General features: G+C 41.9%; 47 protein-coding genes and 1 rRNA gene (1 of these 48 running past the window's edge). 18 read left to right on the forward strand and 30 right to left on the reverse strand.

Translation table 11 applies throughout. The features are described from left to right. Both IEY40_RS17495 and ccoG read right to left on the reverse strand, forming a co-directional pair. A 16S ribosomal RNA gene (locus IEY40_RS17495) occupies nt 1–118 on the reverse strand; the annotation flags it as partial. Between the two features lie 568 nt (nt 119–686). Continuing rightward, complete coding sequence (gene ccoG / locus IEY40_RS17500; protein ID WP_188958475.1) at nt 687–2,114, reverse strand: cytochrome c oxidase accessory protein CcoG; 1,428 nt, start codon at nt 2,112–2,114, stop codon at nt 687–689. Nucleotides 2,115–2,190: 76 nt separating this feature from the next. On the opposite strand from ccoG, the gene IEY40_RS17505 reads away from it, so the two are divergent. From IEY40_RS17505 to IEY40_RS17515, 3 genes are all read left to right on the forward strand, one after another. Further along, nucleotides 2,191–2,538 (forward strand): hypothetical protein, encoded by a 348-nt coding sequence (locus IEY40_RS17505; RefSeq protein ID WP_188958477.1) that lies wholly within the window; start codon nt 2,191–2,193, stop codon nt 2,536–2,538. A 91-nt stretch (nt 2,539–2,629) separates the two neighbouring features. Further along, nucleotides 2,630–3,544 carry a 1,4-dihydroxy-2-naphthoyl-CoA synthase gene (locus IEY40_RS17510; RefSeq protein ID WP_188958479.1) on the forward strand — a complete coding sequence of 305 codons (915 nt, stop codon included), beginning with the start codon at nt 2,630–2,632 and terminating at the stop codon, nt 3,542–3,544. Between the two features lie 198 nt (nt 3,545–3,742). Further along, nucleotides 3,743–3,964: a DUF2061 domain-containing protein gene (locus IEY40_RS17515; RefSeq protein WP_188958481.1), complete on the forward strand. Its 222-nt coding sequence runs from the start codon at nt 3,743–3,745 to the stop codon at nt 3,962–3,964. Between the two features lie 50 nt (nt 3,965–4,014). On the opposite strand, the gene IEY40_RS17520 is transcribed toward IEY40_RS17515, so the two are convergent. After that, the gene (locus IEY40_RS17520) at nt 4,015–5,979 is read right to left on the reverse strand and encodes a beta-galactosidase (RefSeq protein WP_188958483.1); all 1,965 of its coding nucleotides are present in this window, start codon (nt 5,977–5,979) and stop codon (nt 4,015–4,017) included. Nucleotides 5,980–6,245: 266 nt separating this feature from the next. Here IEY40_RS17520 and IEY40_RS17525 point away from each other — a divergent pair, with 266 nt between their 5' ends. Beyond that, nucleotides 6,246–8,381 (forward strand): alpha-galactosidase, encoded by a 2,136-nt coding sequence (locus IEY40_RS17525; protein WP_188958485.1) that lies wholly within the window; start codon nt 6,246–6,248, stop codon nt 8,379–8,381. 87 nt (nt 8,382–8,468) lie between these two features. Here IEY40_RS17525 and IEY40_RS17530 read toward each other — a convergent pair whose 3' ends face one another. After that, nucleotides 8,469–9,167, reverse strand: a complete 699-nt coding sequence (locus IEY40_RS17530) for a FadR/GntR family transcriptional regulator (protein ID WP_188958487.1) — start codon at nt 9,165–9,167, stop codon at nt 8,469–8,471. 192 nt (nt 9,168–9,359) lie between these two features. Between IEY40_RS17530 and IEY40_RS17535 the strand changes: the two genes are divergently transcribed. The 3 genes from IEY40_RS17535 to IEY40_RS17545 are packed head-to-tail and all read left to right on the forward strand — an operon-like array spanning nt 9,360 to nt 12,001. Continuing rightward, on the forward strand, nt 9,360–10,127 hold the full coding sequence (locus IEY40_RS17535; protein ID WP_188958489.1) for an SDR family NAD(P)-dependent oxidoreductase: 768 nt from the start codon (nt 9,360–9,362) through the stop codon (nt 10,125–10,127). A gap of 1 nt (nt 10,128) precedes the next feature. Then, on the forward strand, nt 10,129–11,091 hold the full coding sequence (locus IEY40_RS17540) for a 2-dehydro-3-deoxygalactonokinase (RefSeq protein WP_229777152.1): 963 nt from the start codon (nt 10,129–10,131) through the stop codon (nt 11,089–11,091). Next, nucleotides 11,084–12,001, forward strand: a complete 918-nt coding sequence (locus tag IEY40_RS17545; protein WP_188958493.1) for an SMP-30/gluconolactonase/LRE family protein — start codon at nt 11,084–11,086, stop codon at nt 11,999–12,001. The genes IEY40_RS17540 and IEY40_RS17545 overlap by 8 nt, the downstream gene beginning before the upstream one ends. Nucleotides 12,002–12,048: 47 nt before the next feature. Here the strand turns inward: IEY40_RS17545 and glpD are convergent, their stop codons facing one another. Continuing rightward, the gene (gene glpD / locus IEY40_RS17550; RefSeq protein ID WP_188958495.1) at nt 12,049–13,572 is read right to left on the reverse strand and encodes a glycerol-3-phosphate dehydrogenase; all 1,524 of its coding nucleotides are present in this window, start codon (nt 13,570–13,572) and stop codon (nt 12,049–12,051) included. A gap of 240 nt (nt 13,573–13,812) precedes the next feature. Between glpD and IEY40_RS17555 the strand changes: the two genes are divergently transcribed. From IEY40_RS17555 to IEY40_RS17595, 9 genes are all read left to right on the forward strand, one after another. Continuing rightward, nucleotides 13,813–14,862 carry a UDP-glucose--hexose-1-phosphate uridylyltransferase gene (locus IEY40_RS17555; protein ID WP_188958497.1) on the forward strand — a complete coding sequence of 350 codons (1,050 nt, stop codon included), beginning with the start codon at nt 13,813–13,815 and terminating at the stop codon, nt 14,860–14,862. Further along, entirely contained in the window at nt 14,855–16,003 is a 1,149-nt protein-coding gene (galK, locus tag IEY40_RS17560) for a galactokinase (protein WP_188958499.1), read from the forward strand. The genes IEY40_RS17555 and galK overlap by 8 nt, the downstream gene beginning before the upstream one ends. Before the next feature lie 112 nt (nt 16,004–16,115). Next, on the forward strand, nt 16,116–17,456 hold the full coding sequence (locus IEY40_RS17565) for an alpha/beta hydrolase family protein (protein ID WP_188958501.1): 1,341 nt from the start codon (nt 16,116–16,118) through the stop codon (nt 17,454–17,456). Nucleotides 17,457–17,816: 360 nt separating this feature from the next. Further along, nucleotides 17,817–20,579 (forward strand): TonB-dependent receptor, encoded by a 2,763-nt coding sequence (locus IEY40_RS17570; protein ID WP_188958503.1) that lies wholly within the window; start codon nt 17,817–17,819, stop codon nt 20,577–20,579. A 118-nt stretch (nt 20,580–20,697) separates the two neighbouring features. Further along, the gene (locus IEY40_RS17575) at nt 20,698–22,221 is read left to right on the forward strand and encodes a tryptophan halogenase family protein (protein ID WP_188958506.1); all 1,524 of its coding nucleotides are present in this window, start codon (nt 20,698–20,700) and stop codon (nt 22,219–22,221) included. A 9-nt stretch (nt 22,222–22,230) separates the two neighbouring features. Then, a complete protein-coding gene (locus tag IEY40_RS17580) occupies nt 22,231–22,992 on the forward strand; it encodes a SapC family protein (RefSeq protein ID WP_188958508.1) in 762 nt (253 codons plus the stop codon). 34 nt (nt 22,993–23,026) lie between these two features. Further along, nucleotides 23,027–24,478, forward strand: coding sequence for an SLC5 family protein (locus IEY40_RS17585; protein WP_188958510.1), 1,452 nt, complete (start codon nt 23,027–23,029; stop codon nt 24,476–24,478). 180 nt (nt 24,479–24,658) lie between these two features. Further along, nucleotides 24,659–26,260, forward strand: a complete 1,602-nt coding sequence (locus tag IEY40_RS17590; RefSeq protein ID WP_188958511.1) for a methyl-accepting chemotaxis protein — start codon at nt 24,659–24,661, stop codon at nt 26,258–26,260. Nucleotides 26,261–26,942: 682 nt separating this feature from the next. Further along, a complete protein-coding gene (locus IEY40_RS17595) occupies nt 26,943–27,464 on the forward strand; it encodes a winged helix DNA-binding protein (RefSeq protein ID WP_188958513.1) in 522 nt (173 codons plus the stop codon). A 45-nt stretch (nt 27,465–27,509) separates the two neighbouring features. Here the strand turns inward: IEY40_RS17595 and IEY40_RS17600 are convergent, their stop codons facing one another. Then, nucleotides 27,510–28,739, reverse strand: coding sequence for an Nramp family divalent metal transporter (locus IEY40_RS17600; protein WP_188958515.1), 1,230 nt, complete (start codon nt 28,737–28,739; stop codon nt 27,510–27,512). A 45-nt stretch (nt 28,740–28,784) separates the two neighbouring features. Next, nucleotides 28,785–32,405, reverse strand: a complete 3,621-nt coding sequence (locus IEY40_RS17605; protein WP_188958517.1) for a hydantoinase B/oxoprolinase family protein — start codon at nt 32,403–32,405, stop codon at nt 28,785–28,787. A gap of 162 nt (nt 32,406–32,567) precedes the next feature. Between IEY40_RS17605 and IEY40_RS17610 the strand changes: the two genes are divergently transcribed. Then, nucleotides 32,568–33,719 carry a PA0049 C-terminal domain-containing protein gene (locus IEY40_RS17610; protein ID WP_188958519.1) on the forward strand — a complete coding sequence of 384 codons (1,152 nt, stop codon included), beginning with the start codon at nt 32,568–32,570 and terminating at the stop codon, nt 33,717–33,719. Nucleotides 33,720–33,835: 116 nt separating this feature from the next. Here the strand turns inward: IEY40_RS17610 and IEY40_RS17615 are convergent, their stop codons facing one another. From IEY40_RS17615 to IEY40_RS17625, 3 genes are all read right to left on the reverse strand, one after another. Then, nucleotides 33,836–34,594, reverse strand: a complete 759-nt coding sequence (locus IEY40_RS17615; protein ID WP_188958521.1) for a PepSY-associated TM helix domain-containing protein — start codon at nt 34,592–34,594, stop codon at nt 33,836–33,838. A 21-nt stretch (nt 34,595–34,615) separates the two neighbouring features. Further along, nucleotides 34,616–35,113: an FMN-binding protein gene (locus tag IEY40_RS17620; protein WP_229777154.1), complete on the reverse strand. Its 498-nt coding sequence runs from the start codon at nt 35,111–35,113 to the stop codon at nt 34,616–34,618. Between the two features lie 138 nt (nt 35,114–35,251). Then, nucleotides 35,252–36,427, reverse strand: a complete 1,176-nt coding sequence (locus IEY40_RS17625) for a porin (protein ID WP_188958525.1) — start codon at nt 36,425–36,427, stop codon at nt 35,252–35,254. Between the two features lie 438 nt (nt 36,428–36,865). Between IEY40_RS17625 and IEY40_RS17630 the strand changes: the two genes are divergently transcribed. After that, nucleotides 36,866–38,059 (forward strand): class I SAM-dependent rRNA methyltransferase, encoded by a 1,194-nt coding sequence (locus IEY40_RS17630; protein WP_188958527.1) that lies wholly within the window; start codon nt 36,866–36,868, stop codon nt 38,057–38,059. Between the two features lie 310 nt (nt 38,060–38,369). On the opposite strand, the gene IEY40_RS17635 is transcribed toward IEY40_RS17630, so the two are convergent. The 20 genes from IEY40_RS17635 to IEY40_RS17730 form a co-directional block, all read right to left on the reverse strand. Beyond that, entirely contained in the window at nt 38,370–39,431 is a 1,062-nt protein-coding gene (locus tag IEY40_RS17635; RefSeq protein WP_188958529.1) for a type I restriction endonuclease, read from the reverse strand. A gap of 142 nt (nt 39,432–39,573) precedes the next feature. Next, nucleotides 39,574–41,403, reverse strand: a complete 1,830-nt coding sequence (gene glmS / locus IEY40_RS17640) for a glutamine--fructose-6-phosphate transaminase (isomerizing) (protein ID WP_188958531.1) — start codon at nt 41,401–41,403, stop codon at nt 39,574–39,576. Nucleotide 41,404: 1 nt separating this feature from the next. Next, a complete protein-coding gene (locus IEY40_RS17645) occupies nt 41,405–42,211 on the reverse strand; it encodes a DeoR/GlpR family DNA-binding transcription regulator (RefSeq protein WP_188958533.1) in 807 nt (268 codons plus the stop codon). A 161-nt stretch (nt 42,212–42,372) separates the two neighbouring features. Further along, nucleotides 42,373–43,737, reverse strand: coding sequence for a bifunctional UDP-N-acetylglucosamine diphosphorylase/glucosamine-1-phosphate N-acetyltransferase GlmU (gene glmU, locus IEY40_RS17650; RefSeq protein WP_188958535.1), 1,365 nt, complete (start codon nt 43,735–43,737; stop codon nt 42,373–42,375). Nucleotides 43,738–43,892: 155 nt separating this feature from the next. Beyond that, nucleotides 43,893–44,321, reverse strand: a complete 429-nt coding sequence (locus IEY40_RS17655) for a F0F1 ATP synthase subunit epsilon (protein WP_160055768.1) — start codon at nt 44,319–44,321, stop codon at nt 43,893–43,895. A gap of 36 nt (nt 44,322–44,357) precedes the next feature. After that, nucleotides 44,358–45,749 carry a F0F1 ATP synthase subunit beta gene (gene atpD, locus IEY40_RS17660; RefSeq protein ID WP_160055766.1) on the reverse strand — a complete coding sequence of 464 codons (1,392 nt, stop codon included), beginning with the start codon at nt 45,747–45,749 and terminating at the stop codon, nt 44,358–44,360. Nucleotides 45,750–45,783: 34 nt separating this feature from the next. After that, nucleotides 45,784–46,644, reverse strand: coding sequence for a F0F1 ATP synthase subunit gamma (atpG, locus tag IEY40_RS17665; RefSeq protein ID WP_188958537.1), 861 nt, complete (start codon nt 46,642–46,644; stop codon nt 45,784–45,786). Nucleotides 46,645–46,697: 53 nt separating this feature from the next. Continuing rightward, nucleotides 46,698–48,239, reverse strand: a complete 1,542-nt coding sequence (gene atpA, locus IEY40_RS17670) for a F0F1 ATP synthase subunit alpha (protein WP_188958539.1) — start codon at nt 48,237–48,239, stop codon at nt 46,698–46,700. Between the two features lie 14 nt (nt 48,240–48,253). Beyond that, a complete protein-coding gene (gene atpH, locus IEY40_RS17675; protein WP_160055760.1) occupies nt 48,254–48,787 on the reverse strand; it encodes a F0F1 ATP synthase subunit delta in 534 nt (177 codons plus the stop codon). Nucleotides 48,788–48,803: 16 nt separating this feature from the next. Beyond that, on the reverse strand, nt 48,804–49,274 hold the full coding sequence (gene atpF, locus IEY40_RS17680; protein WP_188958540.1) for a F0F1 ATP synthase subunit B: 471 nt from the start codon (nt 49,272–49,274) through the stop codon (nt 48,804–48,806). A 37-nt stretch (nt 49,275–49,311) separates the two neighbouring features. After that, nucleotides 49,312–49,563, reverse strand: a complete 252-nt coding sequence (atpE, locus tag IEY40_RS17685) for a F0F1 ATP synthase subunit C (protein ID WP_011639455.1) — start codon at nt 49,561–49,563, stop codon at nt 49,312–49,314. 65 nt (nt 49,564–49,628) lie between these two features. Beyond that, complete coding sequence (gene atpB / locus IEY40_RS17690) at nt 49,629–50,423, reverse strand: F0F1 ATP synthase subunit A (protein ID WP_188958542.1); 795 nt, start codon at nt 50,421–50,423, stop codon at nt 49,629–49,631. Nucleotides 50,424–50,435: 12 nt separating this feature from the next. Continuing rightward, nucleotides 50,436–50,819 carry an ATP synthase subunit I gene (locus IEY40_RS17695; RefSeq protein ID WP_160055778.1) on the reverse strand — a complete coding sequence of 128 codons (384 nt, stop codon included), beginning with the start codon at nt 50,817–50,819 and terminating at the stop codon, nt 50,436–50,438. A gap of 224 nt (nt 50,820–51,043) precedes the next feature. Then, nucleotides 51,044–51,928 (reverse strand): ParB/RepB/Spo0J family partition protein, encoded by an 885-nt coding sequence (locus IEY40_RS17700; RefSeq protein ID WP_188958543.1) that lies wholly within the window; start codon nt 51,926–51,928, stop codon nt 51,044–51,046. Nucleotides 51,929–51,937: 9 nt separating this feature from the next. Next, nucleotides 51,938–52,726, reverse strand: a complete 789-nt coding sequence (locus tag IEY40_RS17705; RefSeq protein ID WP_188958544.1) for a ParA family protein — start codon at nt 52,724–52,726, stop codon at nt 51,938–51,940. Nucleotides 52,727–52,788: 62 nt separating this feature from the next. Continuing rightward, complete coding sequence (rsmG, locus tag IEY40_RS17710) at nt 52,789–53,409, reverse strand: 16S rRNA (guanine(527)-N(7))-methyltransferase RsmG (RefSeq protein WP_188958545.1); 621 nt, start codon at nt 53,407–53,409, stop codon at nt 52,789–52,791. Nucleotides 53,410–53,520: 111 nt separating this feature from the next. Beyond that, the gene (mnmG, locus tag IEY40_RS17715) at nt 53,521–55,410 is read right to left on the reverse strand and encodes a tRNA uridine-5-carboxymethylaminomethyl(34) synthesis enzyme MnmG (RefSeq protein ID WP_188958546.1); all 1,890 of its coding nucleotides are present in this window, start codon (nt 55,408–55,410) and stop codon (nt 53,521–53,523) included. 463 nt (nt 55,411–55,873) lie between these two features. Next, a complete protein-coding gene (gene mioC, locus IEY40_RS17720; RefSeq protein WP_188958547.1) occupies nt 55,874–56,320 on the reverse strand; it encodes an FMN-binding protein MioC in 447 nt (148 codons plus the stop codon). Between the two features lie 284 nt (nt 56,321–56,604). Continuing rightward, entirely contained in the window at nt 56,605–57,450 is an 846-nt protein-coding gene (gene fghA, locus IEY40_RS17725) for an S-formylglutathione hydrolase (RefSeq protein WP_188958558.1), read from the reverse strand. A 73-nt stretch (nt 57,451–57,523) separates the two neighbouring features. Then, nucleotides 57,524–57,671, reverse strand: the final stretch of a protein-coding gene (locus IEY40_RS17730) for an S-(hydroxymethyl)glutathione dehydrogenase/class III alcohol dehydrogenase (RefSeq protein WP_188958560.1). It continues 983 nt past the right edge of the window; 148 of the gene's 1,131 nt are visible here — the last part of the coding sequence; its start codon lies off the right edge, out of view; the stop codon is at nt 57,524–57,526.

Consider the following 57,671-nt stretch of genomic DNA (forward strand, 5'->3'; position numbering starts at 1 on the left):
TCACCCGTCCGCCGCTCGTCAGCAAAGTAAGCAAGCTTACTTTCTGTTACCGCTCGACTTGCATGTGTTAGGCCTGCCGCCAGCGTTCAATCTGAGCCATGATCAAACTCTTCAATTAAAGTTTTTTTGTTCGACTACGTCGAACGGCTCAATGAATTCTACTGTCATAATTCGCTTCGCTCAAAGAGCTTACAAATTACTCACTACATTGCTGTAGTGTCATATTACTATGAACATTCTCATCATTGAGTTAAATTTTTGATTGCCTACATTCCGAAGAACAAGAAGACAATTTCGAATAACTCAATACCTGTGAATGTCCACACAGATTTCTTGTTTAGATTGTTAAAGAGCGTACTAATACCAAAAGAATCAATCTTTCGCTTAGTGGCCGTTGACGCTAGGTCGTTGGCTTGGGCTGCGTATTCTACGCTTTCCCGGGTTGGCGTCAAGTGTTTTTTCAAACTTTCTTTTCGCCTTGAAGGTTTCAATTTGAATCCTTCAAACTGACTCGTCATTGGCGTGAGCCGCTTGCCGTGTCAGTGGTTGCGCATTATAGGGAGCTAAAAATATTGTGCAAGCGTAAAAAGCAGAAATATTGCAAAAACATGACCGAGAGGTGTTTTTTCAATCGAAAAGAACAAAAAAGGGACTATTCGTCCCTTTTTGGTCTATTTTGCTAGGTTCTAGCCGCCAAAGAAACGGGTTTCCTGTTTGATTTCTATTGGGCTACCATCTATTTGTGCACTGATCTTAATGTCTATCTTGGTAATGGTTCTTTTTAGTTCAATAGGGTCAACTGCGATACTAATAGGTAGAGTTAATACTTCACCCGCGTCAATCGCAACATGTTGTGGGCCTATCCACTGAGCATTTGCTAAGCCTTCTACGCTTAAGTCATATTCTTGCGGTTGTTCCGTCTTATTAAGGATTTTAATAGTGAAGGTGTTTTCAGTTAAACCTTGGTTGTTCTCACGGAATAATGAATTACGATCACGGATAACATCCATACGTACTGGCGCAATGGTCGCACTGGCATATACAAAAACAAGTACCATTACGGTGAGAACTACGCCATAACCTACTAGTTTAGGCCTTAATACTTTCTCTTCTATATTGTCGAGTTTGTTTTCGGTGGTATAACTAATCAAGCCTTTCTCGTAACCCATGCGCTCCATTGTGTTGTCGCACGCATCGATACACGCACCACAGTTAATACATTCGTATTGCAAGCCATTACGAATATCTATCCCCGTTGGGCATACCTGCACACACAAGTCACAGTCTATACAATCACCTAAGCCCATCTCTTTAGGATCTTGCTTACGCGTTCTTGGGCCTCGTGTTTCACCGCGCTTGGTGTCATAACCTACTATATAGGTATTTTTATCAAACATAGCAGCTTGGAAGCGAGCATACGGACACATATGAATACACATGATTTCACGCATCCAACCGGCATTGCCATACGTCGCGAGGGTAAAGAAGATTACCCAAAAATAGATCCCACCACTGGCATTAAGTGTTATGAAGTCGATATAGAGTTCACGACTTGGTACAAAGTAAGAAACGAATGTGGTAGCTGTGAGTAATGAAATCAGTATCCATGAGGTGTGTTTAGCCACTTTGCGCCATAACTTATCAACACTCCACGGCATTTGATCTAGTTTGATACGTTTATTACGTGCACCTTCGAATTTCTCTTCAAACCAAATAAAGATAAAGGTCCATACTGTTTGTGGACAGGTATAACCACACCAAACCCGACCAAGGTAGGTTGTAACAAAAAAGAGGCCAAATGCGGCAATCATAAATAGTGCAGCTAGTAAGGTCAGATCTTGTGGCCAAATAGTTAAACCAAACACGTGAAACTTTTGCTCTGCTAAATTAAACCATACAGCTTGACGCTCTCCCCAAGGTAGCCAGGGTAGTAATAGAAAGAATAACATTGCTATCCATCCCATCTGACGACGTAATTTAGTCCACATACCATCAATGGCGCGGACATAAATACGGTTGCGCGGATTGAAACGGTCTGCTTTACTGGCATCAGGTTGATGGATTTTGATACGTTGTTGTTTGGAGAAATCCTTGGGGTTAGATTCTTTCGTCATTTTACAGCCTTACTGCTTTAATATTGAACGATAACTAGCTTATTATATAGGTAATAACACATTATTGGATAAAAAGATGAGAGGTTGGATAGGTTTAGCAATTATCGCTGGCGTTGTTTATTATTTCGCGACAGAAACTGACAAACTTGATAAGCCAATTAATGACATCACAAGCATGTTTACTAAGGCTGACAAAAAATTGGATTCGATGACGGGAACAAAAATCATCCGTGTCGACAAGCATATTCCACAAGTTAAAGCTGAAATTTATGAGCGATTATCGACGATAGAAATTCGCGAGTTAGATGGCATATTTGTGAGTAATGAGAGTATTGCTGAGTTTAAAGGTCAATATTGTCATAGCAGTGCCCGCCACCCTGTTTTTAGCAAAGAGAATCTACAATTTATTTGCGATAAAATCTGAGTGAGTTAACGCTTTTACGGTAACAAATTGACCTAAGTATCAAATAAGCCTAGCCTTTGTGTAATATCTACAATAGGGGCTAGGTTTTTTTATGACACAATCACAACCTGAATCAGTATCAGACATCTTTGACCCAGCCTTGTGGGATGCTGTCGAAGGATTCAACTTTGAAGACATCACTTATCATCGCGCAAAATCTCAGGGTACCGTTCGTATCGCAATCAACCGCCCAGATTGCCTTAATTCATTTCGCCCTAAAACAGTAGACGAGCTATTTGTGGCTCTAGATCATGCTAGACAATGGTCTGATGTGGGTTGCGTGCTATTAACTGGAAATGGTCCTTCGGCAAAAGGGCAGTACTCATTTTGTGCGGGCGGGGATCAACGCATTCGTGGCAAAGATGGTTATAAATACGAAGGCGCTGAAGAAGGCCGGCCTGATCTCGCTCGTATGGGGCGCCTGCATATACTAGAAGTGCAACGGATGATACGCTTTATGCCAAAAGTGGTCATTGCTGTTGTACCCGGTTGGGCTGTTGGCGGCGGCCACAGCTTACATGTAGTGTGTGATTTAACGTTAGCGTCTAAAGAGCATGCGGTATTTAAACAAACGGACCCTGATGTAGGAAGTTTTGATTCCGGATACGGCAGCGCTTATTTAGCGAAGATGATTGGCCAAAAGCGCGCTCGAGAGATCTTCTTCCTAGGCTTTAATTATACCGCAGAAGAAGCCTTTAATATGGGCATGGTTAACCGTGCGATTCCTCATGCTGAACTTGAAACAGAAGCATTAGCTTGGGCCAAAGAGATTAACTCAAAATCGCCTACGGCGATGCGCATGCTTAAATATGGCTTTAACATGACTGATGACGGTTTAGTTGGCCAGCAACTGTTTGCGGGAGAAGCAACACGTTTAGCCTATGCGAGCGAAGAGGCTCAAGAAGGTCGTGATGCGTTTCTAGAGAAACGAGACCAGGATTTTTCCCGTTTTCCTTGGCACTACTAAGGCTGAGTTTACCTGCTAAGCGGGAAACTAGAGCACTGCAACCTCATCAATAATAACAGCCCTTCCCAAGGGCTTTTATTACTTTACATATTAAAGAATAAACCTAATCGAAATTTCCATTTGAAACAATCGAATCAACCCCCTTTACATGATAATGATAACTGTTATCATTTAATTAAATCAAACGGGGGATTCACCATGAAAAAGACCATTAGCTTTGCAATATTACACTTCAGCGTTGCATTTACGATTACTTACTTATTAACAGGAAGTATTATTATTGGCGGTACGATTGCCTTACTAGAACCCGCGGTAAACACAGTAGTGTTCTATTTCCATGACAAAGTATGGAAGAACATTGAGTCAAAACAGGCCCATGCAGTAGAGATATCAGCAGAGTCGGCTCAGCTTGCGAGCTAGTAACATCATGATTAACTAATAACCATGATGTTACTAAAGTAAAAGCAAAATTAAATGAGTTTAATGATTGCTACGTCATAAGCTGCGAGATCTGCACAGCCTAATACATATTGGCCTTGTAACGCACTAGGTGCGGTTTGTGAATAGCCAGCATAGTTAAATAAATAAGCATAATTACCACGCTGCACAAGACGCATATCTTTTGGTAACGTAATAGTGACTAACCCTAATTCCGCAGCCAAAACAGTAAAATACTCTAGTAAAAACGAATCACAAGTGAGTGTCGCCACATAGCTAGTATTTTGATAACGCGCAACAGCAGGACTACCGTCATGATAAGTTGCGACAACATTAACACCATCAGCAAGTTCTAGCTCTTCTCGCCAACACTGACTTTCAAACTCAACCCCGTTAAAATGCAATACTTCACTACAATCAGGACGAATGGTTTCAGTCGATAACACTTTTACAGGTACTAATGCCTGAAATACTCCTGGCGCTAGCGTAGGCACTAATGACAATTCATCGGTTTTACTACCAGAGCGCGGGCCAATCAGCAGATGTACATTAGCTTGCTGACATTTATCAACAAATGCTTGTGGCACGATGGGTAAACACGGTGCAACCACGAGACTATACTGAGTTAAATCATGGTCTACTGACACAAAATCAACTGCTAACCCTAATTGACGTAACGCTGAATAGTAAGCAAACTCAACCCGTTGATGATTATAACTGTCACCTTGGCGTTCTATTTCAGTCACCCACTGGCTATTAGCACCCGTTACAATCGCCACTTTAGCTTGTACAGGATCACTAGAACTAAAGTTTACCTTGGCTAATTCATCACGCATTTGCTCCACTTCAGACCAGGCAGCAGCTTTTGAATTGTCGTTACGTTTAATACCTGCGTGCATTTGCTCTTGAGCAAATGGCACTTGGCGCCAGCGGAAATAACATACGCAGTCGGCGCCGTGAGCAAATGCTTGCCACGACCATAGCCTGACCATGCCTTTTTCAGGACGCGGATTATGATGCGCCCAGTTTACAGGGCCTGGTTGTTGCTCCATGACCCAAAAGTTCTTATTGCTTACGCCACGACTTTGATCAAACGAGTAGCTTGAGAAATCAGGATGACCTGTACGCATGTAAGGTTTAAATTGTTCCGCTGGCATATGTTTAAAGAACATATCTGAACGACCCAACGGATAATTATCATAACTAACAAAGTCGAGGTTTTTCGCTAACGCAAAGTTATCGGCCTGCGTGTCTACCAGCGGGATAAAGTTGTGGGTGACAAAACGATTAGGGGCATGGGCACGAATAATGTCAATCATCGCATCATGAAACTTAACCACTTGGTCTGAGCTAAAACGACGATACGCCAATTGATGTGCAGGGTTAGTTTCGGTCACAGCTAAAATAGGCAGCTCAATTTGTTCAAAGTCTTGATATTCCATCGACCAAAACACATTGCCCCATGCAGTGTTAAGTTTTTCAACATCATGTTGATAATAATCCTTACACCACTTCTGAAACGCCAGCTTGGCCACTAACGAACCGCTATGTGTTGTGTCATGACACGCAATCTCGTTGTCGGTTTGCCAACCACATACACTGGGGTGCTTACCGTAACGCTCCGCAATCACCGCTGAAATACGCATGGCTTCACGGAAATAATTTTCGCTAGAAAAATCATAATGACGACGCGAACCAAAGCCACGAGTGGTGCCGGTGTTAATGTCTACAGGTAAAATATCTGGGTATTTATCGATTAACCATTTAGGGGGCGTTGCTGTTGGGGTGCACATGATCACCTGCAGTCCTTCATTGGCAAGCGCTTCAATAGCACGGTCTAACCATTCAAAAGAATACTCTCCGTCGCGAGCTTCAATTCTAGACCACGCAAACTCACCAATTCGCACGTACTGCAATCCAAGCTGACGCATTTCTTTCGCGTCTTGTTGCCACATAGATTCAGGCCAATGCTCTGGGTAATAGCAAACTCCTAACATGTTAATCTCCAATAAATTGTGCGTAAAACCTCAGACTAAAACTAGAATCAAAGTCATTTATTCTAGTTTTATCAGCATTAATAGGGGTTGTTTAACGAATTTTTAATGACAGATAATATACTAACTTAGTATTTATATGATATATAGTATTTTAAGTAGCTAGTTCAGTGTTGTTGCGGATATTAGTGGCTCAATCCATTGTATTACGTTTTAATTATGCAGCACAGAACGGTTAAACGAGACTCTCAATCAAGGAATGTTTACTCATGTCGCATCATCCACAATTCGTTTTGCTAAATGGCCAGCACACCAGCTTGGTTATTGATTGCAACAATAAAACCCCAGCAATCTTATATTTTGGCAAAAAGCTATCGTCAAAAACCACCTACGACATGATGAAACAACTCAGCACAAGGCAAGAGGCTAAGTGTTCTGTAGTGATTGAGGCACCGATTTCGCTGTCGCCTTTAATGGGCGAAGGCTTTACTGGTGCTCCAGGTATTGAAGTGTTTGATAACAATATGGCTTGGTCTATTGGCGGTACATTAACTTCAATTACCCAACCGTCTGCTAACGAAGTGATTTTTGAATCTATCGATAGTTTGCGCAGTTTGAGTGTCAAACATCACCTAACTTTACATCCACACTCTGACGTTCTTAGTGCAACCACCGAGCTAACTAACTTAGGCAATGACGCTGTTAATGTGAACTGGTGCGCAGCGCCAACAATCCCGATGCCGCTACACATCGACCAAATAATGTCTTTTGAAGGCCGTTGGTCAAATGAGTTTCAACGCAAATCATTCGACATGTTCTTGGGCAGCTTTGTACGTGAAAACCGCAAAGGTAAAACTTCGCACGACAACTTCCCAGGTATGGTTATGCATAACAAGTTGACCCACGAGCAAGGTGGAGAATGTTATGGCTTCCACTTAGGTTGGAGTGGAAACCATAAAATGCGCGCTGAATTACTGGCAGAAGGTCGCAGTTATGCGCAATTAGGCGAGTTGTTAATGCCAGGTGAGCTAGCCCTAGCGCCCAATGAGTCTTATACAAGCCCAACACTTTATACCGCATACTCAAACCAAGGCTTTAGTGGTTTGTCGCATAATTTTCATCAGTTTGTACGTCAATCATTAATCACCGATAAAGTGCGCCAAAAACCGCGACCAGTGCATTACAACACCTGGGAAGGGATTTATTTCGACCATGATGTCGCTGTATTACAGTCGTTAGCGACTCAAGCTGCCGATATTGGTGCAGAGCGCTTTGTACTCGATGACGGTTGGTTTAAAGGCCGTCGTGGTGACTTTGCCGGTTTGGGTGACTGGACTGTTGACCGTGAAATTTATCCAGACGGTTTGCAGCCATTAATAGATCATGTCAACAAAGTGGGCATGGAGTTTGGTTTATGGTTTGAACCAGAAATGGTTAACCCAGACAGTGATTTGTATCGTAAGCATCCAGAGTGGGCACTGCAAACTGCAGGTAACGAGCAACTCAAATTTAGAAAACAGTTGGTACTAGATATGACCAACCCAGCGGTAACAGACTATTTATTTAATGCTATTAACGATATTTTGGTCGAATATCCGCAAATAGTCTACATAAAATGGGACATGAACCGAGACTTAAACCATGCGGGTAACCTCGCGGGCAAACCTGCGGTACACCAACAAACACTGGCCGCTTATGCATTAATTGAACGCCTAAAACAAGCAAACTCACATGTTGAAATAGAAAGCTGCTCGTCTGGTGGCGCTCGTGTTGATTACGGCGTACTGCGTTATACCGACCGAGTTTGGACATCTGATTCAAACGATGCATTAGACCGACTTACTATTCAACGTGGTTGCTCATTCTTCTTTCCTGCTGAAGTAATGGGCGCGCACGTGGGTCCACGTGATTGCCATATTACAGGCCGCAACATTAGTATTGCCATGCGCGCAGCTGTAGCGTTTTTTGGTCATATGGGTATCGAAATGGACCCGCGAGAATTAACCGATGACGAACGTCAGCAGCTGAAACAGATTATTAAACTGCACAAACAACATCGTCAATTAATCCATAGTGGCAAGCTAGTACGCTTGAATACTGATGGCGACTCAATCAATTTTGGTATCGTTAACGCTAACCAATCACAGGGGTTATTTGCTTATAACAGCGTAAAAGAAACCCAACGCACTAACCCACCTAAATATCATTTTTCCGGATTAGATGCTGACAAAAATTACACCCTGTCACTGGTGTGGCCTGCTGGATTTTCATTCTACTCGCAATCAATATTAAGCGTAATAGAAAACCAAACCTTTAGCGGTGAAGCGCTAATGACCTTTGGCATGCAATTACCTATTACCTTCCCACAGACATCACTAATTTTTAAATTAAACGAAGTGAAGTAACAAGTTATACCTATTCAACTTATCCCCATAAGCAAAAGAGCATCTATTTAGATGCTCTTTTTTTATTATAGCGTTGTCCGTTAATGATTATAACTTCGACTCAATCAACTCAAGCGCTTCTTCTAAAATCATCGACACTGCTGCGCGTGTTTGTTGTGGATTACGTGCTTTTATCGCTTCAAAAATCTCGGCATGTTTTTGTACATCAGCACCTGGTACACCTTTAATTTTATTGGTGTAGCGAATGCTGACTCTAAGCGCTGTGCTGATAAACTCGGTCAACTGCACAAAAAAACGATTGCCACTGGCAATCAAAATACTGGTATGAAAAGCAATGTCGGCCTCTAACGGATCATCTAACCCTTGCTCCGCTTCTACCATGCGATCTAGGGCTTTTTCGATAGAAGCAATTTGTTCGTCCGACGCATTCATGGCAGCGAGTGCTGCGGCTTGAGGCTCTAACGCAACACGTACTTGGGTAAATTCTTTTAATAACGCTAATGACGGTTTGCTGCTTAAAATCCACTTTAATACATCGGTATCAAACATGTTCCAATTACTTTCAGGCAACACTCGGATACCTTGCTTAGGACGCGATGATATCAAGCCCTTAGCAGACAGCATTTTGACCGCTTCACGAGTAGAACTGCGGCTTACATCATATTCGATGCATAAATCAGCTTCAGACGGCAAACCTTCACCAACAGGATAGACCCCTTTTACAATGGCAATACCTAGATCGTGGGTGAGCTGATGAGTTAAATTTTGACGCGGTGAAGTGTTCATGCCTTTTACTGTCCAATATTCAGTACATAAATCTGTTATATCATATTTAAATGCAATAACGATATAACTTTGTTTTACTCGTTGTTAATGTTAAAAATAACTAAAAATAAATATTATTTATCGGATTAAGTTGTTAATCCAAAGTACCGCTAGTTAACCATAATCAAAAATAATAGGTTTGGAGCGTTATCTGTGAGTCAGTCCACTCAGTACCAAGACTTAACAAACAAAGTCATTTTTATTACCGGCGGAGCCAGTGGTATTGGGGCCGCAATGGTTGAAGCCTTTGCCCGCCAACACGCCAAAGTGGCCTTTATTGACATAGACCAACAAGCAGCAGATAGGCTTAAGCAAAAGCTGACACAATATGACCTCACCTCTATCTGGTTTCGGGCTGTTGATGCCACCGATTCAGAGTCACTCCAGTTAGCAATTAGAGACGTTGCTAAGCACTTTGGCCGCTTCGATGTGCTAATTAACAATGTCGCCAATGACGCACGCCAGGATGTCGAAACTATTTCTGCACATGACTGGCACAAATGCATGCAAATTAACCTAGACCCAGCCTTTTTTGCCTCTCAAGCAGCGTACACCCAAATGAAACTCCAGCATTCGGGCAGCATTATTAACTTCAGCTCCATTACTGCATTATTAGGCTCGCAACAAATGACAGGCTACGTTACCGCAAAAGCAGGATTAATCGGCATGACACGTTCATTGTCTCGTGAATTTGGTGAAGCAGGGATTCGCGTCAATGCTATTTTACCGGGATGGGTGGCGACAGAAAAACAGCTCGCAAGTTGGCTTACTGAGCAAGAAGAACAAAAATGGACTGATGCCATGGCATTAAAACGCCGTATTACCCCTGAAGATGTCGCTAAGTTAGCACTTTTTTTAGCATCCGATAACAGTGAACTCATCACCGGGCAGTGTATAAATATTGACGGTGGGAGAGCCTAGTTTGTTTACTGAACATCAACACTTTATTGCGGTAGATTGGGGTACAAGTCATCTACGCGCTTACCTGTGTTTGGCTGAAGCCAATAAACCGCTTACTGTACTTGAACAAGGCAACAATGTTGGCGTAAAGAAAATCACTACTGATTTTCAAACAACGTTAATGGATAGTGTAGCGCCTTGGGCAACACATTTTGGTAAATTGCCCATTTTGATGATAGGTCAAATAGGTTCCAGTATCGGCTGGAAAGAAACCCAATACTTAGCCTGTCCAATTTCGCCGACGGAAGTGATTAGCGCAGGTACTCGATTTAATTGCCTAGGTCATCAAGTGACTATTTATCCGGGGTTACGCTGCCAATTACACAACCATCTACATGATTCTATGCGCGGCGAAGAGTTCCATTTGCTTGGTTGGTTAGCCATGGCACCACAACATTTACACGGACGGCATTTAGTATGTTTACCAGGTACTCATACTAAATGGGTATTAATTGAAGATGGCAAAGTAGTGTTATTTAAAACGGCACTAACGGGTGAGTTGTATGACTTACTGTCTTCTAATAGTGTGCTTATTCAAGAAAAAGTGTCTGATTTAGAGTTTGATTTTGATGCCTTTATTCAAGGAGCAGATTTTAGCCTATCTTCTGCAACAGACAACTTCGCTCATGGATTATTCAGTGTCCGCAGCAAACAATTATTTGAGGGATACACAACAAAACAAGCCCACGCGTATTTGTCAGGTTTGCTTATTGGTGGCGACGTGCGCGCCGCAAAATATGCTACTGAGTGGCAATTAACCCAATTAAGCTCGGTGGCCATTATTGGCCCGCCCCACCTAAATAAATGCTTTGCTAAAGCACTTAATTTTTGCAATATCAACACGACATTATGGGATGTCACCGAAGCAACGCTCGCGGGCTTTAATGTGGTATATCAACAAGCAATAAAAGCTAATAATGATTAGTATTTCATCTTGTATTGGTGAGTTGATTCAGGTTATTCCCTCACAAAATCAATTAGGGGAAAATGCCTTATGGCACCCGCAACATCGCGCAATTTATTGGATAGATATTATGGCGGGCAACATCCATAAATACAGTATCGATAACCAAACTCACCAACAATATCACTTACCTTACCGCATCGGCAGTTTTGCATTTTTAACAGACCAGAATGAATATCAAGTAATTGTGGCATTTGAGCAAGGGTTCGCGCTATATCATCTTGAAAACCACGCAATGACCTGGCTTAGCCAACCAGAAATCACACAGCTTGGTAATCGTTTTAATGATGGTCGAACCGATCGTTACGGCAATTTTTGGGCTGGCACCATGGTAGAAACACGCCATACACCAGACCAACAAGGTAGCCTTTATCGAGTCGACCACCTAGGGCAACACCATAAAATCTTTAGCGACATTATGATATCGAACGGCCTATGCTGGAGCCCAGATGGCAGTATCATGTATCACGCAGACTCTGAGCGCCATTGTATTTATCGGTATAATTACTGCCAGCAAAGCCATGAGTTAAGCCAAAAGCAGATTTTTGCTACAACAGAAAATCATGTATTTCCAGATGGCTCAACCGTGGATTCAGAAGGCTTTATGTGGAATGCTCAATGGGGGGATCATAGCGTTGTACGCTATAACCCAGAGGGAGAGATCGTTGAAAAGCTAATTATTCCTGCGGTACAACCATCGAGCGTGGCAATCGGTGGGCCTAACTTAGATTGGCTAATAGTCACCACATCTCGCATCGAATTATCGCCACAAGAATTACTAGACTATCCGTTATCTGGCAATGTATTTATTTACCAATTACATAACGTCACAGGCATTGTCGACACACCTTGTAGCGTGTTAAAAACCTAAACCAAAGCACCAATATCAATAAAAAAATATTGGTGCTTAAAGCTCACTTAACCCGCTTGTTGATGAGACTCAACAACTTTTACCTGAGCAGCCTGCATATAGTCGCTCAGACATTGTTGTTGCTCAGGCGAAAAATGTAATCCAAGCTTAGTTCGACGCCACAGTACATCATGGCTAGAGCAAGCCCATTCGTTTGCCATCACATAATCAACTTCTGCTTGATAAAGTCCATGACCAAAATCGATACCTAATGCCTCAGCCGAACTTGCATCATTTAAAATATATTGCGTTCTCGCACCGTATGTTCGTAATAAGCGACTGATGCACTTAGGCGCCAACCACTGATATTGTTGCTGATAAATACGAGTTAATTCGGCTAGGTGACTAAAATCACCACCGGGTAATACTTGCTGTGCAGTCCAAGCTTTGCCCATGTTAGGGTGAAACGGCTTTAGGCGATTCACCGCCGCTTCCGCCAATTTACGATAAGTGGTAATTTTACCGCCAAATACCGACAACAATGCCGCTTTTCCTTTAGGGGCATCAACAATAAAGGTGTAATCACGCGTAACTGATTGAGCCGATTCAGACTCATCATCCATTAAAGGTCTCACGCCAGAAAAAGTATGAACAATATCCTGTTCATTGATCGTGGTTTTAAAATAATGATTCGTGATGTTAACCAGATAATCAATTTCTTGTTGATCAATCTTCACATCTTTTGGGTCACCATCAAAATCAACATCCGTGGTACCAATTAATGAAAAATCATCTTCAAACGGGATTACGAATACAATTCGCTGATCTTCATTTTGTAAAATATAAGCATGTGGTTGCTGGTGGATTTTAGGCACTACAATATGACTGCCTTTTACTAAACGGATTTTTTGCGGTGAAGGCTGCTTGATAACATGACTAAATAAGCTCGATACCCAGGGACCAGAAGCATTAACCACGGTTTTAGCCAGTACATCTCGCACCGATTGATCTACTTGGCTTTGTAAAGTTAAGCGCCATAATTCACCTTGACGCTCAGCATTAGTGCATCGAGTTTGAGTACAAATTTGCGCACCTAACTCTTTTGCTGCCAACGCATTTAACACCACCAAACGAGAATCATCTACCCAAGCATCGGAATATTCAAAACCTTGAATGAAACTTGGCTTTAACGGGCTATCGACACCAAAAGTGATTTTTTTTGAACCGCTTAAAGTTACGCGAGACGCTAAATTATCATATAAAAATAATCCAAGACGGATCATCCATGCAGGACGTAAATGCGCCTGATGTGGGAGTCTAAAAGTTAATGGGGTAATTAGATGTGGCGCTTTTTTTAAGAGCACTTCACGCTCAGCTAAGGCTTCTTTGACTAAGCGAAATTCATAATGCTCTAAATAACGTAATCCGCCATGAATCAACTTACTACTATTAGATGAGGTCGCCGAGGCTAAATCGTTTTGTTCACATAGCAACACATTCAATCCACGCCCTACAGCATCGGCCGCTATTCCAACACCGTTTATGCCGCCACCTATAACGACAACATCGACTATTTCTATATCGGCTTTCATTTACTTACCCACCCACAAATAAATATGATAAATAATATATATTAACTACATCATAGAGTGACTCACCTCTCATTGACAAGCACAATTAGAAAGATCTTGCCGAAACTGATTACATCTTGTTAAATAAAAAACTTAATAGTAGTATTTATCATATAAATTAAATTTATGTAATTTATCATCGCATGAGTGTTGCCTACAAAACGGTATGGCAACAGCATAAACATAGATAAAAGGATTGCTATGAGCCAGTTTGAATTTACCCACAGACGAAAAAACCCGTTAACGGGTAATTGGGTATTAGTGTCGCCACACAGAAATAACCGTCCATGGTTAGGTGCGACTGAAAAAAATGCCCCTTCAAACCTGCCAGAACACGATGAAACATGCCCATTGTGCCCGGGTAATCAACGCGCAAACGATGTCCATAATCCTGACTATGACAAAACGTTTGTGTTCACTAACGACTTTGGCGCTCTTACCCCTCAAGTCGCTGAGCAAGCAACACAACTTGAAACAAATCCATTATTTGAAATAGAAGCTGCCACGGGTGAATGTCGAGTAATTTGCTTTTCACCTAAACACAATAAAACCTTACCAGAGCTGCCTGCTAATGAGATTAAAGACGTTGTCGACACCTGGAAGCAGCACTATGTAGAACTGTCTGCCCAGTATTCTTGTGTGCATATTTTTGAAAACAAAGGCGCCGTAATGGGGTGTTCACAGCCGCATCCACATGGACAGGTTTGGGCTCATAACCATTTATCGACAGAAATCCAATTAGAACAAGCCAACCAACATCAATATCAACAAACTCACGGCAGCAATTTACTGGCAGATTATGTTAAGCGTGAAATTGCCGACGGTGAACGCGTGGTTTACCAAAATGACCATTGGTTAGTTGTAGTGCCATTTTGGGCTGCATGGCCATTTGAAACCTTATTAGTGAGTAAGGATGACGTTCGTCATTTTGGTCAATTAACGGAGGCTCAAGCAACTGCACTCGCTGACGCCATAAAAGTACTCACCACTCGTTATGACAACGTGTTTAATTGTAGCTTCCCCTACTCTATGGGGTGGCACTGCGCTCCGAGTGACTTAAACGATGACAGCCACTGGCGTATGCATGCACATTTTTATCCACCGTTATTGCGCTCAGCTACGGTAAAAAAACACATGGTCGGCTATGAAATGTTAGCCGAAAGCCAACGCGATTTAAGCCCAGAAACCGCTGCAAAAATATTAAAAAATGCCAGCGACGTACACTACACCGAAGGAAATCAACATGACTAACAACGCGCTACAGGCATTGTTTACCCAGCAATATGGATCTGATGCGCAAGGTGTAGTTAGCGCACCCGGCCGTGTTAATTTGATAGGTGAATTTACCGATTATAATCAAGGGTATGTTTTACCTTGTGCCTTAACATTTCGTACCCAGGTGCTTTATCGTTTGCGCCACGACAATAGCGTTAATGTTATATCGACCATGTATCCAAAAGAGCAAGAAGGCTTTGAGGTTAATCAAACCATCACCCAAGGTAGCTCACAATGGGGAAATTACATTCGGGCAGTCGCTTTTGTCCTGAACCGTGCAGGCCACCAGCTAAAAGGGGTTGATTTACTGATAGAAAGTAATGTACCTCAAGGCAGTGGTTTATCATCGTCCGCCGCGCTTGAAGTTGCTATTGCAGGTATGTTCAATCACGTTTGTGGTTTGAACCTTAGCGAAGAGCAAATTGCACTATTTGGACAAGAAGCTGAAAACGACTTTATGGATTGCAAATGCGGCATTATGGATCAGCTCATTTCAGCTAAAGGTCAACAAGACCAAGCCTTATTGATTGACTGTCAAAACCTACAAACTCAAGCGGTAACGATTCCTACCGACTTATCAATTGTGATTGTTAATTCAAACTATCCACGCAAGTTAGTCGACAGTGAATACAACCAACGCCGCATAGACTGTGAACAAGCCGCAAGCAAAATGGGCTTAACCACATTACGCCACGCTAATTTAGAGTTATTAACACAAACAAAACCGCAAATGAGCGCAGACGAATTTGCCCGCGCCCATCATGTTATTACCGAAAACGACCGCGTGATAGCCGCCACCAAAGCGCTAGCCAATAACGACATTGAACAACTGCGAATATTGATGACCGCATCGCACCAGTCACTCAAGCATGACTTTGAAGTCACTGTGCCAGCAACCGATGGCTTAGTACAAATTTGCCAACAAGCATTAGGCGATCGCGGCGCTGTTCGTATGACTGGTGGCGGGTTTGGCGGTGCGATCGTTTGCTTATGCCGTCACGAAGATGTAGCGGTTATTAAACAAGCTGTCGAGCAGCATTATTTTACCCAATTTAATCTGCAAGCAGACATTTATGTGTGCACTGCTGGCAATGGACTAACAGTAAAACAATACTAGAAGCACACTCTATTGGTACATCAATATGCTATGCCGGCGTGAATTAGCGCCTGCATAGTCATAGCCTAATTGATACTTATAGAAGTGAACAACCGAAAAGGACAGCATCGATATGTATAAAAAAACGCTCAGCTGCGCAGCATTAATATGGTTAAGTAGCACCACCGTCGTAACGGCAAACACACAAAAACCAGACACCAATGCAGCACCTCAACCTGAGCAACTTTATCCGACATTGCTGCCTAAAGAAGCCTTGCCCGAATTAGCTCAAACTGGCCAATATCCAGTTGGAGTAAAAACCGTGCAGCTTGTGAACAAACAACAATATAACCCTAGCAGCCAAACTCTTGAAGACCGTAAGTTAACCGTAGAGGTCTGGTACCCAACCAATAAAACCCCCACAACCACACCTAAAGCGATTTACAGTGACGAAACGCGCTTAGGGCTACCGTTTGCACTACAAGGTAATGCGACCCGCGATGCTGAAGTGGTTAATTTAACCGGCCAGCCCTTTCCATTAGTGGTGTTATCGCACGGCTATACCGGTTATCGCACCATTATGTTTTACCTTGCCGAGCATTTAGCATCACACGGCTATGTAGTTGCAGCAATCGATCACACTGACTCAACTAATGCTGACGTCGACATGGTCAATGCACCCTTTAGCGGTTTTTTTAGCACATTACTTAATCGCTCACGTGATCAGCAATTTACTCTTGATTACTTTAGTGGCACAGACAACTTTGTTAACAATATAATCGATACTCAACGTGCTGGATTAATTGGTTACTCAATGGGTGGCTATGGAGCAGTGAACACTATCGGCGGTTGTTATCAATTTAATCAACAAACCGCAGCCACTTTTACCGGCAGTAAAGATGTCAATGTCATTAATGGCGCTATCGCATTACTCAATACTTGCGCTGGTGGTCAACAGACACCGGCAAAAGTCGACTCTAAATGGAAAGCCATGATAGCCATGGCACCTTGGGGAGGAAACTATCAACTGTTTAATCCTGAGTCACTTGCCAAGATCACCACGCCAACTTTATATGTATCAGGCGATCTTGATGATATTTCAGGGTACAAAGGTATCCAATCGCTATACCAACAAACCGGTAGCGACAATACTTATATGCTTACCTATCACAATGCACGCCATAACATAGCGCCTCATCCTGCACCACAAGTTGCTTACCAAAATGAAATAGACCTTGGCCATTACTTTGAGCCAGCATGGAGCAACGCTCAACTCAACACCATCAATAAACACTTCGCATTAGCCATGATGGATTGTCACGTTAAAAATCAAAAAGATAAATGCGAATTTTTACAGCTCAATGGCCAATCAAACGAACAAGATACTCAAGGAAATCCAACCCCCGCCTGGAAAGGATTTGCCCATCGCTACGCGACAGGCATGTCATGGGATATGAAACAGCCTAAGTCTTAGGCATTTAGCTATTACCATTCTGAAAATAAACTGTCTGTTTTTGACAGTTTATTTTTAAGGAATCATCGTTCTTAATTAACAAACCATCAACAAAAATTAGGCTTAGCCACGTTGAGTACAACCAGGCAAAACAGACGCAAGTTAATGATAAACAAGTAAAAATAATAAATAAAAATACAGGCGCTTATAATCGTTATGCAATTATGGCTCAAAATAGAGTCAAAAAATAATAAGAGACTGTCATCACATTGTTAAGAAAAGGTTGATATCTAACCTTAATTACTATATTTATAAGATAAATAAGCTTTAATTAAAAACAAGATTTATAAAAAAGCAACAACATCAACTGGGGGAAGAAAAATGTCTACAAAAGGAATCGCTACTTTTGGCAAGAGGACAACGTTAGCACTTGCTATTGCTGGGGCAATAGGCAGTGTTCACGGAGTGACAGCAGCTGAAGCTGAAACTCAAGCCAATGAGCAAATTGAAGTCATTGCTGTAAAAGGGATCCGCAGCAGTCTAAAAAATTCTATGGCCGACAAGAAATCCGCTTCTGTGGTTTCAGATGGTATTTCGGCAGAAGATCTGGGTAAATTTCCAGACTTAAACGTTGCTGAGTCATTACAGCGTATTACAGGTGTCTCTATTGACCGTAGCGGTGGTGAAGGTCAAGCCGTTACTGTTCGTGGTTTTGGTCCACAATTTAACACGGTACTAGTTAACGGCCGCCAAATGGCAACCGACAGCGCAGGCCGTGAGTTTAACTTCGACATTTTAGCTGCAGAGCAAATCACCGGCGCGAATGTATACAAAACAACCAATGCGAGCATGCAAGAAGGTGGTATTGGCGGTACTATCGACCTAACAACTGCACGTCCATTTGATTACAGCGGATTGCAAATCGTAGGTTCTGTAAAAGGCATGTATGAAAGCCTTTCAGAAGACGTATCTCCTGCAGTTTCAGGCTTAATCAGTAACACCTTTAATGATGAAACCATGGGTGTGTTATTGGCAGTAAGCCACCAAGAACGTAGCGTCCAAATAAACCAAATCAACACAGCAGGCTGGCGCGGCGGTCAAACGATTTCTAACGCTCGTGATGGCGTATTGTTTACTAATGCCTATATCCCACGTAACTGGGACCAAATCGTTGACGAACAAGACCGTACCCGTACCAACGCCAGTTTAGTCTTTCAATATGCGCCATCAGACGATGTCAGTATTACATTAGACGGTTTTATATCTAAGTTTGAAGTAGACTCACAAGTTACCGATTTAGCATCATGGTTTGAACCAGACCGCGTCGGTAGTGCCACGATAGATCCATCTACCGGTACACTATTAACCTTTAGTCAAGATGTGGGCTTACATCAAGGCAGTGGCGATCCAGCAACTGACTTTGTGTCGCACACGCGTAACTCTCGAGATGTCACTAACAGCGGTGTTGGCTTAAATGTTAAATGGGATATCAATGAGCAATTAGTGGCTAAATTTGACGTGTCAAACTCAAATGCTGAAAACGATCGCGCTGGCCGTGACCGTTTTAACGTTGTGGGTATGACCAACAGTTATTCGTTTGATGGTACCGGCGGCGTGCCAACGGTAATACACGATGGATTTACAGGTGGCAGCTTGCCAGACGCGAATCTAGCGCGTTTACATTACAATGAAAAAGGCAATCAATTCACTGATGAAGATGAGATAACTGAATTCAAAGCTGATTTTGAATACACTCCAGATTCGTTAGTTTTCACCAAAGCTAAATTTGGTGTTTATCGTCAAGAACGTGAAAAGTCGAGCTATCAAATTTTTGGAAGTCAGTGTCAGTTCTGTGGTTACGGCACAGAAGCCCCAATCGACGCGATTGATTTTAGGCCATATACAGCAAGTAACTATTTCTCAGGCTTAATCGACACCTTCTACACCTATGACGGTGATGCGATGGTGGATTATTTAGCTGCAGAAGGTTATCCAATTACACCAACATTACAAAACAACCGTTATACCATTAATGAAGATGTGACCAGTCTTTACATGAACTTCACGTTTATGTATGACGTTGGCGATATGCCATTAACCGTTGATTTTGGTGCGCGCTACTCAAACACCGATGTTGATGTAAGTGCTGTACAAAGTTATATCTCAGACGTAGTCCCTACAAGTGATGCAACCTTATTTGCTAACGTGTATGGCCCAGCTAATGACATCACTCAAGGTACTTCTTACTCTAACTTATTACCAAGTTTGAACATTAAGTTAGATCTGCAAGATGATATGGTTTTACGCTTTGCTGTATATGACTCATTAACTCGCCCCACCATGTCACAGCTTTCTCCAGCGACAAACTTTAATGAGCCACGCCGTCAAAACTTAACAGCAAGTGGTGGCAACCCTGCACTCGAACCGTTCCGTTCTGAAAACTGGGATGTGTCTTACGAATGGTACTACGACGATGCGAGCTTATTTAGCTTTGCATTCTTCAGCAAAGAAGTTGACGATTTCATCGTGAGCTTAACCGGTGAAGAAACTTACCAAATGACCGATCGTAGTGGTCCTGACTTCAACTGTAGCACGACTAACTCAGACCTGTGTACAAGTGACGTTGTGGCGACCACAGAAGAGCTAAATGGTCAGTCTGAAGTGTATACAGTGACACGCCCACGTAACGGTGAGTCAGCACGTATTACCGGTTACGAAATTGCGTTAACTCACGTGTTCGACAACGGTTTTGGTGTAACCGCTAACGCTACCGTTGTAGATAGCAACGTTAAAGTGGATGCAAACTCTACCCAAAGCTTCGCGCTTGAAGGTTTAGGCGACTCACAAAACTTAATCTTGTTCTACGAGCAAGACAACTGGCAAGCACGTGTTGCATTTAACAACCGTGAAGGCTTTTTACGTCAGCTAGATAACGGCTTTAACGGTGAGCCAATTAAAACAGAAACTTTTGGTCAGTGGGATATTAGCGCGAGCTACGATATCAACGAAAACGTATCTGTTTTTGTTGAAGGTATTAACATCACTGAAGAAGAGTTAGTGCAAACGGGCCGCTTCGCCAACCAGATTTATTCGGTTGAAGACAACGGTTCTCGCTATGCGGTAGGGTTAAGAGGCAAGTTCTAAGTTATAAGCCTTAAAAAGACAGGTGCAAGCGCACCTGTCTTTTTGTTTATAACAAGACCGACAAACTTCACCTTGTGATAGTGTTTCAGCACTCAATTGCAAACAGGATGTTAACCCAATGGCAAAAGCAGTAAAAAAAATAATCATTGTGGGCGGCGGAACAGCGGGCTGGTTAACGGCTGCAATCATTGCATCGCATCATAAAAGCCAAACCGGTCAGGCGATAGACATAAGTTTAATCGAGTCGTCAGATATTCCTACAGTTGGTGTGGGTGAAGGCACCTGGCCAACCATGAAAAACACCCTACAACAGATAGGGTTGAATGAAAGTGAAGTCTTTAGAAAGTGTCATGCCACGTTTAAACAAGGCGGTAAATTTGTCAGCTGGGTACATGGCAATAACGACTTTTATTATCATCCTTTTACCGTACCTTTGGGATACGGTCGTCTCGATCTAGCGCCTTATATTGATAATATTAAAGATTACGCCGAACAAACTAATTTTCAACATGCTATTTGCGAGTCTGGTCTGGCGCCCCGCAGCATGGCAGAAGGTGACTATCAAGGCACATGTAACTATGCCTACCATCTTGACGCGGGCGCCTTTGCTGACTTGCTCAAACAACACTGTAAAACACAGCTCAATGTTAATCACATAATTGGTACTGTCGACCATGCGAGTGTCGATGAGCAAGGTAATATATGTAATGTAGCGCTTATCGATCAAGATCCTATCGAAGGTGACTTATTTATTGACTGCACTGGGTTTGCATCCTTATTGCTTGGAAAAACCTTAAACGTTCCCTTCACCAAACTCGACCATGTACTGTTTAATGACCGCGCAATCGCCATGCAAGTGCCATATGACAATGCAGACAGTCCTATTGCTTCACACACCATTGCCACAGCACAAGATTCAGGTTGGATTTGGGATATAGGCTTAACTCACCGTCGTGGCGTAGGTCATGTTTACTCAAGCCGTTTTATGAGTGACGAACAAGCAGAAGCCAATTTACGCCGTTACATTGGTCCTAAAGCAGACGGATTAACCGTCAAACATATTCGTTACCAAAGTGGCCACCGTGAACGTTTTTGGCAAAATAACTGTGTTGCTGTCGGTATGGCCGCTGGATTTGTTGAACCACTTGAAGCAACCGCGATAATGTTGATTGAAATATCAGCCCGCTACATTGCAGAAAACTTACCCGTTAACGATAAAATAATGGCATTAACAGCCAAGCGCTTTAATCAACAAATGGATTATCGTTGGGGTCGTATCGTCGACTTTTTAAAACTGCATTACATGTTAACTAAACGTCCAGAACCCTATTGGCAAGCACACTGTAATCCAGATTCTATCCCGCAAAGTTTACAAGACGACCTAAGCATGTGGGCATTTAGAGGTCCTACAAGCAAAGACTTTAATGGCCCAAATGAGCTATTCCCTGCGGCCAGTTATCAATATGTTCTTTATGGTATGGAGTTTACTCCAGACTACTCGCAACACGCCCACTTGTACCAACAACATGCGCAGGCGTCACAAATATTAAACCGTAATGTTCAGCTCACGCAGCAGATGCTCAATACCCTGCCGCCTCATCGTGACTTTATTGAACAATGGTTAACTCACTCTCAAAAGTAGAATAATAATATGAAAACACTGACAGAATTAACTCCGCAACAACATCAAGGTTTACGCATAACAGATGACTGTGCAATTCAATTTGCTCAGCAACAAAACATTATGAATCTGCGTGTCACTGAAGTTGGCCAAGCAGCTTGTTGTATGCCAATTTTTTATGTCCGCAATAGTCAAACAGGCCAATGGGTATTAACCGGTTTTACCAGTTTTGAGCAAGGAAGTAACTTGTTTATTGAGCAAGGTAAATGGACCGCATTACACACGCCAGCAAACATGCAAACCTTTCCTTTTTTCTTAATGAAGTCACCCGAAAACTCACAGCAATACACCATTGGTATTGATCAAACGCACTCAGTATTTTCAACCACCAGCGGCCACAATATTTTTGAAGCCAACGGCAAAGCATCACTGCATTTATCTAGAGTTAAAACGTTACTCGAAGCCGATATCAAAAACGATATTCGCACCCAAGAATTCAACCAACACATCAGCGAGCTCGGTTTATTACGTCCGATTAATATTTTGGTTCAACACCAAGACGGCAGCACACCAAGTTTATCTGGGTTGTACACCATCGATGAAGACAAACTGCAATCACTCGATAAAGAGACATTATTTGAACTGCACCACAAGGGGTATTTGGCGCCATTACAAGCAATGTTAATGTCATTATTTCAGCTTAACAGCCTGATTAAACGCCACAATAATGTTTCTACCTTACCGCCAATTAAAAATATAAAACTAGAAGTAAGTAAAAAAACGGCAGCATAACAATACCCAACACACGATTGGGAAAGGAAAAACAATGTCTGAAAACATGATCCAATTATCGGTATTTGCCTTTGTTACGGCAATTATTGGTTTATTAACTTACATGAAATGTCGCGGGGCAAACCGCCAACAGAGCACACAAAACAAAGAATACTTTTTAGCTGGGGGAGGCTTAAGTTGGGTGTTTGTTGCAGGCTCTATTACGTTAACAAATTTGAGCACCGATCAGCTTGTGGGGATGAACGGTAACCAAATGGCATTACTCGCTTGGTGGGAGTTTTCTGCTGTTATCGGGCTAATCATTTTGGCTAAATTGTTTTTGCCTGTTTATTACAAGTACAACTGTACTACAACCACCGAACTGTTAGAAAAACGATATAACAACAAACATATACGTGCAGTTATCGGCGCTATTTTCTTTTTAGGTAATGCATTTATCTACATGCCTGCGGTGATTTACTCAGGGGCGTTGTTTATGCAAACCATGTTTAATGTCGACATCCCATTAATGTATATTGCTGTCGCTTTTGCCACGCTGGGTGCGGTATATGCCTTCTTTGGTGGTTTGCGTGCGGTCGCAGTCTCAGACACTTATTCTGGTGTATTACTTTTAGGCATGGCCATATTTGTCGTGTTTTTAGCCTTAAATGCTATCAACTATGATTTCTCTGATATTCCAGCAGAACGATTAACCTTTATTGGTGACAATGACTCACCTCTGCCTTGGCATACCCTGCTCACAGGTATGATCTTCATTCAGATGTTTTACTGGGGCACAAACCAAACGATCACCCAACGCGCAATGGCAGCACCAACACTTAAAGAGGCTCAAAAAGGGGTGTTTGCAGCTGCCGGTATCCGTATTTTAATTGTCCCTGCGATTGTGGTTATCCCTGGTATAGTGTCATACAAGCTGTATGGCGATATCGGCGATGCAGCCTACGGGCGCATTGTTGGCGACTTAATGCCTACATGGTTAACTGGTGTGTTTGCTGCCGCTATGGCCGCTGCCGTTTTGTCGACCTACAACAGCTTGCTTAACTCAGCAACGGCGCTGTATGTTTGTGATATTCATGAGGCCTATATCAAGAAAGACCCTAACGTAGTGCGCTTGAGTGGTTGGGTAACCTTGTTATTGAGTATCCTGACATTAACTCTGGTCCCTATTTATCAACAAGCTGAAAGTATTATTAACTTATTACAACAGTTAAACGGCTTACTCAGCATGCCTATTCTGTCGATATTCATTGTCGGCTTAGTATTCAAGAATATTGATGCTCGTGCTGGTATTGGCGCGGTTATCTTTGGTGTGCTGCTATATGCCTCATTAACGTTTGAGTTTTCACCTTTCTACTCAAGCTGGCATTACATTCATTTAATGCCTGTGACGTTAGCAGCTTGCGTATCTTTTGCATTACTCACTAATCGGTTCGTCTTTGGTAAAAAAATCCAATTTGCCTCACGTGATGACCTCGAAGTGGCTTAAATTTCGGAGATATCACCCATAAAACGAGCACCTATATGGTGCTCATTTTTTTAACTTAAAGAAGTTATTAATCATGCCGATAGAACATATTAAGCCCCAGTGAGCTAATATAATTAAATCTGAACAAAAAGTGACGTTTATCCGGTCATAATCGTAAGACAAAAACTAAGGTACCTACCCATGCTTAATGCTTTTAACACTATCAAAGCGCGTATTCTATTAGGCTACGCTGCCACAGTGCTTATGACCTTAGTCGCCGCAGGACTACTGAGTAGTAGTAATCAAACAGTAAAACAAGAGGTTGCAGGGTTTGTAGATGGCACTTTACCTGCATTAAAAAGCATTACTAAAGTACAGAGCCATGCCAAAGAGTTAGTATTAATTGGGTACTCTCTTTATGGCACCACAATTAATGTCAGTGAGTTCAGTGAGCAAAAAAATGTACTGACACAAAATCTAAATCAACAATATCAGCAGCTCAATACCGTGACATCTGCGCAACTCATGCCGCAAATAGACGCCTTATATGCTGCCCTGTCGTCATTAGAAACCATCATGAGTAAACAATCTGTTGACTGGGATAATGCTCGCGAACAATTAAGTAAGCTCAATAATAGTGCCAATGAATTAAAAGACCGCCTTGATATTCTTGCACAAGACATTTCAGGCCAGGCTAGTCAAAATGCGATGAATATCCAAAATGAACTGGGCGATAATACATTACTAATATATGTGCTTGTGGGCTTAATGGTATTAGTTGCTGTGGGTGCATATTTAGCGGCACAAAAGCAAATTGCCAGTCCAATCCAACAGTTATCAAACGACCTGACTCGTATTGCGCAAAACCGTAATTTGAAAGCCAAACTTTCTGATGAATGTATAGTTGAGATCAGCAATGTAGCCACTAGCGTAAATGGGTTAATTAATGTATTCCGTTTGGGGATGAATGAAGTACACGATGCCATTGCAAGTATTAGTCAGACCGTAAACCAACTCAGTACCACCAGCGGTAAATCATCGGCCTCTGTCGATGAACTGCAATACACTATTGTGAGTTTAGTGGATGTGATGTCGCAACTTGAGCAACAAATGGAACAAAGCGTTGAACATTCACAAAGTGCATCAGACTCTGCTCAACAAGGTGCTCAAAGCATGGTTGAAGGGCAAAAAGAAGTAAAGCAAACGGCAGACAGCATTAGTGTGCTCGCTCAAGATATAGAAACAACAGCAAGCATGTTACTGACATTACAAAACTCAGGTAAACAAGTGGCAACGGTAGTAAAAACAATTGCCGACATTGCCTCACAAACTAACTTATTGTCATTGAATGCAGCGATAGAAGCCGCGAGGGCGGGCGAAACAGGAAGAGGTTTTGCGGTTGTAGCAGATGAGGTACGTACATTAGCCGTTCGCACACATAATTCGACAGTAGAAATCAACTCAATGCTTGCCAACATAGTCGAGTCGATTCAATCTGCAGTTGACAATATGGCGTCAAATCAACAAAAAGCACAGCAATCCGTATCATTAGCAAATCAATTAGTGTTAACACTTGAACAAAGCCGCCAGCTTATTCTATCACTGGCTACAGTTAGCCAAGAGTCAGCCATGCTAGCGCAAGCATCCCAACAACAAGCGCACACAGTTAAGCTTAAAGTACAAGATTTCACATTACTCGGGGAGTCTGTATCAGAGGGTAATCAACAGATTAGCGAAGCGGGTAATAAATTAAACAACCTTGCCAGTAAATTAACCAAAACCGTTGACCAATTTGAACGCTAAACACAGTAACGACATTAATTATCTCAGCGGTTTTTGTTTTCACCAAATCCAAAAACCGCTCAACGAGACTATCAATAGCGCTAAAACAAATAAGTCACAAAGCCATATTGTTAAATAGCTAAACACGCACCCACGGTATAAATCAAGCATCACTCATTGGCAGCTTAAGCTGCCGCTGTAAGCAAGATTAATTACCGCCAAATCTATCTCACGACCGACACTCACTCAAAAATGTAATCCAATAGGTTGTGTCTAAACCATTATTCAATTTACGCTTTTACAATGCTTATACCATTCCGCATTAATAAGTGACCATTCAGAATGCATCCAGCGGTTTTTGATTAAGGCGTCGCGATGTAGTAATGGTTGTTCCCTTTCAAATAGCGAGAACGCAGTGCAAAAGCGGCTGGGGCATTCCTTTGTGGTGAGTTTTAAAAGGGCTTACACTGCGTTGCACGACTTCGAAAGAGAACAACTATTCATTCAGTCATTCGCCTTGTTTAAGCCCTTTTAAATTCTCGCAGAGAGATCACTTACTAACGCGCAATGGTATTATAACGAAATAAGTTAAGGTTAAACGTTCACATAATTATCAGAGTTGGTATTATTGATTAAACAAAGTGAAGTGACTTTTTAAAAGTAACCGACTACCAGTACGCCTTACTTCAAAGTGGATATCTATATGACCTCAGAACTAAATGAAAAACGCAAAATTGTGTCATCTAAACATTTAGCCAATAGCGAGGCTTGGCCCCTATCGGAAGTCGAATTAGGATTAACGGTCTTTTATAACGCATTTACCAAATGGATAGTTCGCTGTGCAGCTGCTGCGGGTTGTCATGACCTAAGTCCTGTCGATGTGCTGACCTTGCATAATATTCACTATAGAGACAATATTCAGCGCCGTATCGATATTTGTTTTATGTTAAATATTGAAGACACTCATACCGTTAATTACTCATTAAAAAAATTGGTTAAATTATCTCTAATAACAGGTACCAAGCGCGGTAAAGAAATGTACTACGCAACGACTGAACAAGGTAATGCGTTATGTGAAGAATACAGATTAATCAGAGAAGAATGCTTGATTTCATCTATGTCTGGATTAAAACAAAATGCCGAGGAGCTATCGCAAATGGCCTCTGTATTACGTTCGTTGTCCGGTATTTACGACCAAGCCGCACGCGCCGCTGCAACCCTTTAATATTTAGGCTATTGGAATGAAAGTCTTCTCTCACATCTCCCTAAATTAAGGAGTAAAAAGTGAAAGGCCTATTGAATCAGCCACCATCCTAACCCCTAAAAAGGTGGTAAAAATCACCACGCATCCTCCTAGAGAATTAGACAACCAACCATTAGCATACTGGCCTAAAAGCTTTTTATGATTAATCGCAAACAATAAAAAACTGGCTACGATTGGCAATAACAATCCATTAGCAAACTGAGCCAATACAATAATCTCGATAGGATTTATGCCCGTCAAGGCTAAGCACGCGCCAATCAACAAAATGCTTAAACTGATCCCTCTAAATACTGTTGATTCTGTACCTTTCTCAACTCGCAAAATTTCAGAAATCGCATAGCTGGTTGCCAACGGCGCCGTTATAACACTGCTTAATCCTGCAGCAAACATCCCCATACCCAGTAAATATTTAGAATGCACCCCAAATAGCGGCTCAAACTGTTTGGCCATATCAGCGGCACCATTTACAGCCAAACCATGAGCAAACATACTGGCCGCAGCAGTAGATACAATAAGCAACGCGATAATACCACCAAGACCAATAGAGATAGCGGTATCGACTCTTGCCTCCCCAAGTTGTTGTGCACCTTGCCAATGACTTTTGGCAGCAGATGCATGTAAAAATAAATTATAGGGCACCACAGTTGTACCGATTAAAGCGATAACCGTTAGCAGATTGGCAGTAGTGATATTTGGGCTCATTAAGCCATTAACTATGCTCAGTAACTCAGGCTTTACCACAAAGAATGTGACCACAAATGATACACCCATCAACAGCACTAGAAATATTAATATTCGTTCGATTTGCTTATAACTGCCACGCCATAAAATAAGCGCACCGATTAAACTGAGTGTCAGGATAGACAATTGATAGATGCTTTCACTTTCGCCAACAATCGCTTGAATACCCAGTGCCGCACCCGCTAAATTGCCTCCTTCATACGCTGCGTTACCTATATAAAGCGCCACCATAATAAGTAAAAACAGCGGCCACTTAAAAATAGAATGTTGCAAAGCATCCCACAGTACTTCGCCCAACCCTTTTTGAGTAATCACACCCAGTCGTGCCGACATCTCTTGTAAAATAATGGTCGCTATTGTCGCAAAACCTAACGCCCATAACAGTGAATAACCAAACTTTGCCCCTGCTAATGTGCAGGCGGTAATCGTACCTGGACCAATAAACGCGGCAGTAACTACTACCCCAGGGCCGATTTTTTTTAACTTCGCAAACATGGCACATCCTTTTTATTGAGCGTTAATTGCAAATATCAACAAGCTTTACTGCTTACCGAAGCCGCCACCCGTTGGAGAAATTACATTCACAGCATCGCCGCAATGCACCTCTGCCTGTCCGCAACCTCCAAGCTCAACAATCGAACCATCTTTGCGAGTCACCCAATTTCGGCCTAATTGACCATCTTCACCGCCCATAACACCTATTGGCGGAGTTACTCGATGATCAGATAAAATTGAACACACCATGGTGTCGTTAAATCTAATTTTGCGATAAATACCATCACCAGCGGACCATTTACCCTTTCCACCAGAACCACGGCGAATTGAAAACTCATCTAACACCACTGGGTAACGTTGCTCCATAATTTCCGGGTCGGTCATACGTGTATTGGTCATATGAGTGTGCACAGCAGCGGTACCATTAAAACCTTTGCCAGCAGGGCTGCCAGAACAAATTGTCTCGTAATATTGATATTTAGCGTTGCCAAATGTGAGGTTATTCATGGTGCCCTGACTAGTACCAAGCGCCCCTAGGGCTGCAAACAACGCATTGGTTACCGCTTGGCTGGTTTCTACGTTGCCTGCCACTACTGCTGCTGGAAACTCTGGATTTAACATAGAACCATTAGGCACAATTATATTTAGTGGCTTCATGCAGCCCGCATTTAACGGAATATCATCATTGACTAAGCAACGGAATACATACAATACCGCCGCATGAGTAATCGCTTGCGGGGCATTAAAGTTAGACGGTTGCTGACTGCTTGTACCGCTAAAATCAATCGTGGCACTGCGCTTATTTTTGTCTACCGTTATTGCAACCTGGATCACGGCACCTGAATCAATCTTATAGGTAAATTGACCGTCTTTAAGTGAAGTAATTGCTTGTCTTACAGCCTCTTCAGCGCTGTCCTGTATATACCCCATGTAGGCATGTACAGAGTCGATTCCATTGGTGTCCACCAACTTCAATAACTCATTAACCCCAGTGTTATTGGCCGCTATTTGCGCCATTAAGTCGGCAATATTTTGTTCTATATTACGCGCAGGATACGGGCCTTCACTGAGTTTTTGCTGAATAACTTCATGTAAAAACACGCCTTGATCAACCAGTTTTATAGAATCAAGCACAATGCCTTCTTCATAAATGGTTTTTGCCAGTGACGACATCGACCCCGGCGCTATTCCGCCAATGTCTTCATGATGTGCGCGACTGGCCACATAAAAAATTACATGTTTATTATCTGCATCAAATACTGGCGTAATCACGGTGATATCGGGTAAGTGCGATCCGCCATTGTAAGGATTATTTTGTACAAACACATCACCAGGGTTAATGGCTTGACCGCTATTGATAATCACCTTAACGCTTGAGTCCATTGAGCCTAAATGTACTGGCACATGCGGTGCGTTTGCTACTAGGCTGCCGGTTTTATCAAAAATAGCGCATGAAAAATCAAGCCGCTCTTTTATGTTGACCGATTGAGCCGTATTTTGCAGTACAAAACCCATTTGTTGGGCAATCGACATAAACAGATTGTTGTAAATCTCTAATGTGACAGGATCAGACTTAACCGTTAATGCAGCGCCTGCATGGGCCTGATTAATTCGGCTTAAAATAATATGTCCATATTGGGTAACATCAGCCTGCCAATCTTGCTCCACAATAATAGTGCCTGTAGGCTCAATAATAATTGCAGGCCCAGTAATAAGATGACCGTAATTGAGTTGAGTACTGTCATATACCGGAGTTTGATGCCATACCCCTTTTGAATACATGGGTTTTAACACAATGTGGTCCGCACTAGCAGTGGTTTTATGATCGGCTTTTGCCTCGGCGATGCCCTCACCGCCACCAGAAGATAACACCCCAGCCATTTCGACAATAATGGGTTTATCTAACATAATAAAACCGTATTGGCGTTTATGGTTACGTTCAAATTCGACACGCATTTGTTCATGGTCGGTATACGGCACTTTTATACTGGTGTCTGTACCTTTGTACCTTAGTTGTGCCCAAGCGGTATGGGTCGTTTCATCAGCCGCTAAGCCCTGCTCAATTAATTCGGTAACATTCGCAGCTGTAAGCTCGTCAATACTGCGTTGTATTTCAACTATCATTGTCGCGCTTAATACTTGCTCCAACACGACTTGACGCTCAACACTGATATCGGCTAACCCCATGCCATACGCCGACAACACCCCTGAAAATGGATGTAAGAACACTTTATCCATGCCGAGTCGCTCGGCCACCAAACAAGCATGTTGTCCACCAGCACCACCAAAGCAATTTAAAACGTATTGCGCTAAGTTATAACCACGGGCAACCGAAATTTTCTTAATCGCCTGCGCCATATGCTCAATAGTAATGTCTAAAAAGCCTTGGGCAACTTGTTCAGCGTTGCGTCCATCAGCGACTTCATTCGCTATTTCAACAAAAGCATCAAATGCTGCTTGTTGATCTAAAGCTTGATCTTGATTGGGTCCAAAAATATGCGGAAAAAAATCAGGCTGAACCTTACCTAAGCACACGTTAATGTCTGTTACCGCAAGCAAACCACCACGGCGATAACACTTAGGGCCGGGATTGGCGCCTGCCGAATCTGGCCCAACCCGAAAACGGCTGCCATCAAAAGACAACACAGAGCCACCACCCGCAGCAACCGTATGTATAAACATCATAGGCACCCGCATTCTAACGCCAGCAACTTCGGTTTCGTACACCTTTTCGTACTCGCCGGCATAGTGAGACACATCGGTTGATGTGCCGCCCATGTCAAAGCCAATCATTTTAGTAAACCCAGCAAGCTTTGCCGTATGTACTGCGCCCACTATGCCACCAGCAGGGCCTGACAATATCGCATCACGGCCTCTAAATTTACTAGCATCGGTAAGCCCGCCAGACGATTGCATAAACAACAATTTACCCTGTTCGTTGTCATTGCTAATTGCCGACTCTATTTGGTCAACGTACTTTCTTAAAATAGGGGTTAAATAGGCATCGACGACTGTGGTTTCGCCACGGGGGACAATTTTAGTGAGAGGACTGACATCGTGGCTAATTGAGATTTGACTAAAGCCTATTTCTTTGGCTATTAGCGCAAGGCTTTGTTCATGTTCAGGAAAACGATAAGCGTGCATCAACACAATCGCAATTGAGCGATACCCTTTATCATAAGCCTGCTTAAATGCCTGGCGAGCTTGAGTGTCATCAAGGGGAATATCAACGTCACCATTGGCAAGAACGCGCTCTGTAATTTGAATGACATCACTGTATAACAGCGGTGACTTAGTAATATTTAACGCAAATATGTTGGGGCGAGCTTGATGTCCAATCTCAAGAATATCACCCAACCCTGCGGTAATGGCTAAAACAGTGGCTTCGCCTTTTTTCTCAAGCAACGCATTCGTGGCAACGGTAGTCCCCATTTTTACCACTTTCACTTGCTCAGCAGGAATAGCGCCATGTTTATCAATGCCTAAAAACTCGCGTATACCTTGCAATGCTGCATCTGCGTATGCTTCAGGGTTTTCAGATAACAGCTTTTTAGTATGAAGTTTGCCTGCGGGATCTTTAGCAACAATATCGGTAAAAGTACCACCTCTGTCTATCCAAAACTGCCACCGTCCTTGTGATGGTGATATCAAATTATTGTTACTCATTTACACTCCAAAATGGCATGACATCCATAACGACTTACAAACAGAACCGACTAAAAAGTAACACTACAATGACAAATCATCAACGTTATATCATTGTTATATTGACATGTAATACCAGTTGTGTGAAATTCAAGCACCTGCCCCAAACTTGAAATAACTAAAATGTTAAAAAGATTATTTTTTTTAAGCCTTATCAGTTTAAGTACTAGCACCCTAGCATTAGATCTTACCGTTGAAGAGTTACGCATCGAAAAAATGCAAGCTGCGTATCCAGCAGTGACCAGTATATTTAGCAATGAGACCAAGGCTTTTCAGTTGACCTTACAAAAAGCCACTTCTTTTGATGCCGCATCAGCGTTAGTGACAGAGTATTCAGATCAACTTTGGCAGTTGGCAAAAAAGCAACTACACAATGCACCAAAAATGGATGACAGACCACTTTATTGGGCAAGGCTTACATCTAGTAAAGTGATTAGAAGCGTACAACCTTTATTTGAACTAACCCTCGGCCAACGCCAAGCGTTACTGGATATATTGGAGCAAGGCTCAAGAGGTCAACACGATCTGCTCTACACTCAAGATACCCATAAAAAAGTTCTCCTCACAGGTTTTGACCCATTTTTACTCGATAAAAATATCAATCAAAGTAACCCATCAGGCATTGCTGCAATCGCACTTGACGGACAAATCATTGAACTCAATGGCATCACAGCAGAAATTAATACCGTAATAGTGCCAGTGCGATATGCAGACTTTGATCAAGGATTAATCGAATCAATCCTTGCACCATACTACACCTTGAATAATGTCGATATGATTGTGACGGTGAGTATGGGTCGAGAGAATTTCGATCTAGAACGCTTTCCAGGAAAAAGACGTAGCGTTACCGCACCAGATAATCTCAACATTGTTGCTGGTGGCACTGAAACAAAGCCTATTATTTCAAAACTTAATGATAGGCCGTTACCCGGTGATGAGTTTGTTGAATTTAGCCTGCCAGTTAAGCAAATGAAACAAGCAAAAGGCCCCTATAAAGTCATCGACAATCATCAAGTGACCAGCCTTAATAAGCAGACCCACAAACCAAACTCACTCGCTGAACTCGACAATGAAATTGCCGTTAATGGCTCTGGTGGAGGTTACTTATCGAATGAAATTTCTTACCGCAGTATTCGTTTACGAAATCAACTAAACTCAACCATTCCTACTGGGCATATTCATACACCACGCATACAGCAGTATGATCCCGAAATCGAAAAACAAATTGTTGAGCAAATACGCTCTATGTTGGCACACTCATTAAGTGCGCTATAAAGGAAGGATGTGTTTTGATGTAAGCGTTATTACCTAAACTAAAAACGCTTACAAACTAACCTTCTTAACAAGCAGGGTGAGAGCTGATGTTAACCCAAACCTGTTAACAGTGTTAATTATCTTGGCGGTTTTTGTTTTAACCAAATCCAAAAACCGCTCAACGATACCATCAATAGTGCTAGGGCAAACAAGTCCCAAAGCCATATCGTTAAGTGGCCAAACAAGCGCCCACTGTGTAAATCAAGCATCACTCGTTGCCAGCTTAAGTTGGCGCTGCGTGCCAGATTAATGATGGCTTGGTCTATGTCGTTATTAGCACTCACCCAGGCACTAAACCCAGTAGGTAAAGTGGCTTGTTGCCAGTCAATGAGTTGCTCATCAGCTTGGTAAGTGCCATTTTCCGTATTTAACCATACGCGATTATCAATAATCGCTAGTCCAAGTAAATCTGACGGAAGCCCGGTACTGCGACTTTGAGTTTCTTGTAACTGCCCCTGCTTATCGAACAAAGATAACTGCTGTGCATCTATCGCTACTAGCATATTGTTGGCATAAGTGGCACTTATTAGGGTGTCTGCAGCTTCTAAAATCATCTGCTGATTTTGCCACAGTAAGTTGTCGGTAATGTATAAAGCTGAAGAGGTTTGGCCGAATTGAGCAATATGCCTAGGCGCGGCAATACCATAATAATCTAATAACCATGCCTGAGTAACACCGGTTTTATCTAACCCTAAGTCGTCACTGTGGTTAATGGCCACACCCGTTAAGGTTAACAATAAAATAAATAATGCGCTTGCCAAGCCTAAGCGGCGATGCCAAGGACGAAGAACACGTAAAAATTTGATACGTAAACTGTTTCGAGAAGGTGTTGTCACACTAACCTGCTTAAAAATGGCTTATTTATTAATATGGGCATCAAGCAACAGTGCGATACGCGAGAGTTTTGTTAATGCCCGCACAGACAAAGTTGCGCCAGTAATACCGTCAATGTGTTTATCAAGTTGATGTTGCTCAGTTAACTTGGCGGCTTTAAATTGATCGGTAAAAAAATCATGACGAACTTCATCACCACGGCTTTCTCGGTACACCAATACTTTGGTTTGGGCAATTTGCTGATCTTTTACGTGAATACCAACAGTAATAGGCGACTCTTTACCAATCTCATCCATAATCCATACGGTTTCATTATTGTGTAACCAATAACGAACGCGCATTTTAGTAAATCGATGTGCCAAAATAGCTTCTACTGCTTGTTTTAAATCATCATCTAGCCATAGTATTTTGGCATCACCGCTATTGCCGTTAAATGCATGGCTTATAAAGGCATCATTTGACTGATATTGGGTGGCAGCTAGTGCAGCATACGTTGGCACATACCCTATAAATAACACCATAAAAAACAGTAAAGCTGAACGTAACATTGGCGCATACCATCCATAAACAATCATAAAAAATACGGGTGCCTACACTGTTGGCACCCATTTTTATCGATAATCGGTTTTACCGAAAATAACGTTAAGACTTGTTAGTATTTAGAACTGGTAACCAACGCCTAGGTTAAAGCCGTCAGAGTCTGCAGCACCGCTGATTTTTTCAAAGTCAGCTTTAAACACTACATTTTCGTGTAACCAGTAATTCACACCCACGTTAGTTTGCTTTTTCTTGGTGTTCGCGCTGTCACCGGCATTGTTGTCCCACTCGTTGTAACGAGCAAATACACCAAACTGGTCATTAATACGGTAAGCAGGCTCAATATAGAAACCATTTTGCTTATCACGGCCTAATGCTTCTGCTTCTTGACCATCGATGTCCCACTGAGCAAATAACGCTTTAACGGTAAAGTTTTCGATGCTGTAAATAGCATGTGCTGTTACTAAGGTTGCAGAGGCAGTATCAACACCCGCTTCACCTTGCGTTAAATCTGATTGATATTGCACGGTAGCAGCTAACTCTAAACCAGGTACGGCAGTATACTTAACACGGCCGGTATAGGCTAAATCTTCACCTTTGGCTTCAGATACTTTTTGACGACCGTTACGGATTTTGTAACCCGAGCTTTGGTCTAAATACAAACCTGAAGTCACAGCGGTATCAAATGCTAAACCAGGGGCAGCTTTAACGTTAAGCGTTAAACCACCTTCCCACCATGTTGCAGGGATAATGTCTTTTTCTACTGGGTTGCGCTCTACACCATAAAATGTATCGGGTTCATGAGTTTCATTGATAATACCTACTGGCATTAAGAACAGACCCGCTTTACCAGTTAACATATCATTAAAGTCGTGCTCGATATAAGCTTGCTCTAACTCAACTTCGCCTTTCTTACCTTCGCCAGCAATTGAATGTTCAACTTCTAGCTCAGAGAAAAAACGGGTTGTGTTATTAAATTCATGGCCAACAAATAATACAAAACGGTGGAAATCGAATTCTTTTTTATCATTGCCCGTTTTGTTGTCAGTAATGTTGTTGTAATGCAACTCACCGTAGCCACCAATTGTGGTAGCTGACTTACTAGACGCTGTTGATTCAACAACATCGGCAGTGGTTTCTACACGCTGTTCAGTTTGTTCTAGACGCTTCTCAAGATCTTTTAACACTTTTTGTTGCTGTTCAATGATTTGGCGTAATTCAGTTGTTTCGTCAGACGCAGTAGCATAGTGGCTAGCAAACAGGCTTAATAAAGTAGCCGCAATTAACGTTTTTTTCATTCTGTTATCCTGATGGGTCAATGTAAACACTGTAAATTTATGTAAAGCAATGTAAATTTGATGAGGATTATACATAACAGTTATGTTAATGCAAACCATTACCATTAAGCTTACGACTTTGTTACGTTTGTAAATAAAAATAAGGCACATCACCAATAACTATTTCTCGGAAGCGTCTTCATAAAAATGAATGACATAAGTTAAACAAGTCACCCATATAAAAATCTGCAGATAGACGGTGGCCAAGTAACAACTCGACACACCTCTTATCAATGAATGATTAATCAAGTTTTTAGATGTAAAACACGCTATGATCACTCCTAATAGCATCTTATTTAATTTGTGATCGCACCATGTTCTAATCGCGTTGCGAAAAACTTAGATAATTTAATGCATCACACACTGTTTTATTGACCCTTATCATTATTAGGCAAATCCATGGCTATCAGAATCAAACTTAAACCTGGCCGCGAACGTTCATTAGACCGTCGCCACCCTTGGGTGTTTTCCAACGGCATTCACAACGTCAATGGCGGCAAACCTCAAGCCGGAGACACGGTTGACGTTGTTGCACATGACGGACGCTGGTTAGGTCGTGGCGCCTGGTCACCAGAGTCACAAATTCAAGTCAGGGTATGGACCTTCGATAAACAAGAAGAAATTGATAGCGACTTTTTTGCAAGACGCATTAAACGCGCTCAAGCAGGGCGAGATGCTCTAATTATTGAGCAAGGGCTTACGGGATACCGTTTAATTGCCGCTGAGTCAGACGGATTACCCGGTATCACCATTGACCGTTATGCCAATGTGCTTGTATGTCAGTTACTCAGTACCGGCGCAGAAAAATGGCGAGACACCATTGTTGAACAACTTGTACTGCAATATCCAAATTGCGCTGTGTATGAACGTTCGGATGTAGATTCTCGTAAAAAAGAAGGCTTAGCGCCAGTGATGGGGTTATTGCATGGTGAATTGCCACCTATGCCAGTCATTATTGAAGAAAACGGCATTAAAATCGCAGTCGATGTTGTTAAAGGCCATAAAACCGGGTTTTATTTAGACCAACGTGACAACCGCGCAATGGCGGCTCGTTTTGTTAAAGGTAAATCGGTGCTTAACTGTTTTTGTTACACAGGCACCTTTGGTTTATATGCCGCAAAAGCGGGAGCGGCCAGCATTGAAAACGTCGATGTGTCAGGTTTAGCACTGCAAACTGCGCGCGACAACATGGCAATTAACAATCTTAATGACGACCATGTAAACTACAATGAAGCCGATGTATTCAAGCTATTACGCCAATACCGTGATGAAGGAAAAACCTTTGATGTCATCGTACTCGACCCACCTAAATTTGCTGATAATAAATCACAGCTAGACGGTGCCTGCCGTGGTTATAAAGACATCAATATGATTGCCATGCAGTTACTTAATCCAGGCGGAATATTGCTGACCTTCTCGTGCTCAGGCTTAATGCAGTCAGACTTATTCCAAAAAGTGGTGGCCGACGCGGCATTAGATGCCAAGCGTGAAGTGCAATTTGTTGAGCGTATGCACCAAGCAAGCGATCACCCTATTAGCAGCGCATTCCCAGAAGGTTATTACCTCAAAGGACTCGTCGCTCGCGTTTGGTAATAGCTAAATGGACCAAATCAAAAAGGGAACAGTATCTGTTCCCTTTTTGTTTAATGTAACTCAAGCTACTTAACGACTGACTTTTAATGAGACATAACATAGAACGAATAATTTCGATAATAGCTCACTAAGATCTATCAACACTAATCAATAAATCACCATTTACCAGACACAATATTGATATAAACCCCAACAACAATAACCGCCAACATTGATGCAAAAAAGCGACTACTCAATGAGTCAGTCGCTTGTTATCAAGCTTTAGCAATTAAATACTCACAATTTTGTGGTGCGAAACTAAAAGAGTAAATTATTCATAGTATGTTGTTGTTTGTAATAATATCTCACTAAAATCAAAGATTTGATCGATAGTCTCTATCGGATGCCGAGTTTCATTTTTATCGACATCGAACAACCCAAGATATTTTTGTTTGGCATTAAAGTGCAAACGGCATAAAGGTTTGCGATTATTGTCATCCAATAACACACCAAAATAACTTTGGGTATCTCTTGCAATAATCCTAGTAGCATCAACCTTTTGCCTTAAAATAGCTTTAACAATATTAAAACCTTCAACTTCATCATTGGTAGTAATAATTTTAGGCTTATCATCATCTTGTGCATGTTGAACGTCTTCATCAACTTTAGACGTTTGTTCACCACCTATTGCTGATTTCAACCTGTCATTAATACTATCACTTAGAAATTGTCTTAAGGCTTTTTTAGTAATTTCAGTAAATTGCTGCTTAACTTTAGGTGTAAGTACGCCGTCATATGCTCTTGCAGCGAAAAATTTAATAAACTCTTCTTCTGGTTCTTTAAATTGCTCATTTAACAATTTTTTTATTTGATTTAGATATTTAAGTTCACCAGCGGCACTCACGATAGACTCAACATCAAATGAAGATTTAGTGAGTTTCTTAAGCTCTGGAACTAAATGCTCATCAATATTTAATAAATCTAAGGTTAAAAATGGTTTTTCATCCATCTTATTAGGGGCATCAAGATCGGTAAAAAATTGGTATTCTGTGCCGTTTGTTAAAATGGCCAAACGAGAGTTTGTAACCGAAAAATACCTAAAAAGTTGTCCTGCATGTTTAATGGATAGCTTTTCACCATATTTTTTGCATTCGATAAGAATTTGTACCTCGCCATCCTTAACTAATGCGTAGTCCACTTTCTCACCTTTTTTCGTGGCTATATCGGCAGTAAACTCAGGGATTACCTCGTTGGGATTAAAAACATCATAACCTAATACTGTATGTAAAAATGGCATGATCAACGCATTTTTAGTGGCTTCTTCAGTTTGCAAACTGGCTGCTATTTGAGGAATCCTTTTTGATAAAACATCTATTCGTTCAATAAAATCCATCTCATCGACCTCGTGTTAATGATTAATGTCACTCCAATTTCAAGTTAGCAGATAAAAACCAAATACCATAATATTTTTTTGAGCATTTTTCAGACAATAAAAAAGGCTTCCATAAGAAGCCTTTTTTAATCAAATCAGAAACTTATTCAACCGTTACGCTTTTTGCGAGGTTACGAGGTTGGTCTACATCGGTACCTTTAATTAAGGCAACATGGTATGACAATAATTGCAGTGGAATGGTGTAAATCAGTGGTGCCATAAACTCATCACAATGTGGTACCTGGATAACTTTCATGGTGTCGTCTGATTCAAACTCAGCATCGACATCGGCAAATACATACATTAACCCGCCACGAGCACGTACTTCTTCAACGTTAGATTTAAGCTTCTCAAGTAACTCATTGTTGGGTGCGACAACGATCACTGGCATATCGGCATCAATAAGTGCTAATGGGCCGTGCTTTAGCTCACCTGATGCATAAGCTTCTGCGTGAATGTATGAAATTTCTTTAAGCTTTAGTGCGCCTTCCATTGCGATTGGATATTGATCACCACGGCCTAAAAATAGTGCATGTTGCTTGTCGGCAAAGTCTTCTGCTAATTCTGCAATGGCATCATTTAAGCCAAGCGCTTGTTCCACTTTAGCTGGCATTGATAACAAGCTTTGAGTAATAGCGGCTTCCATTTCGCTAGACATGCCATTATGACGACCTATAGCCGTAGTTAACATTAATAAGCCAGCAAGTTGTACGGTAAAGGCTTTAGTTGATGCAACACCAATTTCTACACCGGCTTTCATCATGTAAGCCATGTCAGATTCACGCACTAATGATGAACCGGCTGAATTACAAATGGTTAAAGTGGCTTTGTAGCCCATTTCTTTAGCAAGGCGCATGGCCGCTAGCGTATCTGCTGTTTCACCCGATTGCGAAATAGTCACTAATAGGCTATTTGGGAATAAATGAGACTTGCGATAACGGAACTCTGAGGCAATTTCAACGTTACATGACACGCCAGCCCAATCTTCTAACCAGTAACGCGCGGCCATACCCGCGTGGTAACTGGTACCACAGGCAATAATTTGTACGTGTTTAATGTCTTTTAAAAATTCAGCGGCATTTTCACCAAAAGCAGAATCTAATACTTTACCACCCGCAATACGACCTTCTAATGTATGGGCAATAGCAGTTGGCTGCTCATAAATTTCTTTCAGCATGTAGTGACGATATTCGCCTTTATCACCGGCATCATGCGTTACTTCTGACTCTTTCATTTCACGCTGAACTGCGTTGCCGTCAATATCAAAAATGTTAACGTCACGACGGGTAATTTCCGCTACGTCACCTTCTTCTAAAAAGGCAAAAGAACGGGTAACAGGTAGTAAAGCGAGTTGATCAGAAGCAACAAAGTTTTCGCCTAAACCATAACCAATCACTAACGGACTACCACTACGAGCAACAACCATACGTTCACTATCACGACGGTCGATAACCACGGTACCGTAAGCGCCTTCAAGTTGTTTAACCGTAGCTTGTACAGCAGCTAATAAATTACCCGTAACTTTAAGCTCATGATGCACAAGGTGGCAAATGACTTCAGTGTCGGTGTCTGATGAAAACACATAACCTAAGCCTTTAAGCATCTCGCGTAGTTTGTTGTGGTTTTCAATAATACCGTTGTGAACGACGGCAATATCGCCCTCAGATAAATGTGGGTGAGCATTACGTTCACTTGGCTCACCATGAGTAGCCCAACGAGTGTGAGCAATACCGGTTCCACCAGCCAGTGGGGAAGCGTCTAACGCTGATGATAATTCTTGTACTTTGCCTAAGCGACGGGTACGGCTTAGTTCGCCTTGATGAATAACCGCAACACCAGCTGAGTCATAACCGCGATACTCAAGACGACGAAGGCCTTCTACTAAAATTTCTGCAACATCCCTTTGCGCAACAGCGCCTACGATTCCACACATGTTAGTTGTTTCCTTTACTGTTTAAATTTAATTTTGTTTCCTGAGCATACGGCGCAAGTATCACTTTAACGCCATGTGCTGAAATAGTGTCTACTGCTTGTGGGCTAATGTTGTCGTCGGTAACCAACACATTAACTACATCCCACGGCAATTCTAAGTTGGGGATCCGCCGGCCTATTTTGGTCGACTCTAATAGCACCACTACTTCACGTGACATTTCGGCCATCACTTTGCTTAAGCCGGTGAGTTCATTAAATGTAGTCGTGCCGCGATCCAGATCGATACCATCGGCACCGATAAATAGTTGATCGAAGTTATATGAACGTAATACTTGCTCAGCCACTTGCCCCTGAAAAGACTCTGAATGTGGGTCCCAGGTACCTCCGGTCATCAACAATGTCGGTTCATTTTCAAGCTCATGAATAGCGTTTGCCAGTTGCAATGAATTAGTCATCACCACAAGGCCACGCTTATCATTAAGCTGCTGGATAATCCCAGATGTGGTGCTGCCACTGTCGATTATGATTCGGTTATGATCGCGAATAAGCTCAGCTGCTTTTGCCGCTATGGCTTGCTTATTTAACGATAATGTTTCATTGGCTATTTGCGTCATTTCCTGAGGTACAGGGACAGCCCCACCATAACGACGTAGTAATAATCCGTGAGTTTCTAGCATGGCCAAATCTTTGCGTATCGTGACTTCTGAAGTCGCGAATAAACCAGCCAATTGATCGACACTCACTTCACCTTGGTCGTTAACCAACTTAATGATCGAATGGCGACGTTGTTGGGTATTACGTTTGGTCATTTGATTAAAATCTTTCACATAAGTTTCGAAACGAAAGATATTTTAGCAGTAAATGAAACTTTATCTAGATCTGAATCGTTAAAATTGAAAATAAAGTACAAAAAAACCTCTGTGGTTAGCAGAGGTTTTTAAGGATTTACACCTGAATGAGGTCTAAAACATTAGCTTTTTATTTTAACAGGGCGCTGCCAACCAGCGATATGACGTTGCTTTACACGTGTGATAACAAGTTCATCTTCTGCAACATCTTTAGTAATAGTAGAGCCGGCACCCAAGGTCGCATTTTTACCAATAGTCACGGGAGCAACTAATTGGGTATCGCTTCCCACAAATACGCCGTCTTCTATGGTGGTAATAAACTTGTTAGCACCATCGTAGTTACAGGTAATGGTACCTGCACCAATATTAACACCGGCACCAATAACCGCATCACCGAGATAAGCTAAATGACCCGCTTTAGAGCCAGCACCTAACACTGATTTTTTGATTTCAACAAAGTTACCAATATGTGCATCTTCTTTAAGCTCAGCTCCAGGGCGTAAACGAGCAAAAGGTCCAGCACTGGCTGCTTGCCCAAGCTTAGCTCCTTCAACGATGGTATAAGGTTTAATTTCGGCGTTATCTGCAATTTCACAATTAATCAAAATAGCGCCGGCACCAATAGTGACATTATTACCTAATACTACTTTACCTTGGAAAATGACATTTACATCAATCATCACATCCATACCAACAGTAACATCACCGCGAATATCAATACGCGCAGGATCACGTAAATTGGCACCCTCTAGCATGAGCTTTTCAGCTGCACGAGCTTGGTATGCACGCTCTAACTGTGCTAATTGCACACGATTATTGGCACCTTCAACTTCAATGGCTGACTGAGGTTGTGACGTGGTAATAGCAATACCATCCGCATGTGCCATCGCAATAATGTCTGTTAGATAATACTCACCTTGAGCATTGTTGTTTGATAAGCGATTCAACCACGCTTTTAATTGTTTTCCAGGTACAGCCATGATGCCGGTATTAACTTCAGTGATTTTTAATTGGTCTGCATTTGCATCTTTTTGCTCAACGATACCGACCACTTTACCGAACTCTCTCACTATGCGGCCATAACCTGAAGGGTTAACAAGATTAACAGTTAAAATAGCGAGGCCATTTTTATCACGTGCAGCAAGCAAGCTTTCGAGTGTTGATTGTTGGATAAGGGGGACATCACCATAAAGAATGAGTACGGTATCATCATCGTTAATGTTTGGATTGGCTTGAGCAACAGCATGACCTGTGCCTAGTTGCTCGGCTTGCAATACCCAATTTAATGTTTGTTCACCTAATGCCGCTTGCAACTTGTCGGCACCATAACCGTAAACCAGTTGAATCGCTTGTGAACCTAATGAGTTAGCTGTGTCGATAACATGCTGAACCATACTTTTATGGGCAATTGGATGCAGTACTTTAGGTAAATCTGAGCGCATGCGAGTTCCTTTGCCTGCAGCTAAGATAACAACATTTAACGACATAATTAATCCCTTCAAACAACATAAATTCAAATTGGCGCTATTTTAGCTTAATCTCAATACAAATGGAAAAACTCACTTTGTAGTATTTTCAATATAAAATGGCAATAAAAAAGGCGACTCATAATGAGTCGCCTTTTCAGCGTCAAATAATCAGATTATCTGGTGATATTTCGCTTGATGGTTTCAACTACTTTCAATTGAGCCAAAGATTTGGCCAATTCGATAGCAGCAGCTTCGTAATTGAAGTCGGCGCCAGCATTCGCAATTGCTTGCTCTGCACGTTCCTTCGCTTTTAAAGCGGCTTTTTCATCAATATCATCGGCACGTAATGCTACATCAGCAAGTACTGAGATTGCAGTAGGTTGTACTTCCAGTAAACCACCTGAAAGATACAACACTTCTTCACTACCATCTTGCTTGATAAAGCGCGCCATACCAGGCTTGATTGTTGTTAGTAGAGCAACGTGGTTAGGCATAATACCTAACTCACCTTCAGCGCCGTTCACTTCAAAAAAGCTCACTTCGCCGTGGTAAATGCTGTCTTCTGCACTAACAATATCAAGTTGGACTGTTTTGGCTGCCATCAAGTTCTCCTTAAAGAACTAAGCTTTACGGCCTAGTTATTTCTTTTTGTTCGCTTTTTCGATAGCTTCATCGATTGAGCCAACCATGTAGAACGCTTGCTCTGGAATGTGATCGAACTCACCTTCCAAAATACCCTTAAATCCACGGATAGTGTCTTTTAGAGAAACGTACTTACCAGGAGAACCTGTAAACACTTCTGCTACGAAGAAAGGTTGAGATAAGAAACGCTCAATCTTACGTGCTCTGAATACCATGGTTTTGTCATCATCTGACAATTCATCCATACCCAAAATAGCAATAATGTCTTTTAGCTCTTTATAACGCTGTAATACAGTTTGTACACCGTTTGCAACATCATAATGCTCTTGACCAACAACCTGTGGATCTAACTGACGTGAAGTCGAGTCCAACGGGTCAACGGCTGGGTAGATACCCAAAGAAGCAATTTGACGAGACAATACAACAGTCGCATCTAAGTGAGCGAAGGTTGTAGCTGGTGACGGATCGGTTAAATCGTCCGCAGGTACATATACCGCTTGAACAGAAGTAATAGAACCAGACTTAGTTGAAGTGATACGTTCTTGAAGAACACCCATCTCTTCCGCTAGTGTTGGCTGATAACCTACTGCTGACGGCATACGACCTAATAGTGCAGATACTTCAGTACCAGCAAGGGTGTAACGGTAAATGTTGTCCACGAACAACAATACGTCACGACCTTCGTCACGGAACTTTTCAGCGATACTCAGGCCCGATAACGCTACGCGTAAACGGTTTCCTGGAGGCTCGTTCATCTGACCATAAACCATGGCTACTTTGTCTAAAACGCCTGAATCTTTCATTTCGTAGTAGAAGTCGTTACCCTCACGAGTACGCTCACCAACACCAGCGAATACTGAAAGACCTGAGTGAGCTTTAGCGATGTTGTTAATCAGTTCCATCATGTTAACTGTTTTACCAACACCAGCACCACCGAACAGACCGACTTTACCACCCTTAGCGAAAGGACAAACAAGGTCGATAACCTTGATACCCGTCTCTAAAAGTTCAGTTGAGTTTGACTGTTCTTCGTATGAAGGAGCTGCACGGTGAATTTCATAACGCTCTTCTTCACCGATAGGACCCGCTTCATCAATTGGCTCACCTAGTACGTTCATAATACGGCCAAGGGTTGCAGCCCCTACCGGAACAGAAATTGGTGAACCTGAGTTTACTACCTCTAGACCACGACGCAGACCATCAGAAGAACCCATAGCGATGGTACGAACTACACCACCACCTAGCTGCTGCTGAACTTCCAGCACCAAACCATTGCAGGCGCCTTCGCCAGTGATCTTCAGAGCGTCATATACTCGAGGTACAGAATCTTGTGGAAACTCTACGTCCACAACCGCGCCAATTACTTGGACAACAGTACCTGTGCTCATGATTAATCCTCTAAACTTGATTTCGTTACCTAACCTAAACCGCTGCAGCGCCTGACACAATTTCCGACAGTTCTTGCGTAATCGCAGCCTGACGGGCTTTGTTGTAGACGAGTTGCAAATCATCGATCATTTCACCAGCGTTATCTGTTGCCGCCTTCATTGCTACCATACGGGCAGCCTGTTCAGAGGCAATATTTTCAACAACGCCTTGATATACCTGAGACTCTATATAACGAGTTAATAATACATCCAAAATTTCTTTTGGATCTGGCTCGTAAATATAATCCCAAGGATAACTAGCTACTTCTTCATCTGATTTAGGTAAAGGTAGCAGCTGTTCGATCACAGGAGTCTGGGACATTGTATTAACAAATTTGTTAAACACAATATACAGACGATCCAGTTTACCTTCGTTGTAAGCTTTTAACATGACACGTACAGTGCCAATCAAATCAACAAGTTTTGGCGCATCGCCTAAACCTGATGCATGGGCAGATATTTCACCACCAAAGCTTTTAAAAAACTGAACAGAACGGGCACCAATTGGGCAAAACTCAACATCTGCGCCTTGTTCTTTCCATTTTTTAACGTCTGACACAACCTTTTTGAAAAGGTTGACGTTCAAACCACCACAAAGACCACGGTCGGTTGCTACTACTATGTAACCAACCCGCTTGGCATCTCTCACCTCTAAATAGGGGTGTTTATACTCGAGAGTACCTTGCGCTACGTGACCGATCACCTTACGCATATTTTCTGCATATGGACGGCTTGCTGCCATGCGTTCTTGCGCTTTACGCATTTTGCTGGCTGCTACCATTTCCATAGCGGAAGTGATCTTCTGAGTATTTTTAACACTCGCGATCTTGGTTTTAATCTCTTTAGCGCTGGCCATCTCTACTCTCCAATCTGGGACCTGAGGTGCCTAATGACACCCCGTGTTCATTATTACCAGGTTTGGGTTTCAATGAACTTGTCCATGCCTGCCTTTAACTCACCTTCGATATCAGCGTTATAATCGCCAGTAGCGTTGATGGTGTTCATTAGGTCAGCATGTTGACTGTTCATGTATGAAAGCAGAGCGGCTTCGAAGCGACCGATTTCATTTAAAGCAACACCTTTCAGGAAGCCTTTTTCAGCTGCGAAAATAGACACAGACTGAGCAGCAACACTCATAGGAGCATATTGTTTTTGCTTCATTAATTCGGTTACACGCTCACCATGCTCAAGCTGAGCACGAGTTGCATCATCTAAATCAGATGCAAACTGTGAGAACGCTGCAAGCTCTCGATACTGTGCTAGTGCAGTACGAATACCGCCAGACAGTTTCTTGATGATCTTAGTCTGCGCAGCACCACCAACACGAGAAACAGAAATACCTGGGTTAACTGCTGGACGAAGTCCTGAGTTAAACAAGTCAGTCTCAAGGAAGATCTGACCATCTGTAATAGAAATTACGTTGGTCGGTACGAACGCTGATACGTCACCAGCTTGGGTTTCAATAATAGGTAACGCGGTTAACGAACCGGTTTGACCTGTTACTGCACCATTTGTGAACTTTTCTACATAGTTCACGTTTACACGTGAAGCACGCTCTAATAAACGCGAGTGTAGATAGAATACGTCACCTGGGTATGCTTCACGTCCTGGTGGACGCTTTAATAGCAATGAAATTTGACGGTAAGCAACTGCTTGCTTAGACAAATCATCATATACGATTAACGAATCTTCACCGCGGTCACGGAAGTATTCACCCATAGAACAACCAGAATATGGTGCTAAGTATTGCAGTGCGGCAGCTTCAGAAGCTGATGCAACTACAACGATAGTGTTAGCTAATGCGCCATGTTCTTCAAGTTTACGTACTACGTTGGCGATGGTAGAAGCTTTCTGACCAATAGCGACATAGACACACTTAATACCTGAATCTTTTTGGTTGATAATTGCATCGATAGCCATCGCTGTTTTACCAGTCTGACGGTCACCAATAATCAATTCACGTTGGCCACGACCGATTGGGATCATAGCATCAACGGCTTTATAACCAGTTTGGATTGGTTGGTCTACTGACTTACGCTCAATAACACCTGGAGCAATCACTTCAACAGGAGAGAAACCGTCGTTTTCGACAGGTCCTTTACCATCAATTGGCTCACCAAGCGTGTTAAGAACACGGCCAAGTAGTCCACGACCAACAGGTACTTCAAGAATACGACCAGTTGTTCTTACTTTTGCGCCTTCTGCTAAATTAGCATAAGGGCCCATTACTACGGCACCGACAGAATCACGTTCTAAGTTCAACGCGATTGCAAAACGGCCACCAGGCAGTTCGATCATTTCACCTTGCATTACATCGGCTAGGCCGTTAATGCGAATGATTCCGTCGCTTACTGCAACAATAGTACCTTCGTTGCGAGCTTCACTAACGACGTTGAACTGCTCGATCCGCTGCTTAATCAGATCGCTGATTTCAGTGGAATTCAGTTGCATGCTTAAACTCCCAATTACGACTGCAGCTTGTCAGACAAACGCGATAACTTACCGCTTACCGAGCCATTAATGACTAGGTCGCCTGATTTAATAATCACACCGCCAATGAGCGATGCGTCGATGCTGCAATTCAGCTTAACTTTGCGTGCGAGACGTTTCTCTAGAGAAACACTAATTTGCTGTTGTTGCTCAGAAGTCAACTCAAAAGCAGAAACCACATCGGCTTCAACTTCTTTCGCCCACTCATTACGGTATTCAGCAAAAAGTAGCGATACTGCTGACAGTATCCCTAAACGACCGTTTTCAGCCATTACCTTTATCAGGTTTTGACCTTGCTCATTGACTTGCTCACCGCATACGTTAATAAACAGTGAAGCGAGTTCTGTACTCGCAAGAGTACCATTAAGCAATGGCTTGATTGATTCGTTTTCACTCACCAATGAAGCGAAAGTTAACATTTCTGTCCAACTTTCTACTGCTTTATGCTCAACAGCAAAATCAAAAGCTGCCTTTGCGTAAGGGCGAGCGATGGTGCTTAATTCAGCCATAACTCAACTCCCTTAATCAAATTTCAGCAACTAGTTTATTAACTATGTCACTGTGGGCTTCTGGATCGATTACACGTTCAAGGATTTTCTCAGCACCAATAATGGCTAGAGAAGCAACTTGCTTACGCAAGTCATCTTTTACGCGATTACGTTCGTTTTCAATTTCTGCTTGACCCTGAGCGATAATTTTAGCGCGCTCAGTTTGTGCTTCAACTTTAGCTTCTTCAACGATTTGAGCTTTACGCTTATTAGCTTGCTCAATGATCTCGTTGGCAGTTACTTTTGCTTCTTTAAGTTGCTCAGTAGCTTTAATTTGTGCTAACTCTAGATCTTTTGCTGCACGGCCGGCATCTGCCAGACCATCAGCAATTTTCTTCTGGCGTTCTTCGATGGCATTCATCAACGGAGGCCATACAAACTTCATGCAAAACCACACGAAGAGAATAAAGGCAACCGTCTGACCGAATAGGGTAGCGTTGAAATTCACAACAGCCTCCTAGTTAGATTAAAGACAGAAGCGTTAATTAAAGCATTGCACCCAATGGGTTAGTAAATAGCATAAATAGCGCAATACCTACACCGATCATAGTTACGGCATCTAGTAGACCCGCTACGATGAACATTTTAACTTGTAACATAGGCGCCATTTCTGGCTGACGTGCTGCACCTTCTAAAAACTTTCCACCTAAAAGGCCGAAACCGATAGCTGTTCCTAATGCACCCATACCAATAAGTAGAGCAACAGCAATAGCCGTCATTCCTAATACAGTTTCCATATCTATCTCCAATATTCTAAATCGTTGTTATTAATGATTTAGGTCAAAAAAATTTTCGGTTACCCTTAGTGATCTTCATGCGCCATGCTTAAATAAACAATAGTCAACATCATGAAAATAAATGCTTGTAAAGTAATAACTAAAATATGGAAAATTAACCAACCTAGTTGTAATCCTACACCTAGAGCAGATAACGCCACGTTAGAACCATACATCAATGCAATAAGGATAAAAATCAACTCACCAGCGTACAAGTTACCAAATAGTCGTAAAGCCAATGAGATTGGTTTTGCGATTAGAGTTACTGTTTCTAATAATAAGTTGACGGGTATCATTGCCCAATGGTTAAAAGGCTGAAATGTTAGTTCTTTAACAAAACCTGAAACACCTTTGACTTTAATGCTGTAATAAATAATCAGCACAAACACACCAATAGCTAAGCTAAAAGTAATGTTTACGTCAGTAGTCGGAACCACTTTAAGGTATGGCACGCCTGCAAGACTTGCTGCCCAAGGCAACCAATCTACAGGGATCATATCCATGAAGTTCATCATGAAAATCCACACAAAAATAGTCAGAGCTAAAGGCGCAATAACAGGATTGCGGCCGTGAAAGGTTTCTTTTACGCTGCTATCAACAAACTCAACAATCATCTCGACAAAACATTGAAATTTGCCAGGAACGCCTGTTGTCGCTTTCTTGCCAACACTGTAAAACAGCCATAAGAACAACATCCCAAGCCCAACCGAAAAGAGCAACGAATCAATGTGCCATGTCCAAAACCCTTCACCAACGCTTAAATTGGTAAGGTGATGTTGGATATAGCCCTGCGGTGTTAACGCTTCACCAGTTGCAGCCATGATTCATCCCACTTAACTTTGCTTGAAATATAAAGGTGCTATCCAGTGCACAACTAACGCTAATGAATAACAGGTAAAAAGTGGCATAAAACCGACTTTCATATTGATAAACACCAACGTAAACAATGCAATGGTCAACAGCATCTTTACCGCTTCCCCCCAGTAAAAGCTTTTAACCACTTTTGCTGCAGAGCTTGCCCCACTATGTGAGAAAGCTAGGGTTGCGAATACAAAATTAGGAAGTACAGCGATAGTCGCACCTGCTAACGCAGACTGACCATACTGTGCTCCCCACATTACGAAAAATAGTATTGAAATAATACCCGCGACAATCGCTTGTACCAGCACTAATTTATAGGCTGCTAACCTACCACGACGCGCTAAAACATTACCCAACTTCATATCTCCGCATTATGCTTTTCGCGGTCCTAATGTTAAATTTAATATATTAAACTAGCCTTAAGATACAAAAAGCCTGCAAAGTATACCTTTTCGCGCTTTGTTTGCAACTTTGATGATGGTAAAACAACGATTTAATGAGTGAATTGGCGCTAAATATACAAAAGTAAAAATTAGCGCTATGTCACAAAATTACTACATGAAATGGTTTAGTCAGCTTTTTAACGAATTTTACTTAAAATACCGTCTAATTCAGCGAGATTCTGGTAGTTTATTACAATTTTCCCTTTGCCTTTAGTACCATGGTTAATAGCAACTTTGGCACCGAGCCTTTCAATTAACTCTTGTTCTAAACGGCTAACATCATGATCTTTAGCATGAGTTTCGGCGACTTTAGCCGGATTTAAGGCTTTATTAACTAATCGTTCAGTTTCTCGAACAGTCATTTCTTTTGATGCTACTAATCGAGCTAAATTAGTCTGTTCATCGCCCTCTATAGCCAATAAAGCACGGGCATGGCCCATGTCAATGTCACCATACTCTAACAAACGCTTAACAGGTTCATTAAGGCTATTTAATCGCAGTAAATTAGAGACACTAGCTCTCGATTTACCAACAGCATCAGCAACTTGTTGATGTGTTAATTCAAATTCTTCTAGCAAACGCTGTAAAGCTATTGCCTCTTCCATGGCATTGAGATCTTCACGTTGAATATTCTCAATAAGCGCGATAGCAACTGCGGCTTCATCAGCCACCTGCTTAACAATACACGGGACTTTATCAAGCTTTGCTAATTGCGCTGCGCGCCAACGGCGTTCACCTGCAATAATTTCGTAATTACCATTTGCCACTTTACGTACCACAATAGGTTGAATAATCCCTTGTGAACGGATTGACTCAGCAAGCTCTTCTAACGCTTCTGGAGACATATCTTTACGCGGCTGGTATTTTCCCGTTTGAAGTTTATCCAGATCAAGGTAAATAAGTTCGCCTGCAGTCGTTAATGGCAGAGTATCTTCTGGTTGTTCGCTCTTACGACTCGCGGCATTGCTATGGCTTAATAAGGCATCCAAGCCTTTACCTAAACCGCGTTTTTTTAACGTCATTATTATGTCCTACGCTTGTTTGGGTTGTGTTTTCTGCTCAGCACGGCGAATTATTTCACCAGCAAGGGCTAAATAAGCTTTGGCTCCAGCACTCGATTTATCGTAATACATTGCTGGCGCACCAAAACTAGGAGCTTCAGCTAGACGAATATTTCTCGGAATGACCGTTCGATAAACCTTATCACCAAAATGTTGCTTCAGTTGGTCTGATACATCATTAGATAGGCGATTGCGAGGGTCATACATGGTGCGTAAAATGCCTTCTATGGTTAACGTCGGATTTACCATAGCACCAAGCTTAGTAATGGTATCAATTAACGCGGTTAGCCCTTCTAATGCATAATATTCGCATTGCATTGGTACCAGTACAGAGTCAGCGGCTGACATGGCATTTACGGTTAACATGTTTAATGATGGTGGGCAGTCGATAAAAATATAATCGTAGTCGTCTCTAATTGGCGCTAATGCATTGCGCAAACGGATCTCGCGAGCATAAAACTCCATTAACTTAATTTCTGCCGCCGTGACATCACCATTACCGGCGATCAAATCAAACTTACCCACGGTATTTTTGATCACGATGTCTGCAAAGGGTTTTTCTTCTACGAGGAGCTCATAGGCGGTATTGTCTACATTGTATTTATCAACGCCACTGCCCATTGTGGCATTGCCTTGAGGATCTAAATCGATCAACAACACTTTACGCTTTGTGGCGGCAAGTGATGCGGCTAAATTTACGCAAGTTGTTGTTTTTCCTACGCCACCTTTTTGGTTGGCTACGGCAATGATTTTACCCACAATGTCATCCTGTCTTTAAATTATTGATGTCCGGTTAGATTAATTAGCGAAAGAAATGCACTTTATTGCTTAGCAATTTTTAATAAATGTCGCTGTTCATCTAGCTTTGGTACATGCAATACAATGGTTTCGACCAGCGAAAATCCTGCTGGCATTTGCTGTAATTCTTGTTCGTTTAACTGACCTTTTAAGGCGTAATAGATGCCTTTTTCAGTTGGTAAATGATGACACCAACTGAGCATATCTTGTATTGATGCAAATGCTCTGCTTAACACACCATCAAATTTATTATCAGGTTGATAAGCTTCAACCCTACTTTCTACTGGGGTTATATTATTAATTTTTAGTTCAAATTGAACCTGTTTCTGAAAACGGATCCGTTTACCTAAACTGTCCAACAATACAAATTGTTTGTCTGGGTTCATTATCGCTAACGGGATCCCAGGCAAACCAGGGCCTGTTCCAACATCAATAAAACGCTGTCCTTCAAGATAAGGAGAAACGGTTAAACTGTCCATAATATGGCGGATTAACATTTGCTCAGGATCGCGAACCGAGGTGAGATTATAGGCTTTATTCCATTTAGCGAGCATTTCAACAAAACCGATTAATTGTTTTTGTTGTAATTCAGTGGCCGATATTTTCATTTCAGCTAAATAAGTTTGGAGTTGAGCAGATAACACAGAAAGCCTCGTAAAATGCATGAACAGACGGCGGTTATTATGAAGCCGTAAAAGCACTAAGGGAAGCCTTATGGCTTCCCTAGTGTTATTGAGTCGAAAAAATATCTGAATTTAAGCGCTTTTTCTCAATAAACCACGTTTTTTCAAATGTACTAGCAAGATTGAGATCGCCGCTGGAGTAATACCCGATATGCGTGAGGCTTGTCCTACCGTTTCAGGTTTATGATTATTAAGCTTTGCGATCACTTCATTTGAAAGACCTGGCACTTCTTGATAATCAAGATCAAGCGGCAGTAATGAACTTTCATGGCGAATAGCTTTGTCAATTTCATCTTGTTGACGTTGTATATAACCTGAATATTTCACTTGGATTTGTACTTGCTCTGCAGCTTGTGGATCTTCAAGACCAGGACCAAAACCTTCTAACGCCATTAATTTACTGTAGTCCATTTCTGGGCGACGAAGTAAATCTTCAAATGATGCTTCTCTAGAAATTGGTGTATTCAATTGTGGATTGAGCACATCTAACAAGGGTGAATTAGGGTGCACCCATTGCCCACGTAAACGTTGCAATTCCAGTTCGATCGATTCTTTCTTCTTACTGAATAATTCCCAACGGTTATCATCAACTAAACCAAGTTCACGGCCTTTTTCTGTTAAACGGAGATCGGCGTTATCTTCGCGTAATAGTAAGCGATATTCAGCACGGCTAGTAAACATACGGTACGGTTCTTTGGTACCTAATGTCGATAAATCGTCAACTAATACACCAAGATATGCTTCGTCACGACGAGGGCACCAAGTCTCTTTACCTTGAACTTGTAATGAGGCGTTCATACCTGCCAATAAACCTTGAGCCCCTGCTTCTTCGTATCCTGTTGTGCCGTTGATTTGGCCAGCAAAGAATAAACCTGCAATGGTTTTGGTTTCTAATGAATTTTTAAGATCTCTTGGATCAAAATAATCATACTCAATCGCGTAACCTGGACGGACAATTTCAGCATTTTCCATGCCTTTGATCGAACGAACTAAATTTAGCTGAACATCAAACGGTAAGCTAGTAGAAATACCGTTAGGGTAAATCTCGTTAGTACTTAAGCCTTCTGGTTCAATAAAAATCTGATGCGATGATTTATCTGCAAAACGGTGGATTTTATCTTCAATAGATGGGCAATAACGTGGACCAATACCTTCAATAACACCAGAATACATAGGGCTTCGGTCTAAACCACTACGAATAATATCGTGAGTCTTTTCATTAGTGTGAGTAATAAAACAAGAAACTTGTTTTGGATGCTGACTTACATCACCAATAAATGACATTACTGGCAATGGTGTATCACCTTTTTGTTCAGTCATTTGTGAAAAATCTATAGTGTTAGCATCAATACGAGGTGGTGTGCCTGTTTTTAAACGTCCAACTCGGATCGGTAATTCGCGTAAACGATTTGCTAATGCTATCGCTGGTGGATCGCCTGCACGACCACCGCTGTAATTTTGTAAACCGATATGGATTTTGCCACTTAAAAAAGTGCCTGTTGTTAATACAACCGCTGGTGCTTCAAATGCCAATCCCATTTGTGTAACAACACCCACAACTTTATTATTTTCAACAACTAAGTCATCTACTGCTTGTTGGAAAATACGCAAGTTAGGTTGGTTTTGTAAAATATGTTGGATCTTTTGACGATATAAAGCTCTATCAGCTTGCGCACGAGTTGCACGAACGGCAGGGCCTTTACTTGAATTTAGCGTTCTAAATTGAATTCCGGCAAAATCAGTGGCTGTAGCCATTGCGCCGCCTAATGCATCGATTTCTTTAACCAAATGGCCTTTACCAATACCACCTATGGCTGGATTACAGGACATTTGACCTAATGTGTCGATGTTATGGGTTAACAATAATGTTTTTGATCCCATTCTTGCTGCTGCTAGTGCTGCCTCTGTACCGGCATGACCACCACCAACAACAATGACATCAAACCGTTCATGAAAATGCATTATGAGACCTTTGATTGCTAAGAAAGTTAAATTCTATTTGATACGTTATTCAAGGAGGACATTTTAGCACTTGCTTGTCTGAACGTGAACGATCATTTTTCATAGATTGATCAAGATGGGTTTGCTTAATAGATCTTAAGATCTTTATATAGATCTTTTTATTATGTTTATTATTAGGATCGCTGTTTTCTGTTAGTAACTTTTATTCTTTAATAAAATCAACAAATAACAGCTAGGTAAACCTGTGATCTGATCGCGATCAAACTCAATATAAGGTGGGGATAGATCGGGTAGTTATCCACAAGGGGGATCTTTAAGCAGATCGGAGTGTGAATAGTACAGAGTTATGATCGTTAAAAATAATAGCTTATCCACAATGTTATCATCGAAATTAGTAAATTGTGGATAAGTTAGATCTAAATTGTGAGTTGATCTGAGTTTATACAATTATGGATCGGCTATTTTATAGCTTAATTTTCGATTGCCATTGTGTTAACCAAGCTAGAGCAGGCTCTTCAGGTACAGGGTCCTGTTGAACATCTATTTGGATCTTATCCACAATAGGCTTTGATCCGCATTGCATCAATAGATCAATTATTTTTTCGGGTCCTTGGCAGAAAGTGTCATAGCTTGAATCGCCAATGGCACATAATGCATGCTGGATCGTCGTAAGATCCGGCATATTGAGCATTAATTGTTTATAAAAAGGTATTATATTGTCTGGTAGATCGCCAGCACCATGGGTCGAGCTGACTACGATCCATACAGTAAAGTCGCCTAATTGTTCCCATTGAGGGTCTATAAATACTTCTGTTTGGTGGTTTATTTGGGTTAACTGCTCAGCCATTTCATCGGCGACATATTCTGCGCTGCCCAATGTTGTACCCACTAATAACGCTATTTTTGCCATTTTGACTCCGAATAATTAATAAATTTGCTCGTTTTAAAGTCGATTCTGTTTGCTATGAGGTTATTTTACTCGCTCAATTACGCTTAATGTTGGCTTATTTATATTTTTTAGTGCGAACTTGAGTACGAAATAATCTGCTTATATAGCTGGTTCATTTCTGTAATCAATATTTTTTAATTTTTTTAAGCGAAAAAACGAGCCATAAAGGCTCGTTTTAAGTGGGTCGCTAATTATAATTAACGGATTTTGGCTACGTAGAGTTGTTGCTGAATCCTTGCTAAACGCTAGCTAATTTTTAAATGTTTAGCATGAAAGCGTAGGTGATCTTCAATGAAAGTAGCGATAAAGTAGTAACTATGGTCGTAACCAGACTGCATGCGTAACTCAAGTGGGTAACCTTTATTTTTAGCTACATTGATGAGTGCTTGTGGTTTTAACTGTTCGTCTAGGAAGTTGTCATTACTGCCTTGGTCCACCAGCGCAGGAACAAATTGTTGGATATTTTTCATCAGCTCACAGCTATCATATTGTTGCCACTGTTGTTGATCATCTCCCAAATAACCGCGAAACGCTTTAATTCCCCATGGGCAATCCATTGGATTACTTATCGGGCTAAATGCTGAGACACTGTTAAAATGGTTTGGATTTTTCAATGCAATAGTCAGTGCACCATGGCCACCCATTGAGTGACCACTAATGCTACGTTGATGGGTTACCGGAAAATGTGCTTCAATGATTGCTGGTAGTTCAGAGACCACATAATCATACATTTTATAGTGCTGATCAAAAGGTGGTTTGGTGGCATTGAGGTAAAATCCAGCACCTAAGCCAAAGTCATAAGCGCCATCTTTATCATCGGCAACCCCTTCACCACGAGGACTGGTGTCTGGTGCTACAATTGCTATTCCAAGTTCTGCTGCAATACGTTGTGCGCCTGCTTTTTGCATAAAATTTTCGTCAGTGCAGGTGAGTCCTGACAACCAATACAATACTGGAACATTTTGTTGTTCGGCTTGTGGCGGTAAGTAAATTGCAAAGCGCATTGTGCAATTGAGCGCAGCCGACTGATGACTATATTGTTTATGCCAGCCACCAAATACTTTGGTGCTACTGATATTTTCAATGGTCATGATATGTCCTTATTTGTCAGAACGCAGTTAATTCGTTTTACATTTAACTGCGTCTGTCATGGTTAATTAAGTGTTACTTGGCAAAGTGAATAACGCTGCGAATACTTTCGCCTTTATGCATTAAATCAAATGCATCGTTAATCCCTTCAAGGCCCATAGTGTGGGTAATAAAGTGGTCTAACTTAAACTCACCAGCTAAATACTGCTCAACAATACCCGGT

Origin of the sequence: Shewanella ulleungensis (genome assembly GCF_014648315.1) — a bacterium.
GTDB lineage: Bacteria > Pseudomonadota > Gammaproteobacteria > Enterobacterales > Shewanellaceae > Shewanella > Shewanella ulleungensis.

Coding starts and splice junctions, on each gene's coding strand:
- ccoG (WP_188958475.1), bottom strand. CDS start 2,114: ATGACGAAAGAATCTAACCCCAAGGATTTCTCCAAACAACAACGTATC.
- IEY40_RS17505 (WP_188958477.1), top strand. CDS start 2,191: ATGAGAGGTTGGATAGGTTTAGCAATTATCGCTGGCGTTGTTTATTAT.
- IEY40_RS17510 (WP_188958479.1), top strand. CDS start 2,630: ATGACACAATCACAACCTGAATCAGTATCAGACATCTTTGACCCAGCC.
- IEY40_RS17515 (WP_188958481.1), top strand. CDS start 3,743: ATGAAAAAGACCATTAGCTTTGCAATATTACACTTCAGCGTTGCATTT.
- IEY40_RS17520 (WP_188958483.1), bottom strand. CDS start 5,979: ATGTTAGGAGTTTGCTATTACCCAGAGCATTGGCCTGAATCTATGTGG.
- IEY40_RS17525 (WP_188958485.1), top strand. CDS start 6,246: ATGTCGCATCATCCACAATTCGTTTTGCTAAATGGCCAGCACACCAGC.
- IEY40_RS17530 (WP_188958487.1), bottom strand. CDS start 9,167: ATGAACACTTCACCGCGTCAAAATTTAACTCATCAGCTCACCCACGAT.
- IEY40_RS17545 (WP_188958493.1), top strand. CDS start 11,084: ATGATTAGTATTTCATCTTGTATTGGTGAGTTGATTCAGGTTATTCCC.
- glpD (WP_188958495.1), bottom strand. CDS start 13,572: ATGAAAGCCGATATAGAAATAGTCGATGTTGTCGTTATAGGTGGCGGC.
- IEY40_RS17555 (WP_188958497.1), top strand. CDS start 13,813: ATGAGCCAGTTTGAATTTACCCACAGACGAAAAAACCCGTTAACGGGT.
- galK (WP_188958499.1), top strand. CDS start 14,855: ATGACTAACAACGCGCTACAGGCATTGTTTACCCAGCAATATGGATCT.
- IEY40_RS17565 (WP_188958501.1), top strand. CDS start 16,116: ATGTATAAAAAAACGCTCAGCTGCGCAGCATTAATATGGTTAAGTAGC.
- IEY40_RS17570 (WP_188958503.1), top strand. CDS start 17,817: ATGTCTACAAAAGGAATCGCTACTTTTGGCAAGAGGACAACGTTAGCA.
- IEY40_RS17575 (WP_188958506.1), top strand. CDS start 20,698: ATGGCAAAAGCAGTAAAAAAAATAATCATTGTGGGCGGCGGAACAGCG.
- IEY40_RS17580 (WP_188958508.1), top strand. CDS start 22,231: ATGAAAACACTGACAGAATTAACTCCGCAACAACATCAAGGTTTACGC.
- IEY40_RS17585 (WP_188958510.1), top strand. CDS start 23,027: ATGTCTGAAAACATGATCCAATTATCGGTATTTGCCTTTGTTACGGCA.
- IEY40_RS17590 (WP_188958511.1), top strand. CDS start 24,659: ATGCTTAATGCTTTTAACACTATCAAAGCGCGTATTCTATTAGGCTAC.
- IEY40_RS17595 (WP_188958513.1), top strand. CDS start 26,943: ATGACCTCAGAACTAAATGAAAAACGCAAAATTGTGTCATCTAAACAT.
- IEY40_RS17600 (WP_188958515.1), bottom strand. CDS start 28,739: ATGTTTGCGAAGTTAAAAAAAATCGGCCCTGGGGTAGTAGTTACTGCC.
- IEY40_RS17605 (WP_188958517.1), bottom strand. CDS start 32,405: ATGAGTAACAATAATTTGATATCACCATCACAAGGACGGTGGCAGTTT.
- IEY40_RS17610 (WP_188958519.1), top strand. CDS start 32,568: ATGTTAAAAAGATTATTTTTTTTAAGCCTTATCAGTTTAAGTACTAGC.
- IEY40_RS17620 (WP_229777154.1), bottom strand. CDS start 35,113: ATGGTGTTATTTATAGGGTATGTGCCAACGTATGCTGCACTAGCTGCC.
- IEY40_RS17625 (WP_188958525.1), bottom strand. CDS start 36,427: ATGAAAAAAACGTTAATTGCGGCTACTTTATTAAGCCTGTTTGCTAGC.
- IEY40_RS17630 (WP_188958527.1), top strand. CDS start 36,866: ATGGCTATCAGAATCAAACTTAAACCTGGCCGCGAACGTTCATTAGAC.
- IEY40_RS17635 (WP_188958529.1), bottom strand. CDS start 39,431: ATGGATTTTATTGAACGAATAGATGTTTTATCAAAAAGGATTCCTCAA.
- glmS (WP_188958531.1), bottom strand. CDS start 41,403: ATGTGTGGAATCGTAGGCGCTGTTGCGCAAAGGGATGTTGCAGAAATT.
- IEY40_RS17645 (WP_188958533.1), bottom strand. CDS start 42,211: ATGACCAAACGTAATACCCAACAACGTCGCCATTCGATCATTAAGTTG.
- glmU (WP_188958535.1), bottom strand. CDS start 43,737: ATGTCGTTAAATGTTGTTATCTTAGCTGCAGGCAAAGGAACTCGCATG.
- IEY40_RS17655 (WP_160055768.1), bottom strand. CDS start 44,321: ATGGCAGCCAAAACAGTCCAACTTGATATTGTTAGTGCAGAAGACAGC.
- atpD (WP_160055766.1), bottom strand. CDS start 45,749: ATGAGCACAGGTACTGTTGTCCAAGTAATTGGCGCGGTTGTGGACGTA.
- atpG (WP_188958537.1), bottom strand. CDS start 46,644: ATGGCCAGCGCTAAAGAGATTAAAACCAAGATCGCGAGTGTTAAAAAT.
- atpA (WP_188958539.1), bottom strand. CDS start 48,239: ATGCAACTGAATTCCACTGAAATCAGCGATCTGATTAAGCAGCGGATC.
- atpH (WP_160055760.1), bottom strand. CDS start 48,787: ATGGCTGAATTAAGCACCATCGCTCGCCCTTACGCAAAGGCAGCTTTT.
- atpE (WP_011639455.1), bottom strand. CDS start 49,563: ATGGAAACTGTATTAGGAATGACGGCTATTGCTGTTGCTCTACTTATT.
- atpB (WP_188958542.1), bottom strand. CDS start 50,423: ATGGCTGCAACTGGTGAAGCGTTAACACCGCAGGGCTATATCCAACAT.
- IEY40_RS17700 (WP_188958543.1), bottom strand. CDS start 51,928: ATGACGTTAAAAAAACGCGGTTTAGGTAAAGGCTTGGATGCCTTATTA.
- mnmG (WP_188958546.1), bottom strand. CDS start 55,410: ATGCATTTTCATGAACGGTTTGATGTCATTGTTGTTGGTGGTGGTCAT.
- mioC (WP_188958547.1), bottom strand. CDS start 56,320: ATGGCAAAAATAGCGTTATTAGTGGGTACAACATTGGGCAGCGCAGAA.
- fghA (WP_188958558.1), bottom strand. CDS start 57,450: ATGACCATTGAAAATATCAGTAGCACCAAAGTATTTGGTGGCTGGCAT.